This window comes from Serratia inhibens (genome assembly GCF_003591175.1).
Taxonomy (GTDB): Bacteria; Pseudomonadota; Gammaproteobacteria; order Enterobacterales; family Enterobacteriaceae; genus Serratia; species Serratia inhibens.
Genome location: NZ_QYYG01000002.1, coordinates 401730 through 458609, shown reverse-complemented (window position 1 = coordinate 458609; position 56880 = coordinate 401730). Strand labels below are relative to the sequence as shown.

The following is a 56880-nucleotide window of genomic DNA, read 5'->3' as shown; positions in this document are numbered from 1 at the left end:
GCGCAATAGTCATTTCCGGTTCGGCGCGGGCGTTTGCCGCCGGTGCTGACACCGGCACGCTGGCAACCGCCTCCGCGATAGCCCTTTACACCAGCGGTTTCAGTGAGAAATGGGATCAGATTTCCGCCATCGAAAAGCCGGTGATCGCGGCCTTATCCGGTTATGCGCTGGGTGGCGGGCTGGAACTGGCGTTGTTGTGTGACATCGTGATTGCCGATGAAACGGCCATTCTCGGACTGCCGGAAACGCACATCGGAATTATCCCCGGCGCGGGGGGGACACAACGGCTGGTCAAATCGGTAGGGAAATCACTGGCGATGGAGATGATCCTCGCCGGGCGAAAAATCACCGCCGCAGAAGCGCTGGCCGCCGGGCTGATCAGCCGGATCACCTCGCCGGAAACGTTAATGGAACAGGCGTTAAAGATTGCACAGAATATTTCCCGTGCCGCACCGCTCGCCGTTAAGATGGCCAAAAAAGCCGTGCTGGCGAGTTTCGATATGGGCTTAACGGCGGGCGTGAGTTATGAACGTTCGCTTTCGGCCCTGATTGCGGCCAGCGAAGACCGCAACGAAGGCATGCGGGCGCTGGCGGCGAAAGAGCCGGCAACGTTTACCGGCGAGTAAACACCGGCACTGCGCGGCATGTAAAGTACAAGGCATAGGGGCAGCCTTCGTGATGAATGTCTGAATGTGCACTGGTTCCTGTCACTGGAAGATGCTCAGGAGAAGATCGAGGGATGGCGGCACCGCGCCTGGCGCACCGCTATGGCCCGCAAATCATTACCTCGGGAGGCATTCTCACCGCGTTATTGGGTGGGAGCCTGCTGCTGATTGGGCCGGAAGCGCCAGGTCTGGGTTGGTATAGCCTGTCCATGATTATGTTCCTCTGGGGCATGGGGCTGGCCAATCCATTGGGAACGGCAATCACAATGGGTCCCTTCGGGAAACTTGTACACGCAGGTTGGTACAAATGAGGTCTGCGAATAGACGAAAGGCAAACGACGGTTAACAAGGGACCGTAATGGGGCAGGAAACGTAATAGGCGGCTTCCTGCATGTGCAGTCATGCGTCATCCCAGGGGGCCAGCCGCCACCGTTCAAGCAAGAAATCACTGAAGGCGGTGAGTCTGTGCGGTACAGGCTCTCTTCGCGCCCGGACGAGACTTATTTTCGATGCTACGCCTTCCCAGTCGGTCAGCACGCGTATCAGATGACCGCTGCGTAATTCTTCGTGAACGTCCCAGGTTTCACGCAGGGAAATGCCCAACCCGGCAAGGCACCATTCATGTAACACATCGCCATTGTCGCTGTTTAGCGTGCCGTCAATAACGATCGCCTCTTCAAGGCCATTTTTTTGTATCCGCCAGGTGTTTTGCAATAACCCTGGGTAGGCAAACACCAGGCAATTATGGTTTTTCAGCGCTTCGGGGCTTTGAGGGCTGCCATGCGCTTTGATATAGGCGGGGGACGCGACCAGGATACGGCGGTTATCGGCCACCCGGCGAGCAAGCAGCCGCGAGTCGGCCAATTCCCCCATGCGTATCGCCAGATCCAAATCACCGCTATACAGATCCTGAATTTGATCAGACAAGCGTAAATCAAACCCCACTCTGGGATGCAACCGGCTGAAATCCGTGATCGCCGCCGCGACAAATTTCCGCCCGAAAGGCGCTGGGGCGGTCAGACGTATATTACCGGTCAGTTCCCGGCTGCCGCCCCGAGCCAATTCTTTAACTTCATCAAGCACGGATAAGGCTACACGGGCCCTTTCTGCAATGGCGCGCCCCTCGTCCGTAATACGTAAATTACGCGTATTCCTTTCAAACAGGGTGGTTCCAAGCGCGCCTTCCAGCCTCGCAATCTGTTTGCTGACAGCCTTCGGGGAAATTTGCAGGTCCCGTGCCGCAGCCGAAAAGCTATGGCGGTCGACCACATGCAAAAAGACGGCGAGATCGTCATTGCGCAATGGATTTGGCCTTTTTTGGGGAAAGTGTTTGTCAATTTTAGACACTTTGCAGTGCAAATCAAATCATCCAGGATGGCATTTGATGAGGTTCGCCCGGTCTGTGTTGCTCAAGGCGATAGCCGGGGCCACGCGCATTTATTTCAAAGGAATCAAGAAATGACAAAACGCATCTTGTTCGTATTGACCCCTCATGACAGAAAAGGGCCGGCAGAAGCCGCCGATGCCGATGGGGGAAATAAAGCATGAGTGAACGAACGCCTTTCGTTATATACGTATTTGCGCTTTGTGCCTTCGCTTTGGGGTTCACCGAGTTCGTCACCATAGGTCTGGTGTCCAATATTTCTGAAGATCTTCATACCAGCGTCAGCCAGGTAGGGACAGCGGTGACGGCCTATGCTTTGGGGGCGGTGATTGGCGCGCCGGGTTTGACTGCACTTGCCACGCGTTGGCCAAGAAAGCGATTGTTACTGGTAGCGATGGCATTGTTTACCCTGGGCAATGCCATCGTGAGCCTGTCGGATTCGCTGACGCCGATGCTGGTAGCTCGCTTCGCTTCAGGGTTGGGCCACGGCGTATTTCTTGCCGTCGCCTCCAGCGTAGCGACGCAGTTGGTCGGGCGTGACCGTGCTGGTGCCGCTGTTGCTGTCGTTTTTGGCGGCCTGACGCTGGCTTTGGCCCTTGGGGTGCCTTTGGGGACTTATCTTGGCAGTCTTTTCAATTGGCCGGTGATTTTCATGGCTGTTGCCGTCAGCGGTGCGATTGGTTTTCTGGGCCTGCTGGTACTCATGCCGACTGACCACCATGATGCTTCGAACCAGGCCAACGCTCTGGACGGCCTTAAGGCGATGTTCAACCCGCGTCTCCTGGCCGGCGCCGGGATTACCGTATTGGCCTATGCCGGTTCGTTCGCGCTTTATACCTATATCTCGCCCATCTTGTTGCACGTCACTCAGGTCCATGAAAGCACCGGCAGTTTATTGATGCTCGGATACGGCGTGATGGCGGCAATCGGGAACGTTTGGGGCGGGCGGCTGACCGATCGTAAAGGTGCGGATTATGCGGTGATGATCATATTGGTTGGGCTGGCCGTGGTATTGCTTGCCATAGGGGCGTCAGCCGTATCGGTGGTGCTCATGGCGATACTTATCGGCTTGCTTGGCGCTTTGACCTACGCAGCGGTGCCTGCGCTCCAGGCTCGGGTGATAGGCTTGTCCCATGAACATGCGCCACAGGCGCCCGCAGTGGCGTCGGGCCTGAATATCGCCGGGTTTAACGGCGGCATTGCCTTAGGTTCTATTCTGGGAGGGATTGCTTTGGAAATCACGGGCTTGGTGAGCACTGCATGGGTAGGGGCGTGCGTGGTAGTGCTGGGAATAGTTTGGATGTTGTTCCAAACGGTAAGCGCAAAAAGCAAAAGAGCCGTGGTGCGGTGACGTCGTCAGCAAAGGGAACGGCTTTTCTTGATACCTAAAAAGGGCGCCTTGCCGGCGCCGATGGGGAAAGACTGAGGAGCTCCACATGCATACATTCTTCAGGCCGGCGTTTATTTGCCGCCATGCGGTGGGGCATTCAGAATATCGCGCACATTAACCAACGCATTACGTACCGCCGCTCCCCCGGCATAAAACAACAATTGCAGGATGGCCTCAATAATTTGTTCACGGCTGGCCCCTGCATTCAGCGCCGCCTGAGTATGTGCGCGCAGCTGCGGAACGGTATGGCCCAGGGTGACGCAGGAAGCGACCACGACCAGTTCCCGGATCATGGCGTCCAGGCCGGGTCGCGAAAGGATACCGCCCATCGCCCATTCTATTGAAATATCAGTAAAGTCGGGGCACAGGTCGGCCATATCCTGGCGTAATGCTTCCCCGGCACCATTGCCATACAACTCGGTAAACAACGCTAAACCCCGTTCGCGCAGCTCTGGATTCGTCACCATTTTCATTCTCCTGTCTGAGTGAGGTTTTATTAAAACTCGCTAACCGGAGTTGATAAACAGCGTTATAATTTAATCTTTAACAAGAAAAACTTGGTAATTGTGAACAAACTGGAAAGCATGTCGGTGTTTGTGCGCGTGGTGGAACGCGGCAGTTTTAGTGCAGTTGCCGATGAAATGCGGCTGAGCGGCACTATGGTCGGGCTGCATATTAAAGCGCTGGAAAAACATCTCGGCGTTCGCCTGCTGAACCGAACGACGCGCAGGCAGAGCCTTACTGACTTCGGAAGTGCTTATTATCAGAGTTGTCGGCGCATTTTAGCCGATATTGAGGATACCGAGTCGGTCGCGTTGGCATTGCACCAGAATCCACGAGGAAGATTGAAGGTGGCTTGCCCCGTTTCATTTGGGGTACATGCACTGTCCCCGGTCACCGCACGGTTTCTCACCGCCTGGCCTGAGATGACGTTGGATCTGGTGCTGAGTGACAAGACGATGGACATGGCGGAGGAGGGGATCGACGTCATGATTAAAGTGGGTGAACTGGAGCATGTGAATTCGTTGGTCGCCCGCCGGCTGGCTGCGTATCGTTCGGTCATCTGCGCCTCTCCCGCCTATCTGGAACGCGCCGGTACGCCTGTTCACCCGGAAGAGTTGACCGATCACCGTTGCCTGGGGTTTGCCCACCCACTGGCGGGCAGTGAATGGTCACTGCAGCAAGGCGGTAAACTGATCAAAGTGCCGGTAAATATCGTTATGGCGGTCAATAATGGCGAGGCCCTGCGCAGCGCCGCGTTAAACGGGCTGGGAATTTTAATGCAGCCGGAGGTACTGCTGGCCGAGGATTTGCGCCAGGGCAGGCTGATACCTCTGCTGCCGGAGTATCAACCCTTGGCGAAACCGGTGCATATTCTTACGTTTGCGGACCGCCAGCAGTTGCCGAAAATCCGTCTGTACGTCGATTTTCTGCTGCAGCATTTTAAGGAGACCCTCGTTCTTCACAAGGGGTAGCGCTTATCGCTGAAGAGTAATGTCCAATAATACTGAGCATGATTTTAATTATCAAATAAACCAAGGTTTTTAAATTAGAATGAATATGTAATATAATTACTTATGATTTCAAATTGAAAATAATTTGTATTGAAATGGCTGTTTGTATACTGCGTTTCCATTTTATAGTGAAAATGAGGAGTGATTTTAAATTTAATTATCAGATGCTGAGTGAGTTCTTGTGGTTACGGTAGGGATAGTTGATGTCGTTAAACGACAGGAGGTGTTTTTTAATTCTAACATTACAAATAAATAGGGTGCTCTTAATATCTCTCGGTGGCTAAATTGGCGTAACTCGCATATCCCTCAGCTATGGCGGCATAAAAACCACTACCCCACACTTTATTAGTGCCTCCTTTATTCGACTGTTTTACCAGAGGTTATGTAATTAATGGGTGTGGCCTAATTTTAGACTATTATTATTTTGCATTCTTTAATTAGCTTAGTAATTGATAATTTAAGTGTGGATGTGTTGCTAAATAAAATAACTCTGATACGCTTCAGTGAAGCACGAGCTATAAACTCATGCTACTGCATAAATAAATGTACTTTTATTGTAAAATTAAAAATATAGGTGAATATTATGAGGCAAGTACAGAAAATTACAGTAAATAATAAAGGTGGGTATGTATTTAATTTCTCAGTTCAATGGCTGGGAAGTGACGGGAAATGGCATACAACTGGTTGGAACAGCGGCGATTATCCTGTGGCGCAGTCCAGAACGACTCCGCCGCTTAATGAAATTGGTGTCCCAAGTGATGCATTGGCTGTAACGCCACATGGGCATGCGGTGCTCGGTAGCTCCGGTCAGGGAAATCCGTTTGTTTCCTTCGCGCCAAACGGCCAGATTGCGACGTATGATGCCGTTGGTACCACTATAATTGGGTTTGCTATTGTGTTGATTGAGTAATTTGGATAAAAACCTATATTAAAGGGAATTATCAGATTCGAAATGCCGATGAGTCCCTGGATATAGAATCGATTCTGTTGTCGCTATGTTTTACAGATCACTTATACCTATGAAGCCCTTTAGCATCGGACTCTATTCCGCTGCTGAGTAGTCCCGGTAAAGGAAACGGTATTAAACAGGAGATGAAAGGGCTTGAATTTCATACACAGACTTAAAAACGACTACAGTTCCTGCGCGGGAATATGAAGACAGATACAACCTTTATCTTTGATAGCTATGGCAAGGGATGGGGCACTAAAAAAAGGCTCTTTCGCATTAAGCGGCCAATGAGGGTACAAGCTCGTCGAACACTTCCAGCTTTGCAAGGTTATTCAGTCAACATCCCTGCGACTTACAATCACATAATATTTTATTGAATTTTATTATGAAGTTATGTGGCGAGCATTGTGTTAAATCAGGCCTGAGATCAGATTGTCGGCTAATAATCAGTAGGTCGGAAGATTGCTAAAAGTGAATGGTGCGGTTAAACGGGATACTTACACGTGGGTACAAACCGATTTAACCGTGAAATTACAGGCAAGTTTGGCAGTGAAGGGTATGCGTTTGAAGTGTTCATTGCCGAGTTGGGAAGCGCGTTCCCTATGGCGTATTTGGGCATTGTTGGAGAGGGACAGCATGAAAATTATGTTGCTTCCTGGCTGAAAGCATTTGAAGAACGACAAAGGCTATATTTTCAACGTCGCCAGCGCGGCGTCAAAAAGCAAAAAGCCCGCTTAAGTTTCCTTAAGCGGGCTTCTCTAATATGGCTCCTCTGACTGGACTCGAACCAGTGACATACGGATTAACAGTCCGCCGTTCTACCGACTGAACTACAGAGGAATCGTGTGAACGGGGCGAATAATAGCGGGGTGTTGTGGGTTTGTCAAAGCACTAAAGTGATGAAAAAGCGCGTTTGCTGTCAGAATGAGCATGTTGCGTCGTTTTTCAGCACTAATCCTGTTCATTTGCGGGGTTTATCATCAGAAAATTCCTGCCATTGTCCTTGCACCGGCCATTGCACGCTTATGGTGCGAGTGTCTGAAAGGGCATTCCCGACGAGCCTGAATGGCAAAAAAATTCCTCTGCCGCGGTAGCGCGCTCGTCCCCGCTCAGCCCCCTGATGCCGGAGAACGCCCCCATTTTCCCACTGATATGTAGGATGAATAATCGGAAAATATGTATTGGCCGTCACAATGGCTGGATTTTTGCTTACCTAAATGCGGGTAATGCGACTGCGCTCTCGCGCAAATTATTTTCCCCGTCTACACATAAAGTGATTGCTCCGCGCCTCTGGGCGTTCTGCTAAAACAGTGCTGAGGAAAACAACAATGTCATCGAAATTCATTAAAAGTCCGCTCGCTGCTCTGCTTATCGGTTGTTTAGGTTCTGCTTTTTATGCTCAGGCCGATATCGTTATCGGCGTCGCCGGGCCGTTCTCCGGGCCGAATGCGACCTATGGCGATCAGTACTGGCGTGGGGCCTCGCAGGCGGCGGCGGATATCAACGCCGCCGGCGGGATCAAAGGGGAAAAAATCAAACTGGTGCAAGGGGATGACGCCTGCGAGCCCAAACAGGCGGTTTCTGTCGCCAACCGGCTGGTCGATCAGGACAAGGTTTCGGCAGTGGTCGGCCACTTCTGCTCATCCTCCACCATGCCTGCCTCGGAGGTGTATGACGAGGCCGGCATCATCGCCATCACCCCCGGCTCCACCAACCCGCAAATTACCGAGCGCGGCATGACCAACATGTTCCGCATGTGCGGCCGTGACGATCAGCAGGGGGTGATCGCCACCGACTACATGCTGAACACCCTGAAGGCCAAACGCATTGCGGTGATCCACGATAAAGACACCTACGGCCAGGGGCTGGCGGACGCCGCCAGGGCGGAGATGAACAAGCGCGGCGTGAAAGAAGTGCTGTATGAAGGGCTGTCGCGCGGCGAAAAAGACTTTAACGCGCTGGTGACCAAAATCGCTTCGGTCAAACCGGACGTGGTCTATTTCGGCGGCTGCCATCCGGAAGCCGGGCCGTTGGTGCGCCAGATGCGCGAGCAGGGCGTGACCGCGAAGTTCTTCTCCGGTGACTGCGTGGTGACCGAAGAGCTGGTGACCGCTGCCGGCGGGCCGCAGTACACCAACGGCGTGCTGATGACCTTCGGCAACGATCCGCGCCAAATCCCGGAAGGCAAGGCGGTCATCGCCAAGTTCCGCGCCAGCGGTTTTGAGCCGGAAGGTTACACCCTCTACTCCTACGCTTCCATCCAGGCGATTGCCGCCGCCTTCAGCGCGACCGGTGGCAAAGACAGCGCCAAGGCCAGCGAATGGCTGAAATCGCACGACGTGGATACCGTGATGGGCAAAAAGGCCTGGGATAAGAAAGGCGACCTGAAAGTATCGGATTACGTGGTCTATCAGTGGGACGACAAAGGGAAATATCACCAACTCTAATTTTCTCCTGCGTCTTTCAAGCGGCAGCGTTGTTGGCTGCCACTTGAAATCCATTGGAGAAATACTGGTTACGGATCCGCACATTGGGCGGATCCGTTCCGATACACTCTTTGGGCCGCGTCGGACTTCGTTTGCGGCCCCTCCAGGCGAGACTGCAAATTATGGATGTTTTCTTCCTGCAACAGCTGATTAACGGCCTGACGCTCGGTGCGGTTTATGGCCTGATCGCCATCGGCTACACCATGGTTTACGGCATTATCGGCATGATCAACTTCGCCCACGGCGAGGTGTATATGATCTCCGCCTATCTGTGCGCCATCGGGCTGGCGCTGCTGTCCTTCTTCGGTTTGCACTCGTTCCCGCTGCTGATCCTCGGCACGCTGGTGTTTACTATCGTGATCACCGGCGTGTACGGCTGGGTGATCGAGCGCATCGCCTACAAACCGCTGCGCAATTCCACCCGCCTGGCGCCATTGATCTCCGCCATCGGCATGTCACTGATCCTGCAAAACTACGCGCAAATCAGCCAGGGGCCACGTCAGCAGGGGATCCCGACGCTGCTGGATGGCGTGTTCCGCATCGATTTCGACGGTGGGGCTCTCCAGATTACCTACACCAAGGTATTTATTCTGGTCGCGTCCCTGCTGGGTATGGCCATTCTTACCTACGTGATCCAGCACACCCGGCTGGGGCGCATCTGCCGCGCCACTCAGCAAGACCGCAAGATGGCGTCTATTCTCGGCATCAACACCGACCGGGTGATTTCCCTGGTGTTCGTGATTGGTGCCGCGATGGCCGGGCTGGCGGGGGTGTTGATCACCATGAACTACGGCACCTTCGATTTCTACGTCGGCTTTATCATCGGCATCAAAGCCTTTACCGCTGCGGTGCTGGGCGGCATCGGTTCGTTGCCCGGCGCAATGCTGGGCGGCCTGCTGCTGGGTGTGGCGGAGGCGCAGTTCGCCGGCATGGTGAACTCGGATTACAAAGACGTTTTCTCCTTCGGATTGCTGGTGGTGATCCTGATTTTCCGCCCTCAGGGCCTGCTTGGACGGCCAATGGTCGCTAAGGTTTGAGGGGGAAACTATGTCGCAAACAGTGGTTCACCAAGGGCTGAACGTGAAACGCAGCCTGCTGGACGCCGTGCTGGCGGGGCTGATCGCCCTGATCGTGTTCGGGCCGATCGTTGGCATCGTGCTGAACGGCTACAGTTTTAACTTTGAGCCGCGCCGGCTGGTGTGGATTATTGCCGCGGTGATGACCGGGCGGCTGCTACTGAGCCTGTTCCTGCAAACTGCGCCGGGGCGCAAACTGTTGGCGCGCTTTGACGGCGGCAATGACGGGGTGTATGTCCGGCCGATAGGGGCCAAGACCAGCCTGCGCTGGATAATCCCGCTGATGGCGGTGATTGCGTTGTTGTTCCCGTTCGTCGCCACCAAATATCTGTTGACGGTGGCGATACTGGGGCTGATTTACGTGTTGCTTGGGCTGGGGCTGAACATCGTGGTTGGGCTGGCCGGGCTGCTGGATCTGGGCTATGTGGCGTTTTACGCCATCGGTGCCTACGGGCTGGCGCTGGGCTACCAGTATCTCGGGCTGGGGTTCTGGGCGATGCTGCCGCTGGGGGCGCTGATGGCTGCGCTGGCAGGGGCGTTGCTGGGGTTCCCGGTGTTGCGCATGCACGGCGACTATCTGGCGATCGTCACGCTGGGGTTCGGTGAAATCATCCGGCTGGTGCTGAATAACTGGATGTCGCTGACCGGCGGGCCGAACGGCGTTTCGGTGCCGGCACCGACCCTTTTCGGCCTGGAGTTTGGCCGGCGGGCGAAGGACGGCGGCGTGCCGATCCACGAATTTCTCGGTATTGCCTACAACCCCAACCTGAAGTTTATTTTTATCTATGCGGTGCTGTTCCTGGTGGTGTTGCTGGTGTTGTACATCAAACACCGGTTGACGCGTATGCCGATTGGCCGCGCCTGGGAGGCGTTGCGCGAGGATGAAATCGCCTGCCGTTCGCTGGGCCTGAACCACGTGCTGGTGAAGCTGTCGGCCTTTATGATGGGCGCTTCCACTGCCGGTCTGGCCGGGGTGTTTTTCGCCACCTATCAGGGGTTCGTCAATCCCACGTCGTTCACCTTCTTTGAGTCGGCGTTGATCCTGGCGATCGTGGTGCTGGGCGGCATGGGGTCGACCATCGGCGTGGTGCTGGCGGCGTTTGTGCTCACGGTGGCGCCGGAACTGCTGCGCAGCTTTGCCGAATACCGGGTGCTGCTGTTCGGCGTGCTGATGGTGGCGATGATGATCTGGCGGCCGCGCGGGCTGGTCCGTATCAGCCGCACCAGCTTTGCGCCGCGCAAGGGGGTGGTGCCATGAGCGACGCTATCCTGCGGGTTGAGCATCTGATGATGCATTTTGGCGGCATCAAGGCGCTGAACGACGTGAATCTGTCGGTTGAACGCGGTTCCATCACCGCATTGATTGGCCCTAACGGTGCCGGAAAAACCACGGTGTTCAACTGCCTGACCGGTTTCTACCGCGCTACCGGCGGCGCGATCCTGCTCAATACCCATAAGCGACCGACCGACGTTATCCAGGTGTTGGGGCAGAAATTCCGCGCCGGCGACTGGGTTAACCCAAAGCGGCTCGGTTCGCGCGTCTACTATAAAATGTTCGGCGGCACCCATCTGGTCAATCGCGCCGGGCTGGCGCGCACCTTCCAGAATATCCGGCTGTTCCGCGAGATGTCGGTGGTGGAGAATCTGCTGGTGGCCCAGCACATGCTGAGCAACCGCAATTTGATCGCCGGCGTGCTCAATACGCCCGGTTATCGCCGGGCGGAAAACGACGCGCTGAACCGCGCCTTCTACTGGCTGGAGGTGGTGGAGCTGACGGACTGCGCCAACCGGCTGGCGGGGGAAATGTCCTACGGCCAGCAGCGGCGGCTGGAAATCGCCCGCGCCATGTGCACCACGCCGGAGATGATTTGTCTCGACGAACCGGCCGCCGGGCTGAACCCGGTAGAGACGGCGACGCTGAGCCGTATTATCCGTTTTCTGCGCCAGCATCACGGCATTACGGTGCTGTTGATCGAACACGACATGGGCATGGTGATGGAGATCTCCGATCGGGTGATCGTGCTCGATCACGGCGACGTGATCGCCGAAGGCACGCCGAAAGAAATTCAGCATAACGATACGGTGATCGCCGCTTACCTTGGCGCGGATGAAGAGGAGCTGGCGGGATGAGCAATGCGATGTTGGAGTTTCGCGACGTAGACGTGTTTTATGGCCCGATCCAGGCGTTGCAACAGGTGTCGTTGCAGGTGAACGAAGGGGAAACGGTCGCGCTGATCGGTGCCAACGGCGCGGGGAAATCCACGCTGCTGATGTCGATTTTCGGCCAGCCGCGCATCAGCGGCGGGCAGATCCTGTTTCGCGGCGAGGATATCAGCCGGCGTTCCACCCATTACGTGGCCAGTAGCGGCATCGCCCAGGCCCCCGAGGGGCGGCGTATTTTCCCGGATATGAGCGTGGAGGAAAACCTGCTGATGGGCACCATTACCCTCGGCAACCGCTATGTGGATGAAGATTTGCAGCGCATGTTCGATCTGTTCCCGCGCCTGAAGGAGCGGCGCAACCAGCGTGCGATGACCATGTCCGGTGGCGAGCAGCAAATGTTGGCCATCGCCCGTGCTCTGATGAGCCGGCCGAAGTTGCTGCTGCTGGACGAACCGAGCCTGGGCCTGGCGCCGATTATCGTCAAACAGATCTTCAGTATTCTGCGCGAGCTGACCCGTGGCGGCATGACGCTGTTTCTGGTGGAACAAAATGCCAACCATGCGCTGAAACTGTCCGATCGCGGCTATGTGATGGTCAACGGCCAAATACGCCTGACCGGCAGCGGTGCGGAGTTGTTAAGCAATCAGGAGGTGAGGAAAGCCTATCTGGGCGGGGTTTGAACCGCCGAGCCGGGGCAAGGAGGCTCCCGGCCATCGATTCAAAACTGGCGCTGGATCCAGCGCACGTTCAGCCGCACCAGCGCGATGATGCCGCTGGACAACATGCGCAGGCCGGCGGACAAATCACGGCGGCGAATATCCAGCAGCAGCACGGTGCGCACTTCCTCGCTGTCATTCCACACTTCGTGTTCGAAGGTGTCATCCCACAGCATAAATTCGCCTTCGTTCAGCCGGTATTCGCGGCCATCGACTTTCAGCACCGCAGCGGGAACGCCGTCGGCGCGTTTGGGCATCGACAGCACCAGGTAACCGCGCAGAATGCCGCGAAACGGGCCACGGTGCGCCGGTACCTGTTTGCCGGGCGCCAGGAAGGACAGTGAGGCGGAAAGCACGTCCGGTGAGGTGGCGATCAGCCCGGCCAGCGTCGGGCAGCGTACAAGATTGCGGGTTATCGGCTGGCCATAGGCCTGCATGATAAACATCCGCCAGTCACGCGCATCGTTGGCGGAGATCGACGCCTGTTCGCTCATGATCTCGTGAAAACGCGGGATATTGCGCAGATCCTGGGCAATGCTCAGCGCCTCATCACGTATCTGCGGCCAGGCTGCGGTAAAACGTTGTGCATCGGGAAACAGGCGATCGCTGTCGAGCATCGGCGCGCCGGTGATGCGGCGATCGTAAATATCGCGTAACCGCAGCACTGCCCAATCATAGATAAATGACATGGTGTCCTCGTTAAATAAGGTGCGACTGACGGGCGATCAAATACTGTGAGAAAAAAAGGTATGAGTTCAACAGATTAGCACAGCATTTCGCCATGCGGGAGTGGTAACGGCCTGTACTGAGACAGGCAGGGTGAAGCGGGGATCGACCCGGCAGATTTACCGGCAACGGGTGTTCCTGTTCAGCAACAAGCCAGGTGCCGGCCTGAGCATGTTGTCGAAAAATACAGCACAATAAAAATGTGACGCATGTCGCATTTTAAACTGCAGTTGGTTAAAATATCGCTACTGCTCGCATCTGTCCGGACCCCGTTAAATATGGAACAAACCCACGTCTCACGCTCGACCGCCTGGTTGCGCGTGGTTGTCCTCGCCATCTCGGCCTTTATCTTCAATACCACCGAGTTTATTCCGGTCGGGCTATTGAGCGATATCGCCCAAAGTTTCTCGATGCAAACCGAGCAGGTCGGGCTGATCATCACGATTTACGCCTGGATCGTCGCCGCTGCCTCACTGGTGTGCATGCTGCTGACCAGCAAGATTGAGCGCCGCAAACTGCTGATCGGGGTGTTTGTTCTGTTTATCGCCAGCCATGTGTTGACCGCCGTGGCGTGGAACTTCACCACGCTGGTGATTTCCCGCGCCGGGGTCGCGTTGGCCCACTCGGTATTCTGGTCGATCACCGCCTCGCTGGCGATTCGTGTTGCTCCGGCAGGCAAGAAAGCGCACGCGTTGAGCATGCTGGCGGGCGGCACCGCGCTGGCGATGGTACTTGGCCTGCCGTTGGGGCGCATCGTCGGCCAGTTGCTGGGTTGGCGCATGACCTTTATCGGCATTGCGGTCTGCGCTACTTTCGCGTTGGTGCTGCTGTGGCGTCTGCTGCCGGTACTGAAAAGCGAGCATTCCGGTTCACTGGCCAGCGTGCCGGTGCTGTTTAAGCGCCCCGCGCTGGTTCGCCTGTACATGCTGACCATTATCGTGGTGACGGCGCATTTTACTGCCTACAGCTATATCGAACCCTTTATCCAGACCGTGGCCGGGCTGTCGGAAAACTTCACCACCCTGATGCTGTTGCTGTTCGGCGCCGCGGGCATTTTCGGCAGCCTGTTGTTCAGCCGTTTCAGCGAGCGTTTCCCGTCGGGCTTTTTCATCGGCGCCATCGCACTGTTGATGTTAAGCCTGCTGCTGCTGCTGCCGGCCTCCGGTGATGAAACCCACCTGACGCTGCTGTTTGCGGTATGGGGCGTGGCGATCATGGCGATTGGCCTGTCGATGCAGGCCAAGGTGTTGAACTTGGCGCCGGATGCCACCGACGTCGCGATGTCTATCTACTCCGGGTTGTACAATTTCGGTATCGGCGCCGGTGCGCTGTTGGGCAATCAGGTCAGCCTGCACCTGGGCATGGGCAACATCGGCTTTGTCGGCGCGCCGCTGGCGCTGATTGCTCTGGGCTGGTGCCTGGTTAGCTTCTATCGCAGCGAGCGTTTATTGCAGCACCGGGCCTGACGGCTGGCGTTTACTTTTCTTGTGCCGCGCCGTCATGCGCATGCAAACGGCCCAATAACATAAACACCAGCAATGCGGTGCCGGCTGCGCCAACGGCCAGCAGATAAAGCAGGGTGCGGAATGCCTGATCATAGATCTGCAGCGTCAGCCGGCGTTGGCCGGGCAGCAATGCGGCGGCATGGTCGAGATCGCCCAGCGCCGCACGGTTGGCCGCTTCGGTGATGGAGTGCGTATCGGCAGCGCCGGACAGTACGTCAAGCAGGCCACCCTGAATCAGCAAGGCGAGCACCGCGCCGGCAATCGCGATGGCGATGCCATCGGCTGAGACACGTACCGCGTTGAAAATGCCGGTCGCCATACCCGCCCGCTCTTTTTCCACCACGCTGACCGCCATCGCATCCATCAATCCCCAGGGCAGGCCGATACCGGTGCCGATCAACAGCATCGGTACTATCAGGCCGTTAGCGCTATTTCCCGTTAACCCATGAGCGAGCCAGGCCAATCCTGCGGCGGTCAACAGCAACCCGACGCCGGAGAGCAGGCCAGAGGTAAAGCGCCGCGCCAACAGTGCCGCGATAAAGGGCACTATCAGCAAGGGCGCCGCCAGGGCAATCATGGTTTTGCCGGCCTCGAATGCGCTCTGCCCGTTAATGCCGATAAAGCGGCCCGGCAGCATGACGATCAGCACCACAAAGAAGAATGCCGGCGAGGCGGCCAGTACCTGAACCCCAATAAAGCGGGGGCTACGGAACAAGGTCAAATCGAGCATTGGCCGCGCCACCCGCCGTTCAATCAGCACGAAGCCAATAAACACCCCCAGGGATAACAACAATGAACCGGCTACCGACAGGCTGCGCCAGCCGTTTTCCGGCGCGAGCAGGATCGCGTAGGTGAATAACGTCAGCGCAGCGGTGAAACTGATCGCGCCGGGCCAGTCCAGCCCCGCCGCATGGGGGTTGCGCGACTCGATGGCCGCGAACAGCACCAGCGCAAACCCCACAACGGCAATCAATGCGGTGGCGATAAACACCCATTGCCAGCCTGCCGTAACCACCAGCCAGCCGGATGCCAGCGGCCCGAAAGCCAGGCCAATGCCGAACGTGGTGCCCAGCAGGCTGAATACCCGGGTGCGCACCGGCCCGTGGAAGGTCTGCGCCAGCGATGACATGGCACCGGCGAACGCGGCCGCGCCGGCCAGACCTTGCGCCAGCCGCAGGATATCTATCCCCACAACCGAGGGGGAGTAAGGGATCATTAGAGTCAGGAGGGTGAACGCGCCCAGCCCGAGCAGCCAGATGCGCTTGCGTCCATAAATGTCGGTCAGGCTGCCGGCGGCCATCATTGCGCTGCCATAGGTGAGGATATAACCGTTAACCACCCAGCTCAGCTGTACGGCGGTGCCGCCCAGCGAGTGGCTGATGGAAGGCAGCACCACCGCCGGGCCGGTGAAGCTCAAAGGAATAAGAATACCGGTCAGGCAGGCGGCCAGCAATTGCAGCCATACCCGAATCTCAATGCGGTCTGCGGTGGAAGTTATCTGCGTCATGTTTTCATCTTGCACATAATGGAAAGGCCCATAAACGGGGCTGCGCAGCGTTATCACTGCATAGCCATCAACATAATCCCTCCCGCACTGAAGAAAAATAGGCTAAATTTCCATAGATATCGGACAAAAACGTCCAAAATAACAGAGGACATCATGGACAGTCTCAGCGGTATTCTGGCGTTTGTTCAGGTCGCGGAAACGCGCAGTTTCTCTGATGCCGGTCGGCAATTGGGCGTATCGTCCTCCGCCGTGGGTAAAAGCGTGGCACGCATGGAGGAACGGTTGGAAGTGCGCTTGTTTCACCGCAGCACCCGCAGCGTGACGTTGACAGCCGAAGGCGCATTGTTTCTTGAACGCTGCCGCCGCATTTTGGCGGAGATAGCCGCCGCCGAGCTTGAACTGGCGGACACTCGGGCCGCGCCGCGTGGCAAGCTGCGTATCAGCCTGCCGCTGGTCAGCGGGCTGATGATGCCGGTGCTGACGGCTTTTATGCATCGGTATCCGGATATCGAGCTGGACGTGGATTTTTCCGACCGTCTGGTCGACATCGTTGAAGAGGGGTTTGACGCGGTGGTGCGCACCGGCGAACCGGTCGATTCACGGCTGGTATCCCGCCGGTTGGGCGTTTTCGAACTGGTGTTGGTGGCGTCGCCGGACTATTTAAAACGGCGCGGCGTGCCGGAGAAACCCGCAGATTTGCTCGGCCACGCCTGCCTGCAGCATAAATTCCCCACCACAGGGCGGTTTGAGCCCTGGCCGCTGCGGCTATTGCCGGGCGAAGTCCTGACGGAGTTGCCGGCCACAATGATTTGCAATACCACCGAGGCGCTGGTGCAGGTAGCCCAGGCCGGGCTGGGTATCGCTTGCCTGCCGGATTTTATGGTGCAAGAGGCGTTGCGGCGCGGCGAGCTGTGCAGGGTACTGGAGAGTTGCACCGAGCACCAGGGGACGTTCCGGGTCATCTGGCCGTCCAGTAAATATCTGGCGCCTAAGCTGCGAGTTTTTATCGATTTTCTTGGCGAAAGGCTGCTCTCTTCTGGTGAGGCTGAAAGGGGGAAGGGGCCTGAAAACAAAAAGCCCGCTTAAGTTGCCTTAAGCGGGGATTGCGGCAGAGATCGCCAGCGGTCGAAAATGATGAAGCGGGAAATGCGGCGTTGCTTAGCCGAATACGTTCGTCAGGTGCTGTTTCAGCCGTTCTATGTCATTGCTGATGTCCGGTGATTTAATCACGTCGAAACACGAGAAGGCGGGAACGATATCGACGCCGCAGAATTTATAATTGGCGGTATTGCTGACGAAGATGTCATCGACGGACTTGCCGGCGAAGAGCTGCTGATTATTATCGTCAAATGCCTGCTGCGGGGCGTTCCAGGTTAACGACAGCATGTATTTTTTGCCCTGCATTTTTCCGCCGCTGCCGTATTGCCGGTCCGGGTCCTGGCGGGTTCTGCCGTCATCAACCAGCATGCTTTGTTGCATCAACCCGGCGGTAAAGACTTCGTCGGCATACTTTTTGTAGATCCAGGGGGTGCCGAACCAGTAAACCGGCGATTGCAGAATGATGATGTCGGCCCAGAGGTGCTTTCTCACCTCTTCGGCAATATCGTAACCTTGCTCGATGGCGGTCTGCTGCACTTTATGGCCGCGCGTTTCCATCTCGTCGCGGATCACGCCGAGCAGGGTCGCATTCAAGCCGCCTGAAGACATGCCTTCGTATAGCTGGTGCGTGTTGATTATCAGAACGTTTTTCATAATTGAACCTGTGTAATGGATAAGGGCCAAGACGATGTCTCGATGGCGAACAGTATCGCCGGAACAAGGTGCGGAGCGCTTGCCGGATTTGATTCAATTCTTGCCTGATTCAACGGATTGGCATTGATATCTGCAATAAGAGGGCGGCGAGATGATAGACTTTTTGCTGACCCTGCTTATTACGAGAACGAACCCAATGCTGACCCACACCAGAGCGAACAACGCGGCGCTGGCCAGTCTGGTGGCAGATATTGCCGCTGCCGATGGCGATTACCCTACCGCCATACCTGCACTGATGATTTACCGCAGAAATGCCGTCACGGCGCCGATGCCCTGTATCTACGGACTGGGGGTGGGGCTAACCGTCCAGGGCGGAAAGCGGGTCACGCTTGGCAATGAGATCTTCGACTACGGGCCTGGACAGTCGCTGATTACCTCGGTTGATCTGCCGGTGGTGTCTTATGTCACCCAGGCCAGCGTCGCCGAGCCCTACCTGGGGGTGCGCCTGGAACTGGATGCCCGGCTTATCTCACAGCTGGCGACGGACCCGGATTTCGTTGCCGGAGCGAAAGCGTCCGGCGGCAGGGCCGTTTCGGTGGTTGAACTGGACGATGGTTTACTTGAGGCGGTGAGCCGGCTGGTTGCGTTGTTGGGTGAGCCGACGTTGATGCCATCGATTTATCCGCTGATCTTGCAGGAAATCACGATCCGGTTACTGAACGGGCAGCATGGGCCGACATTACGGAATTTGGTCGCGCAGGGATCGCCAAGCCAGCAAATCGCCCGGGTGTTGTCGTGGCTCAAAGTCAATTTTGCGCAGGACTTGTCGATGGAAGCCTTGGCCGCCAAAGCCTGCATGAGTCCATCGACATTCAGGCAGCACTTCCGCGCTCTGACCGGCATGAGCCCCCTGCAATATTTGAAGAGCCTGCGTTTGCAGGAGGCTCGGCAGGTGATGATGAATGAAGGGCTGGATGCCGGCAGCGCGGCGGTGCGGGTCGGGTATGAGAGCGCCTCGCAGTTCAGCCGTGAATATACCCGCCTGTTTGGTGCGCCTCCTTTACGCGATATCAAGCGGATACGCGAGGCTGGCTGAGATCCGCATTTGTACTGATTTCATCCGGCCACGATAAACCCGCCGGAGTATGCCGAACGTTGCCTGGCCGGGACTGACAAGTGCGGGAGATAGATACAAAAAACCCGCCTGAGTGGCCTCAAGCGGGCTGTTTTAACGATCTTTAAACGATGCTTAAGCGATATCGAAGCGATCGAGGTTCATGACCTTGTTCCAGGCGGCGACAAAGTCCCGAACAAAACTCTCCTGGGCATCCGCACTGCCATAAACTTCCGCCAGCGCGCGCAGTTGCGCGTGCGAGCCGAAGATCAGATCGGCGCGGGTTGCCGTCCATTTCAGCGCACCGGTCTGGCGATCCTGGCCTTCAAACACGCCGTCCTCATCCGCCTTTTTCCAGGTTGTGCCCATATCCAGCAGGTTAACGAAGAAGTCGTTGGTGAGCGTTTCTGGCCGCTGGGTCAATACCCCGTGCCGGCTTTGGCCGACGTTGGCGTTCAACACCCGCAACCCGCCCAGCAGCACCGACATTTCCGGCGCGCTCAGGGTGAGCAACTGCGCCTTGTCCACCAATAATGCCTCGGGGGAAATGCGGTAGCGGGTATCAAGGTAGTTGCGGAAACCGTCGCCCACCGGCTCCATGGCCGCGAAAGACTCGATATCGGTTTGCTCTTGCGAAGCATCCATTCGCCCCGGCGTGAAAGGAACGGTAACCGGGTGGCCGGCATTGCTCGCCGCCTGCTCAACGCCCGCACAGCCTGCCAACACGATCAAATCTGCCAGCGAGACCTGTTTGCCGTCGCTCTGCGCATCGTTGAAGGCCTGCTGAATACCTTCCAGCGTGGCCAGCGTTTGCGCCAGTTGAGCGGGCTGATTCACCGCCCAGTCTTTCTGCGGTGCCAGACGGATGCGGGCACCGTTGGCGCCGCCGCGTTTGTCGGAACCGCGGAAGGTGGAGGCCGATGCCCAGGCGGTGGAAACCAGCTGTGAAATCGGCAGGCCGGCGGCCAGGATTTTGCCTTTGAGATCGTCAATATCCTGCTGATTAATCAGCTTATGATTAATCGCCGGAACCGGATCCTGCCAAATCAGCTCCTCCGCCGGGACTTCCGGGCCGAGATAGCGTGCGCGTGGGCCCATATCGCGGTGGGTCAGTTTGAACCAGGCGCGGGCGAAGGCGTCGGCGAACTCATCCGGGTTCTGGAAGAAGCGGCGCGAAATTTGTTCGTACGCCGGATCGAAGCGCAGCGACAGGTCGGTGGTCAGCATGGTCGGGCGATGTTTCTTCGCCGGATCGAAGGCGTCGGGAATGGTCTCGCCGACGTCCTTGGCCACCCACTGGTGCGCACCGGCCGGGCTTTGCGACAGCTCCCATTCGTATTCGAACAGGTGCCGGAAGAAGTCGTGGTTCCACCGGGTCGGGGTGGTGGTCCAGGTGACCTCAAGGCCACTGGTGATTGCGTCTTTCCCTTTGCCGGTGCCGAAGGTACTTTGCCAACCGAGGCCCTGCTGCTCCAAACCTGCGCTTTCCGGATCGGGACCGATGTGCGAAGCGGGGCCTGCACCGTGGGTTTTGCCGAAGGTATGGCCGCCGGCGATCAGCGCGACGGTTTCTTCGTCATTCATCGCCATTCTGGCGAAGGTCTCGCGGATGTCGCGTGCTGCGGCGATCGGGTCGGGATTACCGTCCGGGCCTTCCGGGTTCACGTAGATCAGGCCCATTTGCACTGCCGCCAAAGGGTTCTCGAGATCACGGTCACCTGAATAACGGCTGTTCTCGCCGCCACTCGTTTCCAGCCAGATCTTTTCCGCCCCCCAGTAAACGTCGTCCGGCTCCCAAACGTCGGCGCGGCCGCCCGCATAACCAAAGGTTTTGAAGCCCATCGATTCCAGCGCCACATTGCCGGTCAGGATCAACAGGTCGGCCCAGGAAATCTTGCGGCCGTACTTCTGCTTGATAGGCCACAGCAGACGACGGGCCTTGTCGAGGCTCACGTTGTCTGGCCAGCTGTTGAGCGGGGCAAAACGCTGCTGGCCGGAGCCCGCGCCGCCGCGGCCGTCGCCGATGCGGTAGGTGCCGGCGCTGTGCCAGGCCATGCGAATGAACAGGCCGCCGTAGTGACCGAAGTCCGCCGGCCACCATTCCTGCGAGTCGGTCATCAGGGCATGCAAATCTTGTTTGACCGCCGCCAGATCCAGGCTGTTGAAGGCGTCGGCGTAGTTGAAATCTTTGTCCATCGGGTCGGACAGGGAGGAGTGTTGGTGCAGGTGCTCCAGACTAAGTTGGTTTGGCCACCAGTCCTGGTTCGAATTGCCACGCTGGGGAAGGGTCTTGTTACTGCCACCCGAAAATGGGCATTTGCTTTCAGTTGTCATGATGCGCTCTCTGCTTGTGTCGGATGTTGCGCTAATGGGGGGAACCCCTGAGTCAATCTGATCGTTATTGGGTTTCGTCACCTGAGCCAACGGCGGGTAGAAGGAAACTCAGTAGTAAGCTTAGACAGTGGTTGGCAAGAGATAAAATAGGAATGGTTGAATTCTGCGATAGTTACGGACGATTGAGTTTATCTGCATTGATAGGCATTGCCAGAAAGGCGTATGGCGGCCAAAAAGCGTAAAAACGCTCAGGTCCCCGGTACCGATTTTTCTAAACCCGTTTCCTTTCTGCTGAAAATATACGACCAAAGGTAACAAAAAGTGATCGTGATCAATATCACACTTTGATGAGGATATAACCTGATTGCTGAACGATAAACACTAATGATTTTTAGGGGATAGATATGAAAATTAGGGATTTTTTGGTGCAAACTCCGCGGGAAAGACGCCGTTATGGCGTCGCGCTTTTTGTCGGCGTTATCGCCGGGCTGTTGTCTGCCTTCGTTAAGTGGGGCGCAGAAGTTCCGCTTCCGCCAAGGACCATTCTGGATGGACGCGCGGAATTTAATCCACCGTATCTTTTCCTGAGAGATTATTTGGGCATAGATCCCACGGCAACGGTTTACACCTTTTCGGAGCATGTGATCAATCCGGTTATGGTGACGCACATTATTTTCTCGTTGGTGTTTGCCATCGGTTACTGCGTGGTTGCCGAAGTCTTCCCGAAAGTAAAACTCTGGCAGGGCGTGCTCGCCGGCTTAATTGCCACGGTGTTCGTTCACGGCATCAGTTTCCCATTGCTGGGTCTGACGCCGCCTTTATCCATGCTGCCTGCCGAGGAGTATGTTTCAGAAATAGTGGGGCATGCATTCTGGTTCTGGGCGATCGAACTTGTTCGGCGTGACCTGCGCAACAGAATAACGCATCAGCCGGATGCGGAAGTTCCTCTCGGCTCACCGTTCCGTTAAGCCCATGCGGTAGGCATAAAAGCCCTGAATGCAGGGCTTTTCCTTCTCGTTGATTATCGTCGTCATGAAGGAGTCTGGCTCAGGGGAGTTCTTTAACGCCCGGTTAATCCAGCAACTTCATTTCCAGTGCACGGTTCATGGCTTGGGTACGGCTGTTGACGCTGAGCTTGGCATAAGCGTTCTTGAGGTGCCATTTCACGGTCTGTGCAGAAATAACCAGGGAACGAGCGATTTCTTTGTTCGTCTGGCCTTCGGCTATCAGGCGTAATACCTGAAGTTCGCGCTCACTGAGACCCCAATAAACGTCATTGTTGCTCTGACGCGGCTGTTCACCGGTCTGCACGGCCTTATCTACCAGGCGAAGCTGCGCACCTTGCTCGTTGCAGGCGGCAAGGTCTTCCCGCATATGGATAAGCAAAGGCTGCAAGCTGTCGCCGGCATCAAGAAAGCTTCGCATGAGGTGCGGGTGTTCAGCCAGTTGCAGAACCGGTTGCAGCGTAGTGCAGGCAGCCGCGTTTTTACCGGCCTTCCACAAGGCTAATGACCAGAGCGCACGCAGGCGCGCGGCGGTGAGCCAGTCGCGTCGGTTTTCCTGTGCGGTAACCAGTTCGGCCAGCAGTTTGCAGGCTTGCGGCGCCTGGCCGGAGGCCAGCAGCAGGCGACTGCGGCTGAGTGCCGCATGCTGAGCGATCGCACGTTGGCAAGGGTGTTCGGCATCAATCCCGGCATGGCGCGCCAGCTGTTCCAGTTGCCGCTGCAGTTGCTCGGCACCGGGGCGATCCGCTCGTTGCAGACGCACTCTCACTTGCTCGGCCAACAACAGAGCCTGCAACCGTCGCCACCCGCGAGACACCGCCAGTTGCTGTGCATGTTCCAGCAGCCGTTCCGCCTCATGCGGCATGCCGTCATGCAAGGCCTGACGCGCAAGGCAGGTATAGCAACGGCTCAACGCGTCGGGCGGGCTGAAACGGTCGATGAGCTCGAGCCTGTCCGCCAGCAGATGATCGAGCGAGTCAAGGCTCCTGCGCTCGTAAGCGATTTCCGCCAGTAGCGGCGCGAGCGTCGCTCCGCTGGTCGACTGGGGGCCGGTATAACGCTCGGCCTGGCGCAACGCATTGCCGGCATACAGCCCAGCGTTCTCCAAATCGCCCTGGCAAAGATGGCACTGGGCGATGATAAAAGCGCGGTACACCGAGACGAACAGATTGTCCAACGGGCTGTCCGGGCTGGGCATATGGCGTTGGACCGCCAGGGCCTCGCTATAGCGCTGGTTAACCACGTGGCAGTAGCTGAGAATATTGCATATCAGGCCATCGACCCAGGTATCGCCGCACGGTACTTCGGCCAGCAGAGGCTCGACAATCGCCAGGCTCTCGGGGATGTTTTCGGCAAAGGCTTCGCAGATGGCGCGCACCACCCGCAGCTTGATCCAGGCGCTGCGGGCCATGCCGTCACGGTGGTCCGCCACCATTTGGTCGAGGTTGTCGAGCAATTGTCGCGACTCATCGAAGCGGAAATAGTGCGCCAGCGCCCAGGCCAGATTGATTTGAAGGTCAATGCGTGACGGATCGACGCTCGCCGGCAAGTGACGCATCCAGGAGACCAGAGTATCTATATCGCCCTCTTCAGCCAGAGATTGCGCGCTCGCGCCATCCTGGCCGGGGCTATGAACCGGCTTGCCGGCGGCCAGCGCATGGCGTACCGCCTCAGCCCACAACAGCTGTTCGACGAACCAATGACTGGCGCGCTCGTGCAACTGTTTAAGGTTGATATCGGCGCGATGGCGCAATGTCACGCCCAAGGTTTCCTGCAAGAGGGGATGATAGCGGAACCAATAGCCTTGCTCGTCAAGGGCCGACAGGAACAGGTTGTGCCGCTCAATCCATTCCAGCATCGCTTCGCTGTCGTCACGCCCGGTGACGGCGTTGCACAGTCCTGCATTCAAACGATTGAGGAACGCCGTTTGCATCAGGAAGTCGAGCACTTCCGCCGGCAGCGGATCAAGCACCACTTCTTTCAGGTAACGGGCGATGGATCGCGTCCCCCCGCGCAGATTGTGGATCAGGTGCCCAGGGTCTTCACGCAATTCGGGGGACAATGAGGCGATCTTCATGCCCGCGATCCAGCCCTCCGTCGCGGACAGCAGCCGAAGGGCATCCTGATTGCTGAGCGGCACGGCGACCGTTTGGCTGAAATAGTTCCGGGTTTCTTCCAGCGTGAATTGCAGATCCTGATCATAGATTTCCACCAACTGATCCTGGGCCTGCAGCCGGCACAGCGACAGACTCGGATGGAACCGGCTGCCGACGATCAGATGCAGTGCCGCAGGCGCATGCCTGAGCAGATAGCTCAGGGCTTCATGTACGCCGGCGTCATTGATCATGTGCAAGTCGTCGAGGATCAGATACAGGTCGTGCGGGCAATGGTGCAATTGGTTAATCAGCCCAGCCAGCAACTGCTGGGAACTCGATGGCGCTTGCTCTTCCATGTTTTGCCAAAAATCGGCGTCCCAGTCGGCATAGAGCGGCCGCAAAGCATGCAGCAGATAAGGGATGAACTGCCAGACGTCATCGTCATCTTCATCGAGGCTGAGCCAGGCAACGCGTTCACCCTGGTCGACCAACTGCCGGTGCCATTGCGCCAGCAGCGTGGTTTTGCCGAATCCCGCGCCCGCACAGACGACGGCCAGACGCCGCAGACGCACTTGATCAAGGCGCTTGAGCAGGCGCGGGCGTTGCAGCAACAGGATAGAGGATCGCGGCGGGACGAATTTGGTCAGGATAAGCGGCAAGCCTCTCGTCAGCCGCAAAGGCCCCGAGATCAACGAGGTAGATTGGGAACCTGCAAAATCCGATTGCTTCATCCGTGGTTGCCTGCCCGTATTTTGTTTTTTCAATTGTACGTCAGAGCCCGGGATGAAACGGAGCCGTCGTTCTGGATAGATAAACAAAATTCAGAAACTTTGACCTTGAGCATGAAAACCCCCACTTACCCCCCCATTAGGGTGGCTTCGCAGCTTCCCGAAACACCCGTACATTTTTTGTATCGGTGTGGTTAGGGTGTGTTCACCCTGTCAAATAGCCCCGCCTGTCCGACCCTTATTGAGGAGAATCAGATGACGCTGAGCAAACAGGCTTTGCTGCAGGCTTACCGCAAAATGCGCGAGATCAGGACCTTCGAGGAGCGCCTGCATCAGGAAAACACCAGCGGTGACATTCCGGGCTTCATTCACCTTTATACCGGTGAGGAGGCCATTGCGGTGGGGGTCTGCGAAAATTTGACCGACGCCGATTTCATTGGCTCTACGCACCGTGGGCATGGCCACTGCATTGCCAAAGGCTGTGATATTCACGGCATGATGGCCGAGATTTTCGGTAAGGACAGCGGTTTGTGCCGCGGCAAGGGCGGCTCTATGCATATTGCCGATCTGTCGAAAGGCATGCTGGGTGCGAACGCCATCGTTGGCGGAGCCCCGCCGTTGGCCATTGGCGCTGCGCTGACGGCCAAGACCCTGAAAACCGGCAAGGTCGGCGTGTCTTTCACCGGCGATGGCGGGTCCAACCAGGGCCTGGTATTTGAAGCCATGAACATGGCCGTGGTGCTGCAATTGCCGGCCGTCTTCATTTTCGAGAACAACGGCTATGGCGAAGGAACCGGTCATGACTACGCCGTCGGCGGCCGCGATATCGCCAGGCGCGCGGCCGGTTTCGGCCTCCCGGCGGTGACGGTCGACGGCACCGATTTCTTTGCCGTCTACGAAGCCACCGCAGAGGCGGTCAGGCGCGCTCGCGAGGGGGGCGGCCCCAGCGTGATTGAGGCCAAGGCCTTCCGCTGGCACGGCCACTTCGAGGGCGATCCGGCGTTGTACCGCGCTGAGGGTGAGGTCCAACGCCTGCGTGAACAGCACGATCCGCTGAAGATCTTTACCGACAAGGTCAAAAAACAGATCACCCAAGAGGAGCTGGCGGCGATCGACGCGGAAGTTGAAGCGCTGGTCGAGGATGCCGTAACCAAAGCCCGCGCGGCCGCCTATCCGGCCCCGGAAGATCTGCTGACCGACGTCTACGTTTCCTATTGAGGGTGATGACAATGGCTATAAAAACCTATCGTGAAGCGGTCAAGGAAGCGCTGGCCCAGGAAATGGAGCGTGACGAGCGCGTGGTGCTGATCGGCGAAGACTTGCGCGGCGGCCATGGCGGCAATGCGCCGGAGGAGGCGAGGATAGAGGCCTTTGGCGGCGTGCTAGGTGTGACCAAAGGGTTGTGGACGCAGTTCGGCTCCGACCGCGTGATCGACACGCCAATTACCGAGTCGGCGATCATCGGTATGGCTGCCGGCGCTGCGGCGACCGGTCTGCGGCCGGTGGCCGAGCTGATGTTCATGGACTTTTTCGGCGTCTGCCACGATTCGCTGTATAACCAGGCCGCCAAGTTCCGCTACATGTTCGGCGGCAAGGCCAAGGCGCCGTTGGTGATGCGTGGCATGATCGGCGCCGGCTTCTCTGCGGCGGCCCAGCATTCGCAGTCGCCTTATAATATCTTCGCCACCACGCCGGGCCTCAAGGTGGTGGTGCCGTCTACCCCTTATGACGTCAAGGGCCTGCTGATCCAGTCGATCCGCGACGACGATCCGGTGGTGTTTTGCGAACATAAAATGCTTTACGACCTCAAGGGCGAGGTGCCGGAAGGCATTTATACCATTCCGCTGGGCGTGGCCAACTACACCCGCGAAGGGGAGGACGTCACCATCATCGCGCTGTCGGCGATGGTGCATAAAGCCAACCAGGTGGCCGACAAACTGGCCAAAGAGGGCATCTCGGTGGAGGTGGTCGATCCGCGGACGATTTCACCGCTGGACGAGGAAGGCATTCTGGAGTCGGTGGCGTCCACTGGCCGCGTGGTGATCGTCGACGAGTCGGCGGCGCGTTTCGGTTTTGCCCATGATGTCGCGGCATTGATCGCTTCCCAGGCATTCCGTTTCCTCAAAGCGCCGATTGCGCTGGTGACACCGCCACACACCCCGGTGCCGTTCTCTCCCGCCCTCGAAAAGCTCTGGATCCCCAGCGTCGAGCGGATCGAGGCCGCCGTCCGCCAAGTGCTGGAGGATTGAGCCATGAGTGATATCAAGACGCTTGAAATGCCCAAGTGGGGCCTTTCGATGGAAGAAGGCCAGCTTGCGCAGTGGTCTATCCGGGAGGGCGACAGCTTTACCAAAGGGCAGGAAATCTGCGAGATCGAGACCAGCAAAATCATCAACGTGCTTGAGGCGCCCTTCGCCGGAACCCTGCGGCGGGTGTTGGCCCGGCAGGGCGATACCCTAAAGGTGGGGGCGGCGCTGGCGCTGGTGGCTGAGGCGTCGATCAGCGATGCCGAACTGGACGCCTTCACGGCCAGCCTGGCTACGGCGGAACCGGCCGCGCCTGTTGCGCCGTCCTCCGCGCCCGCTGTGGCGGCCCCGACGGTCGGCAAGGCACTTTCCACTGCACCGGCCCCATCCACCAAACCGGTGGCCGCCAGTGGGCAGACCGAGGTGCCGATCGGCCTGCAGGGAAGCACCGATGCGGCACAGGTCAATGCCACGCCCCACGCGCTGCGCCTGGCTGCCAGGCTGGGTGTCGACTTGAACAAGGTGCGCGGTAGCGGACGTGGAGCACGTATCTCCGTGGCCGATCTCGAGAGCGCTATCCTTGCCGCAGGGGGCCGCATCGCATCGCCGACTCTGCCATCGCGTTCAGGCAAGGCGCCACGCTCGCACGCCGAAGACAGTCAGGTATCGGCAACTCCACTGGCGCGCCGTCTGGCCGGCAAACTGGGGATCAACCTGCACGACTGTCGCAGCAGCGGTTCACGCGGGCGGGTCAGCCGCGAGGATGTGCAGGCGGCGGCTCTGTTGCTCGACGGGGTGCCGCAGGCCGGTATTGCGCAGGAGGCGGCATCGGCAACCTTTGAGAACTTGCCCATGTCGGGCATGCGCAGGGCGATCGCCACCCGTTTGCAGGCTTCCAAGCAACATTCACCGCACTTCCGCCTGGTCGGCGATCTTGACCTGGAGCGCCTGTTGGCGTTGCGCAAGGAAATCAATCTCGGTGCGCCCGGCGTCAAGATTTCGGTTAACGACCTGCTGGTTAAGGCCTGCGCCCAGGCGCTGGTGGCGGTGCCGGATGTCAACGTACAGTTCGACGAGGCCAGCCAGAGCATCCGCCGCTTTGCCGATGCCGACATCTCGGTGGCCGTTGCGCTGCCCGCCGGGCTGATTACCCCCATAGTGCGCGCCGCCAACCGTAAATCGGTCAGCGAGATCTCGCACGAAATTCATTCTCTGGTAACCCGGGCAAAGGCCGGCACGCTCAGGCCCGAAGAGTTCCAGGGCGGCACTTTTAGCCTGTCAAACCTGGGCATGCTCGGTGTCCGCCAGTTCGACGCCATCATTAACCCGCCCCAGGGCGCGATCCTCGCGATCGGCGCCGGCGAGCTGCGGGCGGTGGCCCGCGACGGGCAGATCGTAGCGCGTCATCAACTGACGGTGTCGCTGTCTTGCGACCACCGGGTCATCGATGGAGCGCTGGGCGCGGCTTTTCTCCAGGAACTCAAGCGACTGGTTGAAACACCGACCCTGATGTTTGTCTAGGAGGCGAGCTATGCACGACAAATACGATGTACTGGTGATCGGCGGCGGGCCGGGAGGCTATGTGGCCGCCATCCGCGCCGGCCAGCTCGGGCTGCGTACCGCACTGGTGGAAAAACAGCATCTGGGGGGCATCTGTCTGAACTGGGGGTGCATCCCAACCAAGGCGCTGCTGCACGGCGCTGAGGTGGCGCACAGTATCGCTCATGCCGACCAACTGGGTTTCAGTGTCGGCGAGGTGAGTTTCGATCTGCAGAAACTGGTGCAGTTTAGCCGCTCGGTGTCGCAACAGTTGACCGGCGGGGTCGAGTACCTGTTGAAGAAGCATGGCGTAACGGTGTTCGACGGCACCGCCCGCCTGTGCGGCAAGGGGCAGGTGACGGTGATCGATGCCAAGGGGGACGAGCGCGACTACCGGGCCGACCATGTGATCCTGGCTACCGGTGCGCGCCCGCGTGCGTTGCCGGGGATCGCGCCGGATGGCGAGCGGATCTGGACCTACTTCGAGGCGCTGCAACCCAAAAAATTGCCGAAATCCTTGTTGATCATCGGCTCCGGCGCCATCGGCGTCGAGTTCGCCAGCCTCTACAACGATCTCGGCAGCGAAGTGACGCTGGTGGAACTGGCCGCACAGATACTGCCGATAGAGGACGCCGAGGTGTCGGCGACGGTACGCAAATCGTTCGAGCGGCGCGGTATTCGCGTGCATACCCAGACGCAGGTAACGCAGGTGCAGCTCACGGATGCGGGAGGGCGTTACACGTTGAAAAACGCCAGTGCCGAACTGGTGCTGGAGGTCGAACATGTGCTGTTGGCGGCCGGCGTCCAGCCCAATGTCGAAGGCCTCGGGTTGGAGGTGCTGGGCGTCGAGCTGGAACGCGGTTTTATCAAAACGGATGACGCTTGCCGCACCAACGTCTTCGGCCTTTACGCTATCGGCGACGTGGCCGGCCCGCCGTGCCTGGCGCACAAGGCCAGCCACGAAGGGACGATCTGCGTCGAAACGCTGGCCGGTGTCGAAGGCGTGCACAAGCTTGACCGTAGCTATGTGCCCGGCTGCACCTATGCCCGGCCGCAGGTTGCCAGCCTGGGCCTGACCGAGGCGGCGGCGCGTGCTGGTGGGCGGCCGATCAAGATCGGCAAGTTCGCCTATCAGGGCAATGGCAAGGCGCTGGCCGGCGGCGAGGCGGAGGGCTTCGTCAAGACGATTTTCGATGCCGAAACCGGCGAGCTGTTGGGGGCGCACATGGTTGGTCCGCAGGTGACCGAACAGATCCAGGGCTTCGGTATCGCCCGTCATCTGGAGGCCACGGACGAGAGCCTGCTGTCGGTCATCTTTGCGCATCCGACGCTTTCTGAAGCCATGCATGAATCGATCCTCGCGGCCGCGGGCCGACCGCTGCATCAATAGGACAATGCGGGACGCGATAGCAGCCTGATCCGATTGCGTTTTCGGTAGCGGAAACAAACAAAAAACTCTCCATTAGCCGTAGTACAAAACGAAACAGGAATAATCATGTCGACAGGTTTGAACGGAAAGGTAGCCATTATCACTGGCGCAGCGCGTGGCATTGGCCGGGGCATCGCACTGCGCCTGGCACAAGAGGGGGTAAACCTTGCGCTGTTGGATTTATCCGCAGATCAGCTTGGTGCAGTCAGGCAAGAGGTGGAGTCTTTCGGGGTAAAAGCGACAACCTACGTTGCCGATATCAGCAAGCGCGAGGAGGTGTATGCGGCCATCGAGCACGTTGTGAGTACGCTGGGCACCTTGGATGTGATGATTAATAACGCCGGTATTTCGCAGGTAAAACCCATCGCAGACGTCGTGCCGGAAGATCTTGAGAAGATCCTGAACATCAATATCGGGGGGGTGACCTGGGGGATCCAGGCTGCCGCGGCGAAATTTAAACAACTCAACAAAAATGGCAAGATCATCAATGCTTGTTCCATCGCCGGCCATGAGGGCTTTGCACTGTTGGGCGTGTACTCCGCCACCAAATTCGCCGTACGCGCATTGACCCAGGTTGCGGCAAAGGAATACGCCAGCGACAACATTACCGTCAACGCCTATTGCCCTGGGGTGGTCGGCACCGATATGTGGGTGGAAATAGACCAGCGTTTCTCGGAGATTACCGGTGCCCCGAAAGGCGAAACCTATAAGAAATACGTCGATGGCATTGCCTTGGGGCGCGCACAGACTCCGGCCGACGTCGCGGCACTTGTCGCTTTTCTTTCCAGCGACGATGCCGCCTATATCACCGGTCAGTCGATTTTGACCGACGGGGGGCTGGTTTATCGCTAACCGGTGCCGCTCTTTTAAGCCTTCCTAAGGAGCTTCGAGGTGTTTGCCTCATCCGTGGCGATTCGCTTCGGGCCGTTTTTTGGCGGAGGAGGGTAGGCGATTCAATGACGCCAAAGCAAAAATCCCGCTCGGTGATCCCTGAGCGGGATTTTTTAATTTGGTCCCTGATAGGGGCATCTTTGCCAGTAACTGACAGATAGTTAAGCCAGGTTAGAAAAACCTGCCGTCAAAACCGCCGGAATGACCACCCAATCAAACCATGGCGATGCGGTAGTCAGGGGCCGGCAAAAGTGTAGCGATATTAGGAATAGCTATTTAGCAGCTAAAGTCGTTAAATAGTTGTGAGCTCATCTATTAAGGATCTACCCCGCATCAATAAATTCGATAGCCATATCGAAATTATTCGCTAGAGAGATGTTTGGAATTGTTCTAATAATAGTAACGCCGGCAAGAATGAATATCAAAAGTAAGAATGCTTCTCTCCATGAAACTGAATAAGATAATTTCAGATGTTTCAGATATAGACACTTTATGTCAATGGTTTGGCGGAATTTATCGGTTTCATATGCAACCAGGGTTGTCGGTTCATAGAGTACGAAATATGAAGTCGACGAGATAGAGGCAAAAATAAGAATATGGAGTGTTAAATGTTTATTCGGCCACTTAAATTAACTCAGCACGTCGATGTGCAGGGGCCAGAAAATGCGACTACTCTGGTTCTTCTCCATTCTCTGGGGACGGATTTGCACCTTTGGGATTTACAAATGCCGCGTTTGACTGAACGTTATCGCGTTGTTCGTCTGGACATCCGCGGCCATGGATTAAGCGCAGTCGACGCTCTGCCATTTTCAATGTCAGATTTAGCCGATGATGTCGTGGCAGCGCTGGATCATCTTCAAATCAACGAGTTTTACGTCGCCGGGGTTTCAATCGGCGGAACAATAGCGCAATGGATTGGCTTCAAGATCCCCAAACGAGTGCAGGGAATGATTATTATTGATACTGCACTGGTGAATGCCGCTCCGCCGTCGCTCTGGCGCGCCCGGGCTGAAGATGTATTCCACCACGGTATTGAACATCTCGAGATGGGGATTTTGAGCAAATGGGTGACACCGAAATTTATCGACTCACCCTACGCAGACGGCATGAAGCAAATGCTGCGCCGGACAACGGTTGAAGCCTTCGCGGGTTGCTCTTATGCCATCGCCGATACCGATCTGACCGATATGAATATTCCGGGGGTAAGGGCTGTGGTCGTGAGGGGGAGTGAGGATCAACTTACGCCCCCGGACTACGCGCAACGTCTGGCAACAAAGCGAAATGCAGAATTGCATACCCTACCCGGCGCTGCCCATTTACCGAATTTTGAGCAACCCGCGGCGCTCACTGATGAAATCATCTCGTTCATTGAGAAAAAGAATACACATTAAAAATCCGCAGCAGAAAGCCGCCGATAAAAGGGGTGCATGCGCGCTGTTAATGGGCAAATCTGGCATGGCAGACGATAAAAAGTCTGATGCGCGATCGGAGTAAATCATATGAATCGTCGGTTGTTTATTGGCGGAAGCCTGGGCCTGTGCGCAGGGGCGGCAATGCTTCCTGCCGTATTTAAAGGATTAATGAGTCAGGGTGATCTCCTCGAGATGGAACTGGCGAGTGGAACAGTGACAATCAGTTTATTTCCCGATTTGGCACCAGGACATGTTGAACGCATAAAATCGCTGGTGCAGGTCAAATTTTACGATGGCATGCCGTTTAGCCGGGTCATAGAAGGTTTTATGGCACAAACGGGTGATCCGATAAAAGAGACTCGTCTGGATTACAGGCGATTACCGGCGCTGGCCGCAGAATTTAATAGCCTGCCTTTCGAGCGCGGTACCCTCGGCATGGCCCGATCACGACATCCACACAGTGCCAGCCATCAGTTTTTCATCACCTCCGCCAGAGCAGGCTATTTAGACCAAAATTATACGGCTTTTGGGAAAGTAACGCGTGGCATCGAGTTGATTGACCAACTCCGCCAGGGGGCACCTGATACGGGCTCGGTGGTTAATCCGGATGTCATTAAAAGCATAAGATTAGCCACTGTCAGAGCAGCATAAAATAACCCAACGTCTTAAATATCAATCTGAGGGAGTAGATATAAGATGCCCAGCATTACGCTCTATACGTCTGCAAGCCATCGGCTGGATGCAGATTCTTTTGCAGAGTTTTCAATTACTTTAGCCCATCTCGCCAAAGAGATACTGAAAGCGGGAGAAAATAATATTCACATCAGCTACCTCACCGCAGAGATAGGTTTTGGCACGCCGGTCTACTTCGAAGCCAAGCTCAGGCAGGAAGTTTTCCGCACGGCGTCCGTGTTGAATGAATTTATGCATCAGGTTGATTTGTTAATTAAGGAGAAAACAGGAGTCACAGCGCGAATTCGCTGTTTCTCTTTTGAAGCGAGTCATATTTATGCAAAGAACTAAGGAACAGATTATGAATGCCAATTTTCCAACAAGAGATCTCGGCGATATCGAGGTCACGGCGGTTAGCGATGGATATTTGCAAGTTGACTTCGGAATGCTTTCAAATGTTGATGAGGAAGAATGCGAGGAAATTCAACGCGGTGCGCAGGTTAATGAGCTCAATGCGGTTCATATTAATACCTTCCTGGTTCGCCGGAAGGGGAAAAATATTCTTATTGATAGCGGGGCCGGAGGCGTTAAGGGCTGGGGTGGCAGGCTGATCTCCAATCTCGCCAGGCTGGATATACAACCTGAGGATATTGACGCCGTTCTTCTGACACACGCCCATCCGGACCATATCGGTGGATTATTAAGCGCAGAGGGTGAGGCCGTATTTGCCAATGCCGAATTGATCATAAATAGCGAAGAATTTAATTATCTGGAAGACGATGAAAACTTCGCCGCAGTGAGTGATCGGGTAAAGGGTAATTTCCTGTTAGCGCGGAGTATATTTAAAAAGTATCAGAAAAGTCTTCGTCTGATCGACAAAGGCGAGGTATTTCCTGGTATTTTTGCCATCCCGCTGAAGGGCCACACGCCGGGTCATACGGGTTACCGGATTGAGGGAAGCAGAGATAGTCTGTTGATTTGGGGAGATATTGTTCATTTCCCGCATATTCAATTGCTAAAACCGGAGGTTGCCATCGCCTTTGACTATGATCCTCAAATGGCGGCAGAGACACGTTCCCGTGTACTTGATATGGTTAGTTCGGACAGGATCCTTGTCGGCGGTATGCATTTTGGTGAACAAGGATTTGGTTATATTGAAAAGCTTCAATCTGGATATGGGATCGTCAAGATCTAAGAGTGAAAAGTATAGATAGAACGTTCTGATCTAAAAATAATGTATTTACTTAACGGCATCGCAATGGTGAATTACTGGCAACCTGTCAGGCCCTGCTACATTGCTTTGCCGTTATTAATTTTTCCTGTGCAACATGGTCGCTATGCTACCGAATAAAATTTTCAATATAAAATACTATCCTCAGGGGAAACACCATGAATACTGCAATAAACAGAGAAATAAGTATTGATGCTATTCACGTTGACGTAAATGAATCAGAGGGGAGTCAGTCAGTGACGACGGGGAAATTACCCTCGCCACCCAAGCTTCCATCACTTACCGGAAGCAGATTCTGGGCCGCATTATTGGTGTTTTTATTCCATTCATCGCTTCCCAGCGATCTGGCACCATTTTCAGATCCGACTATTCAACATATTTTCACTGTTATCGTGGGTAAAGCGGGATGGCTCGGCGTTTCCTATTTCTTTATACTCAGTGGATTCATTATGGTATGGTCCGCGAGAGATAACGACACCGTGGGTGATTTTTATCTGCGACGTTTTGCAAAGATTTATCCCATGCATTGTCTGACCTGGGCTATAGCCTTTGTTATTGGTGCCATGAGTATATATCAGTATAAACTATGGGCATCGAATCTGTTTTTATTGAATACCTGGGTTGATGATGTTCGTTATTTTTTTGTGGGTAACAGACCCAGCTGGTCACTTTGCATAGAAGCCATGTTTTATCTCTCATTCCCGTTTCTTTTCAGAATCATGAAGGCAATACCTGAAAAATTCGATTTACTCGGATTAACCGTCGTCACCGCGGCGTCCTTGCTGGTTCAAACCTACATTTACCTTTGGGTTGAGCCGAATCAGATGATGAAGGCGTTTCCGATTTCACAGCAACACTTTTGGGTTTCATATATTTTTCCGCCATCACGCATATTTGAGTTTCTTGCCGGTATGTTTGCAGCCCGGTTGCTGATGAATGGGCGGGCACTTGTGCTCACGAAAACAGCTTCATTTGCCTTGCTTGCAGTCGCGTACATCGGTGCCATGTATCTCCCATACCAGTTCAGCATGAGTGTGGTTTTCATCATTCCCGTTTGTTTATTAATCATCTCGATGGCGGGTGATGATTTAAAAAATCGAAATACACTGTTAAACACTAAAACGTCCGTGTGGTTAGGAGAGATATCCTATTCCTTCTATATGGTTCATTTCTTGGTACTCTTCTACTTTTTGAACCTCACGGCGGGAAGAAAATTTAACTTGCCAGAGGGGATTGCGCTTATCGCCGTTGCGTTAGTCCTGTCCGTTTCATGCGCGTCTTTTTTATATAGTTACTTTGAAGTACCCATGATGAAATTAATTTTAGAGAAGTGCAGAACGAAAGGATTAGTCATTCTGCGTAAATCTGCATGATATACAGCGGAGCATTCAGCATCTTGTCGTGAAAATACGGTGATCTGTTGAAGTTTGGCTTGTTCAGAGGGGAGGGCATACGTCAGATGTATGCCCTCCCGTTTTCTGTCTGATGGGCGGCTGTCAGTAAAGAGGGGAAATGTACGGGCGTTTGCTACAAGTATCTAATAACCGATATTGTGCAGTCGGGGATCCTGAAAAACTGAAGTCATTACCCCTCTGAATTTAGTGCTATCCAGATAAGGTGAATCGGCACGGTAAACAAGTTCTATCTTGAAGTCATTAAACTGGCCACAGAGCTCATGAATTTTTATCTTATTTTGCACTTCGCTACTGATCGAACAACGTAATACTAACGACACGCCTTTACCGGCAGCAATGCTGGAGAACAGCACGGGATAGGATCCACATTCGACAAGTCGTTTGGGTGTGATATGACCTTCATCAAAGAGAACATTATAGTTGCGGGTCGTGGTAGCACATTTTTTGCTGCTGAGTAAAAAAACTTCGCCATCCAGACTGGAGATATCTTTTATTGTCGGGTAGTTTTTCTCGGTAATAATAACCAGTTCGCTGGAGAGCAGTATGGAACGTGTATGTTGCGTGTTTGAAAACCCCGCCCCGATGATTACCGCATCAAACTCGTTTTGGTCAAAGGCATTGAGCAAACTCATTGTATTTCCAATCGAAATATCTATGTTCCACCCCAAATCATGACCCAGGTCGATCAGTGAGTTAACAATATAGGGGGGTAAACATTCGATTATGCCAATTCGTATATTGATTTGGCTATTTTTTGAATGGGAAATGTTGTTTTTACAATCATCCGCAAGGTTTAATATCTTCAGCGCGTAGTCATACAGTATCTGCCCTTGCGCAGTCAGTGAGCACCCGTCAGTTTTTCGATCTAACAGGGTGACATCCAGGTTATCCTCCAGGCTCCTGATTCGGTGGGAAATACTCGATTGCACTCGATTAAGACGTTCGGCTGCTTGGGTTATGTTCCCCGTCTCCACGACTGTCACGAACGCAAGAAGTTCACTTAGCTTCATTTGAGACCTCATGCTTAAAATTAGTTCACCGTCACAACAATTATTTATATTCTGTATTATTAAATTTGTCACTATGTTTAACCCCTCTCTCTGAGAGGCAGATGCGAGCAATCTGTGACCATCTCAGGGGGGTGTCAGTATTATTACCATCTCAGTAGATGTTAATTCTGAATTGTCAATTATAACAACAGATTCTGCTTGTTTTCCGTCTCTGCAACTCATGCGTTTTTCTCCGTTCTACCAATCACTTTCAATAGGAATATTGTCAGGGCATCAATATTTTCGATGAGTGCCTCGATTTTATTCACTGGTCTTTTATTGCCATGACAATTACGATTTTATGAGCAGGAAGAGGTAATTGCATATAAATCAATTAATTGGCTATTTATATTTTCTTTCTGCATATAACTATCACTGTTTCCATTAATTGTAATTTGAATAATTCATTTTCGTTTATGGGGTTAAATATGGCGCACGTAGAGTTCGATAAGGTAATGGTTGAACTGGTTGACTATGCCTATGAGCAGGCAACCTTTGATGATGAGACTTTACGGCTGGCGCGTTATTGCCTGCTGGATTCGATAGGTTGCGCGATTGCCGCATCCACCGACCATGACTGTATGCGGCTGATGGCCGGCGCTCAGTTCAGCAAGAGCCGCGAAGGTGTGCCTGTTGCCGGTACCGGGCTAAGACTGGGACCTGTCGAGGCGGCCTTTCATATCGGTTCGATGATCCGCTGGCTGGAGTTCAATGACACCTGGCTTGCGCAAGAGTGGGGGCATCCGTCTGATAATCTGGGGGCAATCCTGGCTGCAGCGGTATGGCAGGGTCAGGCTGACGGTAATCAGCCGCCAATTGATATGACAGCCGTCCTGAATACGATGATTCGTGCCTACGAGATCCACGGCGTGTTGTGTCTGTCGAACTGCTTCAATGCGCTGGGTATTGACCACGTGGTGCTGGTTAAAGTGGCTTCTGCGATCGCCTCAGCTCAGCTCCTCGGCTTGTCAAAAGAGCAGGCATTGAGTGCGCTGTCCAACGCTATTATCGACGGCCATTCTCTCAGAACCTACCGCCATGCGCCCAATGCGGGAACGCGCAAGTCATGGGCTGCGGGTGACGCGACGGCGCGTGGCCTGCAACTGGCGCTATTCGCGCAAACCGGCGAAATGGGTTATCCCACTGCGCTGACGGTCAGCCGGTGGGGATTCGATGATGCCGTTTTGCAAGGCAAGCCATTCAATTTGTCGCGCAACCTGTCGGATTTTGTCATTAAGAATATCTTGTTCAAAGTCCCCAATCCTGCTGAGTACCATGCCCAGACGGCGGTAGAAGCGGCCATCAATCTGCGGGAACGGATACTTGCAGCCGGTTTCTCTCCTGAGAGCATTGAGTATGTGCGGGTAGAAACGACGCGCCCGGCGATTCAGATTATCGATAAATCAGGGCCACTGAGAAACTCCGCAGACCGCGATCACTGTCTCCAGTACATGGTTGCCGTGGGGCTTCAAACCGGCAACCTGACGATTAAGGATTTCCACGAACCGCTCGCCTCGGATCCTCAGTTGGATGCACTGCGGTTGAAAATTACCTGTACTGAACGCCCTTCCTTTACCGAGAGCTATTACGACCCTGAGAAGCGCGCCATTCCCAATACGCTCCATCTGAAATGTCATGGCATGGCCGAAGAGATCTCGGAAACCATTGAATACCCGCTCGGTCATGTTCGCCGTCGTGAAGAGTGTTTTGACGCGCTGCTGACGAAATTCCATCTGAATCTTTCGGACAGCCCGCTGCGTGACCGATCCCATATTCTGGCCGAAACCCTGATTTCTGAATCGAAGCTGGATGCCATGTCCGTCACCGACCTCCTGAAAATGTTCTCCTGGGACTAGGCCTTATCTTAAACACTTACAGTTATTTATTTAGCGCGAGGGAATGAAATGAAAAAAGCAATACTGGTGGGTTGTGGAGCGGAGATCGGCGCGAACCTGCTGATTCAGAATGATCCGGCGAAGGATGGTTTTGCCATCCACACCGTCGTCACGAATCCGCCTTCTTTAGATAAACATTACCCTGAACTGCGTCCGATCGATGGCATCGTGGCTCGTCTGGCGATGGCGCATCCCGGCATACAGTCCCACATCGACATTATCAATGGCGAGACCCTCAGGATCGACGGCCGCGAGGTTCACTTTTTCTTTGGTGATCTTGCCAAAGAGCTTCCCCCGCAGACCGGCCGCTTTGACATTGGCTTTATCGCGACCAGCAAGCTGGATATGGACAAGAACAGCCCTGTCGCCCGCAACATGCAAGAACTCGCGGACGTGGTGCTGGGCGTTGCGGAGGCAAATGAGCTGCCGAGTATTTATGGCTGCCTGGAAGATCTGACCCGTGATGATATTGGCACGATACAACGTCAGGTAGTCGATTCTGGTATGTATTGCCTCGGCTCCTGTCAGACGAATGGGATGCATGCCTCACTGCGCGTTCTCACCGATGCGCTCAGAGCTATCCAATGCAACGCCTCGCATATTGTGTCGGTCGAAACCGATATTGTGCATCCGGACACGCCTAACGGCGTACTCGGCACCCGATCGTTCGAGGGACGCCTGCAGGATGCGCGCGACAATCTCCGCCCGAGCTTCTCGCAAATCGCCATGAGTCAGGACAAGGTGATGCCCTGGGCACCGTTAGTGAATACCGTTTCATTACGTGCGCCTGTGCATGCACCCGGATATCAGATCAACCGTTTTATCGTAAAGGATGGTGGGGCGCTAAATACCGGTCTCATCGAGGCGGCGATTGAGCGGGTGAGCGAGACACATCCTCATGTTGTTAAAGCATCCCGGACGCCTTTGGGAAGCCGTGCATATGCTTTCGAGCGCCGGTGCTCAACGATTCTTTCTGACCAGAACCATTTGCTCATTCTCCGGCCTGCCTATCTGGCAAGCCAGAATTTGAGTGAAATCATCATCCAGTCGTTTGTTAACAACACCGTCGGCTATAGCGCTGTTGTCCGTGCCGTAGCGCGCAGCATCGCATTTGGCCTGCCCGTTGCCACTTTCCAGGGGATTGAAAAATGACAAGCTCGCATACCGTAGATTTTTTGAGTTCAGGTTTCGTTGTGAAAACGGCCATGTCCGAAATGTTCAACGGCAAACTGAAAGCCGAAGTTGATCAGATCCGTGCATTGCACGATATCTACCCGGAACTGATGGTGCCGGTCCTGCACGACGGGCTGGCTGCCGGGCGACAATTCTATATTCTCGAGAAGATGGATTCCCTGCCGCTGTCCAGAATCGTATTTGACGACCAACGATCGCTGGCCGAACGCAGGAATATCGTCAGAAACACCCTGGAAAATGTACAAAAAGCTATCGGCCTGGAATCAGAAACCTCGTCGGCGATGACCCACGATATGCCGGCCAGATTACGGGAAGAGTGGGAAGGCACGAGCTTCGCACATGAGCTGTTTGATAAACCTATTTTGCTTAACGGCGCGCGATTCAGTACCACCGCCCGGGAAGTTTATGAAAGAGCAGCAGAACTGGCCCGGACTGAAGAGTTCAGATCGGTGGAAAAAGCCCATTTCAATTTTCACTTCGGCAATGTGCTCTATAACGAGGAGCATGCTCAGACACGTTTCATCGACCCTGATTTTTCGGTGCGCGGGCTGGATCCACTTTTCGGCTTCTCCCGGTTTGCCTTCTCGTTTTGGCATGAGCTTGCGGCAGAGGTGAAGGATGCGGTCAAAATAGTCCCCATGGCCGGTGCATTGATGTTCGTGCTGGCGAAGCCGGATTATGGCAACATTCTCAGCGAGATCCCGGAGTTAGGCGGCATTTCAGGTCTGCTGCCGCTGATGGGGGAAAGTATGCGGAACCGGTTCTACGTGCTCACCACCTACTGTTTCCTGAGGAGTATCCGTATCAACGGCAGTAAACAGCTCTGGAAAGCACCGCGTTCTCCCGTTGTTGCCAGCCCCGAAGAAGTGCTGATGCTTGGCCTGCTGGCATACCTCGAAGGGCCGAGTGCCGAGACTGAAAGCCTCTGTGCGTAACACCAATTCACTATAGGATGTCCGGGATATGTCGTTGGTAAGCAGTAATACCTTAGAACAAGGATTTGAGGCGCCAAGGCGCTATCTGGCGGCTGCCGCCATCTTGATTGGCGTTGTTATGGCGGCGCTGGACAGTTCCATCGTCAATATTTCCTTGCCCTCTATTGCCGAGGCTTTACGGGTAGATTCAGCCTCTGTCATCTGGGTGACCAACGGCTATCAGGTTGCCAGTGCCGCAACGATGCTGATCTGCGCATCACTGGGTTCGAGGATAGGGGAGCGGCGCTTCTACACGGCGGGCATGGTGCTGTTTACGCTGGCATCGCTGGGTTGCAGCCTCTCCTCAACCTTCGGCATGCTGGTTGCCATGCGGGTACTTCAGGGGGTGAGTTATGCGGTCATGATCAGTGTCGGACTGGGTCTCTACCGGGTTATCTTTCCGCCGAATGCGCTGGGAACAATTTTAGGGATAAATGCGCTGGCCTTTGCGGTGGGGACGGCCATCGGGCCTGCGTTAGGCGGCCTGATCATCTCCTATCTCGACTGGCCCTGGTTGTTCTATATCAATATCCCGCTGGGTGCGCTTGCCATTGTATTCTCGCTTATCTCGTTGGGCGTCGATACTGATGAGAGGGAAAAAGGCTTCGATTGGGGTGGGGCGGTCACCTCAGCGGCGGCCTTGGGTCTGATGGTCATTGCTGTCGACCAAATCGGGCGCTGGGACAGCCGCATACTCATACTTTGCGGCGTCGCTTCAGTGGTGCTGGTCGCCATCTTCCTCAACGCGCAGAGGCGTTCAAAGAACCCGTTGCTGCCTCTGGATATATTTCATTCCCGGCGATATTCCTTCGCGGTGATATCTTCCGTCTCAATGTTTGTGGCTCAGGGGATGGCGCTGGTCGGGTTGCCCTTTGTACTACAGCACGCCTATCACTATTCTGTCCTGGAAGCGGCGTTCATCTTTACACCCTGGCCGATTGCCGTGGCAATCTGTGCCCCGATCGCCGGCAGGCTGTCGAATCGTTTAAATCCTACCCAGATATCGACGGTCGGCGTAATGATTTTTTGCCTGGGGTTGGGATCGCTGGCGCTGCTGCCGGAAGCGGCAACGATGAATGATTTTCTATGGCGTGTAGCAGTTTGCGGGATTGGTTACGGGCTCTTCCTGCCACCGAACAATAAAGAGATGTTTTCGAATGTCGCAGCGAACCGAACGGTAACCGCCTCGGGTGTATTGTCGACCGCCAGGACCGCAGGGCAATCCATTGGCGCGGCGCTGGTTGCGATGGTTATTGCGCTGTTGAACGGATTGACGGACGACGCAGGCGCACAGTTCGCCGTCTACGTCTTTGGGCTTGCCTGCCTTATATCCGCGCTATCGTCTCTCTCAAGTATGCTGCGCCTGCATCGATGAGATTATAATGATTAATGCTGGCAGCTTGTTAATACCTTCTTGCTGCCGGCATGTATCGATCCTCATTATTCCCGTTCATAGCCGACCTGACGGCCTTTCAGTCTGGCCGCTTAGTGCCAAAAGCTGAAGTTGCTAGATTTGTTTATTTCATCAATATGTAACGTCATAACCATCCGACGCTCTTTCGCCACTTATGATTAGTAATTTTATCATTTTCGATTATTTTTTTAGAAATAGAACGAGGATCCCTTCCAAGGTAATCAGATATTTCTGTTGGTGACAACTCAAAATCTACTAGCATGACTCTTAGTTTTTCCATTTCCTTCAAAGTCCAAGGTTTTCCATAATTTTCATAAAGAGAAACCATATGGTTCCTAGTTGCTCGCTTTCTCAGAGTTTCTTTTTCCCTCTGAAAAATTTCACTTTCAAATTGTGAATGGAATTCTTTGCCAAAGTTTTCGTCGATTCTTTTTAAAAATAAATTGTCAAAAATAAGTTTGGATGCCGCGTCTACATCAGGAGAATCAATAATAAGATATTTAATATTTTCTAAATAAGGCTTCTCAATTTTACCCAAAATGCTTAAGTCTTTAGCATTAAAAAAACCTCTTAAATCAAAAGATTTAATGAGCTTTGATTGGATTACACTTTCAATTTTAGTTGCATTTGAATAACAGTAATTGGCCATTGGCAGAGCCCACACTACCAGTTGAGGCATATACTTTTCAAATGCAATGTTCTCCCATTTGGCATCAAAAGTCTGTTTTTTTGCTAATATGTTCATGGGTGAATCAAAATGCAGTGTAGTTGAACCCCATATTTCATAATTCTTTGCCAAGGACTGATAGTGTTTTATATGATTTCGAATTTTGTAAGTTGACATAAGACGATATACGTCATCATTGTGACCTGCATTGTAAATTGTTCGATTTCCTCTCAGGTAACCTTCATAATGTTCATTTATCCTTCTCCCTACATTACAACTCACTCCAACATAAACAACACGATTAAAAATCCCTTGATGAACGATAAGATAAACCCCACTACAGCCGGACTTTCTGGCATCTGATATAGAACCTAAAAATCTCCATTCCATTTTTAAAATTCCATCTTCGCGTTAAAGGTATTCATTTATCATTATTTAATAAAAATATCAATTGGTTAAATTAAAGTATGGTGAATTTTTTAGTCACATACAATTTTATTCACTATTGTCAATGATTATACATTGTAGTGATATGCGAATTTTTTACATCTAACTAGAGGCGATCAACTCTCCGTTGATTAATACAAAACAATGTTATTAATGTCTGTTAGACAGTAAAAAGTTATGAACTTCCGCTTTTCGCTCATAGCGGACTTTCGAATCGATAAGAATGTCCGCTTAGTGCCATGAGTGGACGCTGAACCCGTGAAGATTATCCGTCGCTATGGCCTTATAAACTTATCTTCCGTTGTAGCCCGACGGGGAAAGACCAGCCCAGTTTTACACCAAGTGTGCATAGTGCGATCAGTATCATTCCTGTCATCTGAATGATCCCAGGTTGATGGCCATAAAACACCCAGTCAACAATGATAGCAACCAGTGGGTAGATAAAAGTCAGCACGCCAATTACCGGGGTGGTTAACTTTGGATAAGCCGAATACATCAGGACGTAGGCGACACCGGTGTGCAGTATACCTATGCCAATTAACCACCCCCACGACTCGGGAGGAACTGAACGAAACGAATCGGTAAAGGGGGCCAGCAGAATAATTCCAACTATCGTTTGGCATAATGTGGTAATTTCGGGTCGTTGCTGCCCCAGTCCTTTCCCCACTACTGTTGATATCGCGTACAGCAAGGCGGCAACCAGAGTAAGCGCGACTCCCAGAATCCAGTGAATACTAATGACACTGAAGGGAGCGATAAGCCCACTGGCCAGAATGACACCTGTAAATGCTCCTGCCATCCATAGGACCTGGTTAAGTGAGATCTGCTCCCTAAGAAACACCGCGCTAATCAGTACAACAAAGAAAGGTTGTATGTGGTAGACAATAGTTGTTGTGGCTATTGAGGTAAGTGTGAATCCGGCAAAAAAAGCTATCCAGCTAAGCACCATACAGACCCCTGCGAGGGAGGCATAAGTAAGACGTTTAAGGGAAAGGGACCTGTCCGGCAGGTAACCCCGGATGATGCACCATAAGCCAAGAAAGAGAGTGCCAAAAACGCAGCGCCAGAACACTACCGAAACTGGCGAAAGTCCGGACTCCACGGCAAAAGCACCAACCGTTCCTATCATCGCCATTCCGACAGCAAGTTTAACCGCAGGTAGCTGTTTGTCAGACATTTTTCTATCCTTTCCCAGACTCTAAAATGAACAATGAAGCAACTATATTTTTCGTGGTTAAATTAAGCCAGTGAATAGATTTGATAGATTCTATTCGTTATATTAATAGAACTATGGCTAACCTTTTAGATATTGATCTGCTGCGTGCCTTTGTTGCTGTTGTCGAAACGGGCAGTTTTTCCCGTGCGGGCGAACGTATCGGGAGAAGCCAGTCTGCTGTGAGTATGCAGATCAAGCGTCTTGAACAGTCCATCGGTAAACGCCTTTTACATCGAGGGACAAAGACTGTTGCCCTCAACTCCGTTGGTGCTGATTTCCTGGTTCATGCCAGGCAAATTTTAAAACTGTCAGATGAGGCCTGGACAAGTGTGACACGCCCGGAAGAAACTGGCTGTGTTCGCCTGGGGGTACCTGATGACTATGCCGCTTTTTTATTACCCCCGGTGCTTGAACAATTCTCGGCGGAACATCCCCTGGTGACAGTAGAACTGATATGTGAGCCCTCTCTTTCCCTCACAAAAGCTATTGCGGATGGAAAAATTGACCTGGCCATTGTTACCCGGGTGGAGGAACAACCGGTTGAAGTGATACGAAAAGAGCCTTTTGTCTGGGTTGCATCACCAACACATGTCGCCTGGAAAAGTGATCCTGTCCCGGTAGCACTATTTGCTCCCGGGAGTGCTGCACGTACCAATGTCATTCGTGCTCTATCTGAAAACGGCTATACCTACCGGAATGCTTATTCGAGTGCCAGCTTGCTTGGTCTTGTAGCTGTTGTTCAGGCGGGGCTTGCAGTGGCCGGTCTGGCCAAGTGCAGCGTACCGCCATCCCTGCGCATTATTGGCGTCAATGAAGGTCTGCCTCCACTGAACGATCTGGAAGTGAGTATCTTACGGAAGTCAGGAGAAAGTGGGCCTGCAACAGATTGCCTGTACAACTTTCTCTATCGTTCCTTAACGGACTACCGTTGATACAAGCCTACCGTGTTAAGTTCCCTGGTTTCGCTGAAATAACTGAAGAATATCCCCCTAAGCGTCAGCAGCAAGATAAGGCCCCGTAAATCCCCCCTTTACGTCGCAAACGCCGTAAAGCCCTCTCTCCGGGGTTAAAAGAGATTACCTGCTGACAGCGGCATTCAGTAGGGCGAGCTGCACTCTGCTCGCCTGTCTTGTTAGCTTCAGGGAAATAATCCCCTGTCGTCAGGAGGCCCGGTTTGTGCCGGAAGCGGACACGCTCTTATGGCGTCAGCAATCTTGAAACAGAACTACAGGAGATATCAATTATTCGCGGGGAAGGGTGAATATTTGCTCCTCAAGACGTTTTGCACTATCAAAATCATGGGCGAACTGGGTGATGGTTGGTTTTCGTTTACATAGCTCGCGCATTCTGCGAGTTGAGTCATGATGTAACCTGGAATCAACTGCGACACCATCAATGCGGCCCTCCAGCATATAGCTTTCCTGGTACGAAGCATCGCCAGCGATCAATACATAGTGAGTGCCTGCATCTACCACTACAGACTGGTGGCCAAGAGTGTGTCCCGGTGTTGGAACTATTCTTACAGCGCCGTCTTTCGTTACCGCCATACTTCTGTCAAAACTCTCAAACGGACCGTCATCATGTGTGGTGGTGGTTGGTTTAAGCCATTTTGGATAATGCATGTTAAGGAAACCTTGTGCTGGCCCACTCCATGCGAGAGCGTCATGCGCTTCTTTTTGGCTCAGGATTATCTCACTGTCAGGAAAGTGACCGATTCCTCCTGCATGATCGCCATGCATGTGGGTCATTATTACCCATCTGACATCCCGGGGATTGAATCCAACCGCCTGAATTCTAGAATTAACTTCTTCTTCAGGTTTAACCCATCTTCTCTCGCACTTCTGCATAAATGGGTGCCACCAGGGTTGATACCCGGGATCATTCGCGTGTGAGCTTTCGCCAGTATCCACTAAGATAAGCCCTTCCGGATGTTCAATAAGCCAGCATCCAATCGGGAGACGAGGACTCCAGTCTTTGTCTCTCAAGACATCAACTACCCGGGCTGGACGAGTCTCGTAGCGGGCCAGTTGATGTCGGCTTTTAATCTGGACATCTCCGGTTTGCAGGCAATGTATTTTCATGTCACTCTCTTAAAGCAACAAGTGTTGCATTAAATCTTAGGCTTTGATCATGATGAGAGCAACACCTGAAGAAAAAGAATCACTCGACGCAGTAAAAGAGAGAACGGGTGGACGCAGTGCGAAAGTCAGGGAGGCTGTGTTGCAGGCTGCCCGGCAAATACTCATGGAACAAGGGGCGAATGCATTAACGCACCGCAACGTAGCGCAACTTGCCGGTGTAAATGCTTCGACGGTCTATCGCCGGTGGCCTGACAGAGCAAGGCTGATTGCCGATGTTTTCAAAAACACAGCTGAAAGCATGGTCAGAATTCCAGACAGTGGCAGTCTATCCCTTGATTTGTTGCAATTTTTGCAGATGATAACCGCCATGCTTTATTCAGCAGAAGGCAGAAAATTAGTACAAGGCGCTATCAGCGCCACTTCGTCAGGTGACGATATGGTTGAATCCGCTATTCGGGATGTCTGGGAGCAAAGATTTCAGCAGGCAGAAATGATTTTCGAACAGGCAGTACTGCGCGGTGAAGAAGGCTATAAGGGGCAGCGCAAAGGCATACTTGAAACGCTTATTGCTCCTGTCTGGTTCAGAGTTCTGATTACTCAAGAGCCTGTAGATGAGGAATATCTGGTGGCAAATATCAGCCGGATTTTAAAGCAGATGCCTTGATAGTGATTTTTTAGTAAGGCTTATGCCCGAGGTAATATAGGTCGCCTTTTCTCAAAAATAAATTAAAGACACTTTCAGGAAGCGGCGGTATGTCCGCTCCTCACTCATAACCGCCGGTCAACAACGCCAAGAAGCAAAAAGCCCGCTCAGGTTTCCCTGAGCGGGCTTCTCTAATTTGGCTCCTCTGACTGGACTCGAACCAGTGACATACGGATTAACAGTCCGCCGTTCTACCGACTGAACTACAGAGGAATTGTGTGAACGGCCGCAATCTTAACGGGGTGTCGGCGGCATGTCAAAGGCGGATTACACATTCTGTGACTGTTTGCTTACAGAATGCGCAACCCGTTGAGCTTTTGGCAGATTTTCGCCGTCATACTTCAAGCTGTCTCTGCGTTGGCTGCGTGATGCGACCCATCTATGGCCTCACCCCTTATCCTCGGTAAATCCGCCGCGGGCGGCCAGCCTTGCCGTAAATGATCTCGGCGTGGCGTAGATCGCCGTGCGGTTGTTGATCGGATGACCGCCGGTCGGATCCTCTCCCCGTGATACCCATCACACACTTCACCGGATAACCCCTCCATCATAGCGATGCGAAAGCTAACATATTCAAAATAATCACTTTCCGGGAGCCTCTGCGGATGAGAAGAAAAACGTTATTGCTGTGTTTGCCCTTATTATTGACCGGGAATGCCCTGGCGGAAACCAACGACTATCAGCTGGAACAGGTGCTGATGATGAGCCGCCACAACCTGCGTGCGCCGCTGGCCAATAACGGCAGCGTGCTGGCGCAATCCACCCCCAAAGCCTGGCCGGCCTGGGACACGCCGGGTGGCCTGTTGACCACCAAGGGCGGGGTGCTGGAAGTGTACATGGGCCACTATTTCAATGAGTGGCTGAAGCAGACCGGCGTATTGCCGCAGGAAGGCTGCCCGACCGCCGGCAGCGTTTACGTTTACGCCAACAGCCTGCAACGCACGGTCGCGACCGCGCAGTTCTTTACCAACGGCGCGTTCCCCGGCTGCGACATCAGCGTGCATCACCAGGACAAAATGGGGGAGATGGATCCTACCTTCAACCCGATCATCACCGACAACAGCGAAGCCTTCAATCAACAGGCGCTGGGGGCGATGAACACCGAGCTGGCTTCGCTGAAGCTGGATGCGGCCTACAAGCAACTGGCGAAAATCATCGATTACAAAGATTCCAGCGCCTGTAAAACCGACAAGCACTGCGATCTGACCAAAGAAGCCAGCAAGATGAGCGCGGTGCCGGGCAAAGAGCCGGGCGTCGCCGGCCCGCTGCGGGTGGGCAACTCGCTGGTGGACGCCTTTATGCTGCAATATTACGAAGGCTTCCCGATGAAGGACGTGGCCTGGGGCAAAATCACCACGCCGCAACAGTGGAAACAGCTGGCGCAACTGAAAGACGGTTACCAGGACTCGCTGTTCACCTCGCCGGTGGTGGCGCAGAACGTCGCCAAACCGCTGTTGACCTACATCAACGGCGCCTTGATTGGCGAACGCAAACCGGATGCGCCGAAGCTGACGGTGCTGGTGGGCCATGACTCCAACATCGCTTCGCTGCTGTCGGCGATGCGCTTCAAACCTTATCAGCTGCCGCACCAGTATGAGAAAACGCCGATTGGCGGCAAACTGGTGTTCCAGCGCTGGCACGATAAGAAAAACGATCGCGATCTGCTGAAGATTGAGTACGTTTACCAGTCCGCGGACCAACTGCGCAATGCCGATAAGCCTACGCTGAAAACCCCGCCGCAGCGCGTGACGCTGGCGCTGGAAGGCTGCCCGGTGGATAAACAGGGCTTCTGCGCCTGGAGCGATTTCGAAAAAACCATGAAAGAGATTCTGTAATCTCACCGAACCTCTCCCTCCGGTTGGGGGAGAGGAATAATCGTTGTCGCCGGTCCATCCGGCGTCTAAAATTAGCGGCCTGCACACCCACCCTGGACGACAAGTGCTATCTTCTTTTATCCCCACCATCGAATGGCTGAACCTGGACGGTTATCCGGGGCAGATCGCCCGTTGCCGTTTTTCCCTGGCGGATTATCAGGACCGCTGCTTCGGCGATGCCGGCATGAATCTTCCCGATCATCTGGCGCGTGCGGTGCCAAAGCGGCGGGCGGAGTATCTGGCCGGGCGCTATCTGGCGCGGGCATTGCTGGCGCCGTTGGGGTTCGCCGATTTTACCCTGCAGCGGGGCGAAGACCGCGCTCCGCAGTGGCCGCAGGGCATTGCCGGCGCGCTCAGCCATAATGCGGATACCGCGATGTGCGCGGTGCATCGGGAAAGCGGGCTGGGTGGCGTGGGGCTGGACGTTGAAACGCTGATCCCGGCCGAACGGGCCGAAGAACTGTGGGCCGCCATCGTCGGCGAGGAAGAGTGCGCAACGCTGCGCCAGCGGCCGCAGGCGTTCAACCAATTGCTGACGCTGGCGTTCTCCGCCAAGGAGAGCCTGTTCAAAACCCTTTATCCGCAGGTGCGCTGCTACTTTGATTTTCTCGATGCGCGCATGGTGGCGATAGATACGCAACAACAGACCTTTGAACTGCAACTGCTTAAAACACTCACGGCGCATTGCCACGCCGGCCGCCGTTTTAGCGGGCGTTACTGGCATGAAAGTGACGCCGTCACTACGTTTATCTATTTATAAATCAAATAAATAAGTGGCGTTACGCCGTCACTATGGTCTGCGGCGACGCAACAGATGACGAACACCTTCGGATACCAACAACAGCACTGCCAGCCAGATCGGAACATAGGTCAGCCATTCGTCGCGGCCGATACTCTCGCCCAGCAACAGCGCCACCACCACCAACAGCACCGGCTCCACGTAGCTCAGCAGGCCAAACAGGCTGAACGGCAGCAGGCGGCTGGCCAGGATATAACACACCAACGCCGAGGCACTGAGAATACCCAACAGCGGGATCTGCACATACAGCAGCGGATGGGTGGCCAATGCGGCCTGCGGCCCGTTTCCGCCAAAGGCGAACCAGCCTGCGACCGGCAGCATCAGCGCCAGTTCGCACCACAGCCCGCCAAGGTTATCGGTGCCGAAATGCCGACGAAGAATAAAGTAAACCGGATAACCCAGCGCCACCACCAGCGTCGCCCAGGAGACGCCGCCGACCTGATACAGCTCATTGCCGACGCCGATAATGGCGCAACCCACCGCCAGCTTTTGCAGCAGTGAAAGACGATCGCGGAAAATCACTCGCCCCGCCAGCACCATGGTCAGCGGCAGCAGGAAATAACCGAGTGACACCTCCAGCGCCTTGCCGTGCAGCGGCGCCCACAGGAACAGCCACAGCTGAACCCCCAGCAGCGCGGAACTCAGCGGCAGAAACAGCAGGCGGCGCGGCCGCTGTTTAACCCAGCGCAGCGTCTCGCTCACCCGGCGCCAGTCGGCGGAAAAAATCATAAACAGCGTCAGGAAAGGGACCGTCAGCAGGGTACGCCAGCCGAAGACCTGCTCGCCGTCGAGCGGGGCCAGCGTGGAGGTGTAGTAATACATCACGGCGAACAATACCGAGGCGACAACCGAAAGAACGATCCCTTTAATCACGTGCGATCCTGAAAGGTTATTGATTTTATTGCAGGTACTCTAGAGAAGTTTGGCATCGACAACAATGGTGCGCATCACACTGGACAATCGTCGGCGGCGAGTTAAAATAAATACTGTGTATTCATACAGGCTTTAATCCATGACTCTCGATCTTTTCGAAGACGCCGTGCCACTGCCGTGGCGCGAGCAGATCGCTCCGGGCGCGGTGGTGATGCACGGTTTTGTGCGCGACCACGGGCCGGAGCTGTTGGCGGCGGTGAAGGGGGTGATCGCGCAGGTACCCTGGCGGCACATGACCACGCCGGGCGGCCATGTGATGTCGGTGGCGATGAGCTGGTGCGGCAACGGCTGGAGCAGCGACAGCCGCGGCTATCGTTATTCCGAGCGCGATTCGCGCAGCGGCAAACGTTGGCCGCCCATCCCGGCTATTTTTATGGCGCTGGCGGACGAAGCGGCGCAGCAGGCGGGTTTTGCGCCGTTCGTGCCGGATTCGTGTCTGATGAACCGCTACGATCCCGGCAGCAAACTGTCGCTGCATCAGGATAAAGACGAGCACGATTTCGGCTCACCGATTGTGTCGGTCTCGCTGGGATTACCGGCGGTGTTTCAGTTCGGCGGCATGCAGCGCAGTGACCGGGCCCAGCGCATTCCACTCGCGCACGGCGACGTAGTGGTGTGGGGCGGCCCGTCGCGGCTGTGCTTTCACGGCATTATGCCGATCAAAGAGGGTTACCATTCGCTGGTGGGGCCGCACAGGATCAACATCACCTTACGCAAGGCGCTTTAGCTGCGGTTCTTTGGCCAGGCAGGCGACCAGATAATCGATAAACACCCGCAACTTGGGCGGCAGATGCTGGTTGGGTGCATACAGCAGCCACAGGCCGCCGTGGTAGCTGCTGAGGAAATCCCATTCCGGCAGCACCTGCACCACTTCTCCGCTGTCCAGCGCCTGCCGGGCGGTAAAATAGGGCAGGCTGCCAATGCCGAGGTGCTGTTTCACCGCATCCAGCCGCACGCCGGTATGGTTGGCGGCATAGCGACCGCGCACGTTCACCGTGATCGTTTTGCCGGTGCGGCGGAATTTCCAGCGGGCGTCATTGGGCGTTTCCCCCAGATAAATGCAACTGTGCTGTGCCAAATCCTGCGGCTGCTGCGGCGTGCCGTGCTGCGCCAGATACTCCGGCGTGGCGCACAACAGGTGTTCTATCGTCATCAGCTGGCGGCCGATCAGCCCGGGCGACGGGCGATCGGTAATGCGTAGCGCCAGATCGACCCGATCGTCAATCAGGTCCATATAGCGGTCTTCCAGCCGCAGATGCACGTCCACTTTGGGGTAGCGGCGCAAAAATGCCGGTATATGCGGGTGCAGCACGAAGCGGCCCACCGCTTTGGGGACGCTGACGCTGATCAAGCCTTCCGGTTCTGCGGCGCCCTGGCCGCTGATTTCCATCACCGAATGCGCGGCGTCCAGCATGCTGCGGCAGCGCAGGAAGGCTTCTTCTCCCTGTTCGCTCAGGCGCAGCTTGCGGGTAGTGCGGTGCAGCAGTTGCAGCGCCAGCGCTTGTTCGAGTTTCGCCACGCTGCGGCTGGTGGCAGAGGGCGAGGTGCCCAGCAGGCGGGCGGCGGCGGAGAAACTGCCGCTTTCCACCACCTGAACGAAAACGGCCATTTCGGCCAGCAGAGAATGGGATAGATTTGTGCTCACAGCGCAAAGGTCCATTGTAAAGAAGATGGATTATCCTTTGATTATGGCATGAATATACTAGGCAGAGTTCTGCAATCAGGAGAAAGCCATGACCGAACGACTTTATTATTACAGCGACGATCTACAGGGCGAAGCGCAGGTGCTGGCCTGCACCCCGGTCGAAGACGGCGGCTATGCCGTGGAGCTGAGTGCGACGCTGTTCCACCCGCAGGGCGGCGGGCAACAGGCCGATACCGGCGCTCTTGGTGCCATTCCGGTACTGCGCGTGGCGCAGCAGGGCGATAAGGTGCTGCATTTCACCGCCGAACCCGTGAGCGCTGGGCCGGTGAGCCAGCAGGTGGATGGCGAGCGGCGCCGGTTGCACGCCCGCTGGCATTCCGCCGGCCACCTGATTGGCTGGGTAGGGGAAAACCACGGCTGGCAACCGGTGAAGGCGCACCATTGGCCGGGCGAAGGGCGCATCACCTTTGCGCCGGGCGCAGCCCCCCAAACGCTGGAGCAAGGTGCCCTGCAATCGGAGCTGCAACGGCTGATCGCGGCCAATTTGCCGCGCAGGCAACTGGACGTTGATGGCGTGCGTCAGGTGGGCTTCGGCGATCTGCCCGTTTACGGCTGCGGCGGTACCCACGTGGCCGCGTTGAGCGAGCTGGGCGCGGTGACCATCACGGCGGTGAAGATGAAAAAAGGGCAGTTGATTGTGCAGTATGAAATGGGCTGAGCATTGATCCGGGCCGGTCATTTCCCCGTCCCGGCCTGTCGCAGCTGGGTGCAGAAAGCGCACTGGCATCCGGCCTGCGGCAATGCTGCACAGGTGCCGATATTGACTGCCTGCGCATCCATCGCGTGAAAACCATAGAACATATTCTCGAGGTTACTTTCCGCCGCTCCTGCCTGTTCTGGCTGCGGTTCCGGCACCTTCGACTGAAACGCGGCAGCCCGCCCGGCCAACAGGCCAAGGAACAGCAGCGAGAGTTGAATTTTCATCCTGGCTCTCCTGATTTTGGTTTTTGATACACTATAACATTACTTCAGTTCTGCCAAGCCAGAGCCCTTGTGCATTTTCCACCCTTGGTTAGCGAAATTAGTTCGTTCAACTCCCCGCCGATTTGGTTTGTTATCTATACCCGTCGCCTTTCAAGCCGCAGCGTTGTTGGCTGCACCCGCGCACCCCAGTGACTTACCTGAGTAAGCGCCTGATGTGAGCGAGCTGGCCGCCTGGCTGCGGCTTGAAATTCATAGGGTAAAACCCATAACGTTCCGAAATAAAGAAGGCGTGGCAAATCTATGTTCAATTTCTCTTTCAACACATTAACCAGCGGGATAGCAGTGGCATTGGGGCTGGCGGCGAGCGTTCATCCGGCGCTGGCGGCGGTGCAGGGCGGCACGCTGGTCTACCTGGAGCAGCAGGCGCACACCAACCTTTATCCGCCCTCCGGCGGTTTCTACCCTAACGGCGGCATCCTCAACCAGATCACCGACAAACTGACCTATCAGAACCCGAAAACGCTGGAGATTGAGCCGTGGATCGCCGAATCCTGGAGCAGCAACGCCGACAAAACCGAATACACCTTCAAGCTGCGTCCGGGCGTGACCTTCTCCGATGGCACGCCGTTGGACGCCAACGCGGTGGCGAAGAATTTTGATACCTACGGCCTGGGCAATAAAGAGAAACGCCTGCCGGTGTCGGAGGTGATCAACAATTACGACCGCAGCGAAGTGATAGACCCGCTGACCGTCAAATTTTACTTCAAACATTCATCGCCGGGCTTCCTGCAGGGCACCGCCACCATCGGCTCGGGGCTGGTGTCCCTCAGCACGCTGAACCGCAGTTACGACGAACTCGGCGACGCGCGCCATATCATCGGCTCCGGCCCGTTCGTGGTCAGCGGCGAAACACTGGGGCGCGAAGTGGACCTCAGCGTACGCAGGGACTACCACTGGGGCCCGGCCAAACTGGCGCAACAGGGGCGCGCCAATCTGGACGGCATCAAGGTGATCGTCACCGGCGAAGACAGCGTGCGCATTGGCGCGTTGCAGGCCGGCCAGGCAGACTTTATTCGCCAAATTCAGGCTTATGACGAGAAGCAGACGCAGGATCAGGGATTCACTATTTACGCCGCCCCGACGCGTGGCGTTAACGACAGCGTTGCCTTCCGGCCGGACAACCCGCTGGTGAGCGACCTGCGGGTGCGCCAAGCGCTGCTGCATGCCACCGACAGCAAGCAAATCGTCGATACGCTGTTCTCGGCCAATTACCCGCAGGCCAGATCGGTCATCGCCTCGTCCGCCGCCGGTTTTGTCGATCTGTCCGACAAGTTGAAGTTCGATCCGCAGTTAGCCAACCGCCTGCTGGATGAAGCCGGCTGGAAAAAGGGCAGCGACGGCCTGCGCGAGAAAGAGGGTAAAAAACTGCTGCTGAACCTGTATGAATCCCTGCCGCAGCCCCAGAACAAGGCGGTGCTGCAGCTGGTTTCGCAGCAGTGGGGCAAGGTGGGTGCGCGGCTGAACATCCTGGCCGGCGACGCCGGCAGCCGGGTGGCGGATAACCTCGATCCGCAGAAAACCCCGGCGACGGTGGTGGAAGTGGGGCGCGCCGATCCCGACGTGATTAAAAGCCAGTTCTACCCGACCAACCGCGATGCGCTGCTGCAAAAGGGCGGCAGCGGCAAGAACAGCCAATTCAGCGATGACAAGCTGAACGCGCTGCTGCTGGGTATCGCCTCCGAGGTCGATGCGCAAAAACGCCTGCAGATCGCCGGCGAGGCGCAAAACTACCTGCTCGATCAGGCCTATGTGATCCCGTTCTTTGAGGAGCCGCAGGTGTTTGCCGGCGCGCCTTATCTGAAGGGCGTCAGTTTTGAAGCGGTCGGCCGCCCGAGTTTCTATGGCGCCTGGTTAGAGAAACATTAAGGGGGCAACGATGACCCGATATTTGGCGAAGCGCATTGGGCAGGCGGTGCTGGTGCTGTGGGCGACCTTTACCCTGTCGTTTATCCTGCTGCAGGTGCTGCCCGGCGATGCGATTCTGATTAAGTTTCAGAACCCGGACATGGGGCTAAGCCCGGCGCAAATCGCCGACATGCGCGCCGCTTATGGGGCCAACGTGTCGCTGTGGCAGCAGTATTTGCACGCGCTGGGTAACGTGCTGCGCGGCGATCTGGGCTACTCGATTCAGGCCGGCGTGCCGGTCACCCGCCTGCTGGCCACCAACCTGCCCGCCACGCTGCAACTGGCGGTGCTGGGCTTCTCGCTGGCGTTGATCCTGGCGCTGGCGATTGCCTTTCTCTCCAATTTGAGCGGTTTCGGCGGGCTGAGATCGGCGTTGCAATCGCTGCCCTCGCTGTTTGTTTCTGTGCCTACCTTCTGGCTGGGCATCGTGTTGATCCAGGTCTTTTCATTCCAGCTCAAGTTGATCCCGGTGATCAATCCGGGCGAGTGGGAAGGGTTGATTTTGCCGATCGTGACGCTGGCGGTCCCCATCTCCGCCCCGCTGGCGCAGATCCTGATCCGCAGCATCGATCAGGTCCAGACCCAGCCGTTTGTCGCGGTGGCGCGCGCCAAAGGCGCCAGCCGCAGTGGGGTGTTGTGGCGGCACGTGGCGCGCAACGCCATGCTGCCTGCGCTGACCATCGCCGGCATTTTGTTCGGTGAACTGATCGCCGGGGCGCTTATCACCGAAACCGTATTTGGCCGCAGCGGGCTGGGGCAACTGACCCTGCAGGCGGTGCTTAATCAAGACGTGGCGGTGTTGCAGGCGATTGTGGTGATTTCCGCCGCCGCCTTCGTCACCATCAACCTGCTGGTGGATCTGCTGTTCCCGCTGCTGGATCCCCGCTTGAAAACGCAGACAGGAGCCGCCGTATGAGCAGTATCTCCTTTGAAAAATCGACCGTGCCGGAACGCGATCTGGCCGGGCTGGAAAGCGAAGGCACCTTGCCGGCCAGCCGCCCGCGCCGCCGCAGGCGTGTGCCGGTGACGCTGCTGCTGGCCTGGGCGGTGATCGCCATCGCGGTACTGTGGGCATTGGCGCCGCAGCTGTTTACCGCCT

The 56880-nt window shown here is 55.3% G+C and carries 51 protein-coding genes, 2 tRNA genes and 3 pseudogenes (2 of these 56 running past the window's edge); 40 read left to right on the top strand and 16 right to left on the bottom strand.

Translation table 11 applies throughout. The annotated features are described in order from the left end of the window. The 3 genes and pseudogenes from D4100_RS11235 to D4100_RS11225 form a co-directional block, all read left to right on the top strand. Positions 1-626: the 3' portion of an enoyl-CoA hydratase-related protein gene (locus tag D4100_RS11235; protein ID WP_119804380.1), read on the top strand. The gene continues 175 nt to the left of window position 1, outside the view; only the last 626 of its 801 coding nucleotides appear in the window; the start codon falls outside the window, past its left edge; its stop codon occupies positions 624-626. Positions 627-665: 39 nt separating this feature from the next. Beyond that, positions 666-746, top strand: a pseudogene (locus D4100_RS26110) (integrase core domain-containing protein); the annotation flags it as partial. Beyond that, positions 737-949, top strand: a pseudogene (locus D4100_RS11225) (Bcr/CflA family drug resistance efflux transporter); the annotation flags it as partial. The pseudogenes D4100_RS26110 and D4100_RS11225, both read left to right, overlap by 10 nt. A 115-nt stretch (positions 950-1064) precedes the next feature. Here the strand turns inward: D4100_RS11225 and D4100_RS11220 are convergent. Next, positions 1065-1967: a LysR family transcriptional regulator gene (locus D4100_RS11220; protein WP_119804379.1), complete on the bottom strand. Its 903-nt coding sequence runs from the start codon at positions 1965-1967 to the stop codon at positions 1065-1067. Between D4100_RS11220 and D4100_RS25795 the strand changes: the two genes are divergently transcribed. Together D4100_RS25795 and D4100_RS11210 are read left to right on the top strand one after the other, a co-directional pair. Then, positions 1935-2213, top strand: coding sequence for a hypothetical protein (locus D4100_RS25795; RefSeq protein ID WP_199685686.1), 279 nt, complete (start codon positions 1935-1937; stop codon positions 2211-2213). The genes D4100_RS11220 and D4100_RS25795 overlap by 33 nt on opposite strands. Beyond that, the gene (locus tag D4100_RS11210; protein ID WP_119804378.1) at positions 2210-3400 is read left to right on the top strand and encodes an MFS transporter; all 1191 of its coding nucleotides are present in this window, start codon (positions 2210-2212) and stop codon (positions 3398-3400) included. Before D4100_RS25795 ends, D4100_RS11210 begins: the two co-directional genes overlap by 4 nt. Before the next feature lie 110 nt (positions 3401-3510). On the opposite strand, the gene D4100_RS11205 is transcribed toward D4100_RS11210, so the two are convergent. Beyond that, on the bottom strand, positions 3511-3906 hold the full coding sequence (locus D4100_RS11205; RefSeq protein ID WP_119804377.1) for a carboxymuconolactone decarboxylase family protein: 396 nt from the start codon (positions 3904-3906) through the stop codon (positions 3511-3513). Between the two features lie 99 nt (positions 3907-4005). Here D4100_RS11205 and D4100_RS11200 point away from each other — a divergent pair, with 99 nt between their 5' ends. The 3 genes and pseudogenes from D4100_RS11200 to D4100_RS11185 form a co-directional block, all read left to right on the top strand. Continuing rightward, on the top strand, positions 4006-4914 hold the full coding sequence (locus D4100_RS11200) for a LysR family transcriptional regulator (protein WP_119804505.1): 909 nt from the start codon (positions 4006-4008) through the stop codon (positions 4912-4914). Between the two features lie 622 nt (positions 4915-5536). Next, complete coding sequence (locus D4100_RS11195; protein ID WP_006319841.1) at positions 5537-5863, top strand: hypothetical protein; 327 nt, start codon at positions 5537-5539, stop codon at positions 5861-5863. Positions 5864-6414: 551 nt separating this feature from the next. Next, positions 6415-6640: pseudogene (locus D4100_RS11185) on the top strand (zincin-like metallopeptidase domain-containing protein); the annotation flags it as partial. A gap of 26 nt (positions 6641-6666) precedes the next feature. On the opposite strand, the gene D4100_RS11180 reads toward D4100_RS11185, so the two are convergent. Further along, positions 6667-6742, bottom strand: a tRNA-Asn gene (locus D4100_RS11180). Between the two features lie 488 nt (positions 6743-7230). Here D4100_RS11180 and D4100_RS11175 point away from each other — a divergent pair. The 5 genes from D4100_RS11175 (at position 7231) to D4100_RS11155 (ending at position 12307) form a co-directional block, all read left to right on the top strand. After that, positions 7231-8349 (top strand): branched-chain amino acid ABC transporter substrate-binding protein, encoded by a 1119-nt coding sequence (locus tag D4100_RS11175; RefSeq protein ID WP_006319839.1) that lies wholly within the window; start codon positions 7231-7233, stop codon positions 8347-8349. Between the two features lie 161 nt (positions 8350-8510). Next, on the top strand, positions 8511-9425 hold the full coding sequence (locus tag D4100_RS11170; RefSeq protein ID WP_006319838.1) for an ABC transporter permease subunit: 915 nt from the start codon (positions 8511-8513) through the stop codon (positions 9423-9425). Between the two features lie 10 nt (positions 9426-9435). After that, the gene (livM, locus tag D4100_RS11165) at positions 9436-10722 is read left to right on the top strand and encodes a high-affinity branched-chain amino acid ABC transporter permease LivM (RefSeq protein WP_006319837.1); all 1287 of its coding nucleotides are present in this window, start codon (positions 9436-9438) and stop codon (positions 10720-10722) included. Further along, positions 10719-11594 (top strand): ABC transporter ATP-binding protein, encoded by an 876-nt coding sequence (locus D4100_RS11160; RefSeq protein ID WP_006319836.1) that lies wholly within the window; start codon positions 10719-10721, stop codon positions 11592-11594. The genes livM and D4100_RS11160 overlap by 4 nt, the downstream gene beginning before the upstream one ends. Next, the gene (locus tag D4100_RS11155; RefSeq protein ID WP_006319835.1) at positions 11591-12307 is read left to right on the top strand and encodes an ABC transporter ATP-binding protein; all 717 of its coding nucleotides are present in this window, start codon (positions 11591-11593) and stop codon (positions 12305-12307) included. Before D4100_RS11160 ends, D4100_RS11155 begins: the two co-directional genes overlap by 4 nt. A gap of 38 nt (positions 12308-12345) precedes the next feature. Here D4100_RS11155 and D4100_RS11150 read toward each other — a convergent pair whose 3' ends face one another. Beyond that, the gene (locus tag D4100_RS11150) at positions 12346-13032 is read right to left on the bottom strand and encodes an aspartyl/asparaginyl beta-hydroxylase domain-containing protein (RefSeq protein WP_119804376.1); all 687 of its coding nucleotides are present in this window, start codon (positions 13030-13032) and stop codon (positions 12346-12348) included. 315 nt (positions 13033-13347) lie between these two features. Here D4100_RS11150 and D4100_RS11145 point away from each other — a divergent pair, with 315 nt between their 5' ends. Next, positions 13348-14535, top strand: coding sequence for a sugar transporter (locus D4100_RS11145; RefSeq protein WP_119804375.1), 1188 nt, complete (start codon positions 13348-13350; stop codon positions 14533-14535). A 10-nt stretch (positions 14536-14545) separates the two neighbouring features. On the opposite strand, the gene D4100_RS11140 is transcribed toward D4100_RS11145, so the two are convergent. Further along, on the bottom strand, positions 14546-16081 hold the full coding sequence (locus D4100_RS11140) for an MFS transporter (RefSeq protein ID WP_119804504.1): 1536 nt from the start codon (positions 16079-16081) through the stop codon (positions 14546-14548). Positions 16082-16234: 153 nt separating this feature from the next. Here D4100_RS11140 and D4100_RS11135 point away from each other — a divergent pair, with 153 nt between their 5' ends. Next, positions 16235-17167: a LysR family transcriptional regulator gene (locus tag D4100_RS11135; protein ID WP_119804374.1), complete on the top strand. Its 933-nt coding sequence runs from the start codon at positions 16235-16237 to the stop codon at positions 17165-17167. 72 nt (positions 17168-17239) lie between these two features. Here D4100_RS11135 and D4100_RS11130 read toward each other — a convergent pair whose 3' ends face one another. Next, positions 17240-17833 (bottom strand): NAD(P)H-dependent oxidoreductase, encoded by a 594-nt coding sequence (locus D4100_RS11130; RefSeq protein ID WP_119804373.1) that lies wholly within the window; start codon positions 17831-17833, stop codon positions 17240-17242. A gap of 196 nt (positions 17834-18029) precedes the next feature. Between D4100_RS11130 and D4100_RS11125 the strand changes: the two genes are divergently transcribed. Further along, a complete protein-coding gene (locus D4100_RS11125; protein WP_119804372.1) occupies positions 18030-18929 on the top strand; it encodes an AraC family transcriptional regulator in 900 nt (299 codons plus the stop codon). A 153-nt stretch (positions 18930-19082) separates the two neighbouring features. Here D4100_RS11125 and katG read toward each other — a convergent pair whose 3' ends face one another. Further along, positions 19083-21281, bottom strand: a complete 2199-nt coding sequence (gene katG / locus D4100_RS11120) for a catalase/peroxidase HPI (RefSeq protein ID WP_119804371.1) — start codon at positions 21279-21281, stop codon at positions 19083-19085. 404 nt (positions 21282-21685) lie between these two features. Between katG and D4100_RS11115 the strand changes: the two genes are divergently transcribed. Beyond that, on the top strand, positions 21686-22249 hold the full coding sequence (locus D4100_RS11115) for a YagU family protein (protein WP_006319827.1): 564 nt from the start codon (positions 21686-21688) through the stop codon (positions 22247-22249). 103 nt (positions 22250-22352) lie between these two features. On the opposite strand, the gene D4100_RS11110 is transcribed toward D4100_RS11115, so the two are convergent. Further along, positions 22353-25112 carry a winged helix-turn-helix domain-containing protein gene (locus tag D4100_RS11110; RefSeq protein ID WP_119804370.1) on the bottom strand — a complete coding sequence of 920 codons (2760 nt, stop codon included), beginning with the start codon at positions 25110-25112 and terminating at the stop codon, positions 22353-22355. Positions 25113-25364: 252 nt separating this feature from the next. Here D4100_RS11110 and D4100_RS11105 point away from each other — a divergent pair, with 252 nt between their 5' ends. From D4100_RS11105 to D4100_RS11060, 10 genes are all read left to right on the top strand, one after another. Then, on the top strand, positions 25365-26327 hold the full coding sequence (locus D4100_RS11105) for a thiamine pyrophosphate-dependent dehydrogenase E1 component subunit alpha (protein WP_006319825.1): 963 nt from the start codon (positions 25365-25367) through the stop codon (positions 26325-26327). A gap of 11 nt (positions 26328-26338) precedes the next feature. Beyond that, positions 26339-27358, top strand: coding sequence for an alpha-ketoacid dehydrogenase subunit beta (locus D4100_RS11100; RefSeq protein ID WP_119804369.1), 1020 nt, complete (start codon positions 26339-26341; stop codon positions 27356-27358). 3 nt (positions 27359-27361) lie between these two features. After that, a complete protein-coding gene (locus tag D4100_RS11095; RefSeq protein ID WP_119804368.1) occupies positions 27362-28876 on the top strand; it encodes a 2-oxo acid dehydrogenase subunit E2 in 1515 nt (504 codons plus the stop codon). 10 nt (positions 28877-28886) lie between these two features. Next, a complete protein-coding gene (gene lpdA / locus D4100_RS11090; protein WP_119804367.1) occupies positions 28887-30284 on the top strand; it encodes a dihydrolipoyl dehydrogenase in 1398 nt (465 codons plus the stop codon). Positions 30285-30389: 105 nt separating this feature from the next. Beyond that, complete coding sequence (locus D4100_RS11085) at positions 30390-31175, top strand: acetoin reductase (protein ID WP_006319821.1); 786 nt, start codon at positions 30390-30392, stop codon at positions 31173-31175. Between the two features lie 647 nt (positions 31176-31822). Continuing rightward, positions 31823-32605, top strand: a complete 783-nt coding sequence (locus D4100_RS11080; RefSeq protein ID WP_006319820.1) for an alpha/beta fold hydrolase — start codon at positions 31823-31825, stop codon at positions 32603-32605. A gap of 108 nt (positions 32606-32713) precedes the next feature. After that, positions 32714-33277 (top strand): peptidylprolyl isomerase, encoded by a 564-nt coding sequence (locus D4100_RS11075; RefSeq protein ID WP_119804366.1) that lies wholly within the window; start codon positions 32714-32716, stop codon positions 33275-33277. Between the two features lie 45 nt (positions 33278-33322). Then, a complete protein-coding gene (locus D4100_RS11070; RefSeq protein ID WP_006319818.1) occupies positions 33323-33649 on the top strand; it encodes a hypothetical protein in 327 nt (108 codons plus the stop codon). A 10-nt stretch (positions 33650-33659) separates the two neighbouring features. Next, complete coding sequence (locus D4100_RS11065) at positions 33660-34493, top strand: MBL fold metallo-hydrolase (RefSeq protein ID WP_119804365.1); 834 nt, start codon at positions 33660-33662, stop codon at positions 34491-34493. Between the two features lie 194 nt (positions 34494-34687). Continuing rightward, positions 34688-35902 (top strand): acyltransferase family protein, encoded by a 1215-nt coding sequence (locus D4100_RS11060; RefSeq protein ID WP_119804364.1) that lies wholly within the window; start codon positions 34688-34690, stop codon positions 35900-35902. 164 nt (positions 35903-36066) lie between these two features. Here the strand turns inward: D4100_RS11060 and D4100_RS11055 are convergent, their stop codons facing one another. Further along, complete coding sequence (locus D4100_RS11055) at positions 36067-36954, bottom strand: LysR family transcriptional regulator (RefSeq protein ID WP_006319815.1); 888 nt, start codon at positions 36952-36954, stop codon at positions 36067-36069. 467 nt (positions 36955-37421) lie between these two features. Between D4100_RS11055 and D4100_RS11050 the strand changes: the two genes are divergently transcribed. From D4100_RS11050 to D4100_RS11035, 4 genes are read left to right on the top strand one after another with little or no spacing between them, the layout of a single operon-like run. Then, the gene (locus tag D4100_RS11050) at positions 37422-38849 is read left to right on the top strand and encodes a bifunctional 2-methylcitrate dehydratase/aconitate hydratase (protein WP_006319814.1); all 1428 of its coding nucleotides are present in this window, start codon (positions 37422-37424) and stop codon (positions 38847-38849) included. Positions 38850-38897: 48 nt separating this feature from the next. Continuing rightward, entirely contained in the window at positions 38898-40040 is a 1143-nt protein-coding gene (locus D4100_RS11045) for a hypothetical protein (RefSeq protein ID WP_006319813.1), read from the top strand. Then, the gene (locus D4100_RS11040) at positions 40037-41017 is read left to right on the top strand and encodes an aminoglycoside phosphotransferase family protein (protein ID WP_119804363.1); all 981 of its coding nucleotides are present in this window, start codon (positions 40037-40039) and stop codon (positions 41015-41017) included. Before D4100_RS11045 ends, D4100_RS11040 begins: the two co-directional genes overlap by 4 nt. A gap of 28 nt (positions 41018-41045) precedes the next feature. Further along, complete coding sequence (locus D4100_RS11035; protein WP_119804362.1) at positions 41046-42431, top strand: DHA2 family efflux MFS transporter permease subunit; 1386 nt, start codon at positions 41046-41048, stop codon at positions 42429-42431. 163 nt (positions 42432-42594) lie between these two features. Here the strand turns inward: D4100_RS11035 and D4100_RS11030 are convergent, their stop codons facing one another. Together D4100_RS11030 and D4100_RS11025 are read right to left on the bottom strand one after the other, a co-directional pair. Further along, on the bottom strand, positions 42595-43527 hold the full coding sequence (locus D4100_RS11030) for a GIY-YIG nuclease family protein (RefSeq protein ID WP_119804361.1): 933 nt from the start codon (positions 43525-43527) through the stop codon (positions 42595-42597). A 340-nt stretch (positions 43528-43867) separates the two neighbouring features. Then, positions 43868-44761: a DMT family transporter gene (locus tag D4100_RS11025; RefSeq protein ID WP_119804360.1), complete on the bottom strand. Its 894-nt coding sequence runs from the start codon at positions 44759-44761 to the stop codon at positions 43868-43870. A 113-nt stretch (positions 44762-44874) separates the two neighbouring features. Here D4100_RS11025 and D4100_RS11020 point away from each other — a divergent pair, with 113 nt between their 5' ends. Further along, positions 44875-45732: a LysR substrate-binding domain-containing protein gene (locus D4100_RS11020; RefSeq protein ID WP_119804359.1), complete on the top strand. Its 858-nt coding sequence runs from the start codon at positions 44875-44877 to the stop codon at positions 45730-45732. A gap of 309 nt (positions 45733-46041) precedes the next feature. Here D4100_RS11020 and D4100_RS11015 read toward each other — a convergent pair whose 3' ends face one another. Continuing rightward, a complete protein-coding gene (locus tag D4100_RS11015; protein WP_119804358.1) occupies positions 46042-46881 on the bottom strand; it encodes an N-acyl homoserine lactonase family protein in 840 nt (279 codons plus the stop codon). 49 nt (positions 46882-46930) lie between these two features. Here D4100_RS11015 and D4100_RS11010 point away from each other — a divergent pair, with 49 nt between their 5' ends. Beyond that, entirely contained in the window at positions 46931-47545 is a 615-nt protein-coding gene (locus D4100_RS11010; protein WP_119804357.1) for a TetR/AcrR family transcriptional regulator, read from the top strand. Between the two features lie 176 nt (positions 47546-47721). Here the strand turns inward: D4100_RS11010 and D4100_RS11005 are convergent. Then, a tRNA-Asn gene (locus D4100_RS11005) sits at positions 47722-47797 on the bottom strand. A gap of 389 nt (positions 47798-48186) precedes the next feature. Here D4100_RS11005 and agp point away from each other — a divergent pair. Continuing rightward, positions 48187-49416 carry a bifunctional glucose-1-phosphatase/inositol phosphatase gene (gene agp / locus D4100_RS11000; RefSeq protein WP_119804356.1) on the top strand — a complete coding sequence of 410 codons (1230 nt, stop codon included), beginning with the start codon at positions 48187-48189 and terminating at the stop codon, positions 49414-49416. Between the two features lie 103 nt (positions 49417-49519). Next, positions 49520-50215 carry a 4'-phosphopantetheinyl transferase family protein gene (locus tag D4100_RS10995; protein WP_244941659.1) on the top strand — a complete coding sequence of 232 codons (696 nt, stop codon included), beginning with the start codon at positions 49520-49522 and terminating at the stop codon, positions 50213-50215. A 30-nt stretch (positions 50216-50245) separates the two neighbouring features. Here the strand turns inward: D4100_RS10995 and rarD are convergent, their stop codons facing one another. Next, positions 50246-51127, bottom strand: coding sequence for an EamA family transporter RarD (rarD, locus tag D4100_RS10990; protein ID WP_006319808.1), 882 nt, complete (start codon positions 51125-51127; stop codon positions 50246-50248). Between the two features lie 139 nt (positions 51128-51266). Here rarD and alkB point away from each other — a divergent pair, with 139 nt between their 5' ends. Then, positions 51267-51914, top strand: a complete 648-nt coding sequence (gene alkB / locus D4100_RS10985; RefSeq protein WP_119804354.1) for a DNA oxidative demethylase AlkB — start codon at positions 51267-51269, stop codon at positions 51912-51914. Here the strand turns inward: alkB and D4100_RS10980 are convergent. Continuing rightward, the gene (locus D4100_RS10980) at positions 51897-52832 is read right to left on the bottom strand and encodes a LysR family transcriptional regulator (RefSeq protein ID WP_199685685.1); all 936 of its coding nucleotides are present in this window, start codon (positions 52830-52832) and stop codon (positions 51897-51899) included. The two genes, alkB and D4100_RS10980, sit on opposite strands and share 18 nt — an antisense overlap. An 88-nt stretch (positions 52833-52920) precedes the next feature. On the opposite strand from D4100_RS10980, the gene D4100_RS10975 reads away from it, so the two are divergent. Further along, complete coding sequence (locus D4100_RS10975) at positions 52921-53550, top strand: alanyl-tRNA editing protein (RefSeq protein ID WP_119804352.1); 630 nt, start codon at positions 52921-52923, stop codon at positions 53548-53550. 17 nt (positions 53551-53567) lie between these two features. On the opposite strand, the gene D4100_RS10970 is transcribed toward D4100_RS10975, so the two are convergent. Continuing rightward, entirely contained in the window at positions 53568-53816 is a 249-nt protein-coding gene (locus D4100_RS10970) for a hypothetical protein (protein WP_119804351.1), read from the bottom strand. Positions 53817-54116: 300 nt separating this feature from the next. Between D4100_RS10970 and D4100_RS10965 the strand changes: the two genes are divergently transcribed. The 3 genes in view from D4100_RS10965 to D4100_RS10955 are tightly spaced (at most 10 nt apart) and all read left to right on the top strand, a layout consistent with a single transcriptional unit that may run on beyond the window. Beyond that, positions 54117-55742 carry a TIGR04028 family ABC transporter substrate-binding protein gene (locus D4100_RS10965; RefSeq protein WP_119804350.1) on the top strand — a complete coding sequence of 542 codons (1626 nt, stop codon included), beginning with the start codon at positions 54117-54119 and terminating at the stop codon, positions 55740-55742. A gap of 10 nt (positions 55743-55752) precedes the next feature. Then, on the top strand, positions 55753-56697 hold the full coding sequence (locus tag D4100_RS10960; protein WP_006319803.1) for an ABC transporter permease: 945 nt from the start codon (positions 55753-55755) through the stop codon (positions 56695-56697). Further along, positions 56694-56880 carry the start of an ABC transporter permease gene (locus D4100_RS10955; RefSeq protein ID WP_119804349.1) on the top strand. Its footprint extends 704 nt past the window's final position, so only the first 187 of its 891 coding nucleotides appear in the window; it begins with the start codon at positions 56694-56696; the stop codon falls past the right edge of the window. Before D4100_RS10960 ends, D4100_RS10955 begins: the two co-directional genes overlap by 4 nt.

What these genes read in the sequence shown, in the direction of transcription:
- D4100_RS25795 (WP_199685686.1), top strand. Translation starts at nt 1,935, where the DNA reads ATGCAAAAAGACGGCGAGATCGTCATTGCGCAATGGATTTGGCCTTTT.
- D4100_RS11210 (WP_119804378.1), top strand. Translation starts at nt 2,210, where the DNA reads ATGAGTGAACGAACGCCTTTCGTTATATACGTATTTGCGCTTTGTGCC.
- D4100_RS11205 (WP_119804377.1), bottom strand. Translation starts at nt 3,906, where the DNA reads ATGGTGACGAATCCAGAGCTGCGCGAACGGGGTTTAGCGTTGTTTACC.
- D4100_RS11195 (WP_006319841.1), top strand. Translation starts at nt 5,537, where the DNA reads ATGAGGCAAGTACAGAAAATTACAGTAAATAATAAAGGTGGGTATGTA.
- D4100_RS11175 (WP_006319839.1), top strand. Translation starts at nt 7,231, where the DNA reads ATGTCATCGAAATTCATTAAAAGTCCGCTCGCTGCTCTGCTTATCGGT.
- D4100_RS11170 (WP_006319838.1), top strand. Translation starts at nt 8,511, where the DNA reads ATGGATGTTTTCTTCCTGCAACAGCTGATTAACGGCCTGACGCTCGGT.
- livM (WP_006319837.1), top strand. Translation starts at nt 9,436, where the DNA reads ATGTCGCAAACAGTGGTTCACCAAGGGCTGAACGTGAAACGCAGCCTG.
- D4100_RS11160 (WP_006319836.1), top strand. Translation starts at nt 10,719, where the DNA reads ATGAGCGACGCTATCCTGCGGGTTGAGCATCTGATGATGCATTTTGGC.
- D4100_RS11155 (WP_006319835.1), top strand. Translation starts at nt 11,591, where the DNA reads ATGAGCAATGCGATGTTGGAGTTTCGCGACGTAGACGTGTTTTATGGC.
- D4100_RS11150 (WP_119804376.1), bottom strand. Translation starts at nt 13,032, where the DNA reads ATGTCATTTATCTATGATTGGGCAGTGCTGCGGTTACGCGATATTTAC.
- D4100_RS11145 (WP_119804375.1), top strand. Translation starts at nt 13,348, where the DNA reads ATGGAACAAACCCACGTCTCACGCTCGACCGCCTGGTTGCGCGTGGTT.
- D4100_RS11140 (WP_119804504.1), bottom strand. Translation starts at nt 16,081, where the DNA reads ATGACGCAGATAACTTCCACCGCAGACCGCATTGAGATTCGGGTATGG.
- D4100_RS11135 (WP_119804374.1), top strand. Translation starts at nt 16,235, where the DNA reads ATGGACAGTCTCAGCGGTATTCTGGCGTTTGTTCAGGTCGCGGAAACG.
- D4100_RS11130 (WP_119804373.1), bottom strand. Translation starts at nt 17,833, where the DNA reads ATGAAAAACGTTCTGATAATCAACACGCACCAGCTATACGAAGGCATG.
- D4100_RS11125 (WP_119804372.1), top strand. Translation starts at nt 18,030, where the DNA reads ATGCTGACCCACACCAGAGCGAACAACGCGGCGCTGGCCAGTCTGGTG.
- katG (WP_119804371.1), bottom strand. Translation starts at nt 21,281, where the DNA reads ATGACAACTGAAAGCAAATGCCCATTTTCGGGTGGCAGTAACAAGACC.
- D4100_RS11115 (WP_006319827.1), top strand. Translation starts at nt 21,686, where the DNA reads ATGAAAATTAGGGATTTTTTGGTGCAAACTCCGCGGGAAAGACGCCGT.
- D4100_RS11110 (WP_119804370.1), bottom strand. Translation starts at nt 25,112, where the DNA reads ATGAAGCAATCGGATTTTGCAGGTTCCCAATCTACCTCGTTGATCTCG.
- D4100_RS11105 (WP_006319825.1), top strand. Translation starts at nt 25,365, where the DNA reads ATGACGCTGAGCAAACAGGCTTTGCTGCAGGCTTACCGCAAAATGCGC.
- D4100_RS11100 (WP_119804369.1), top strand. Translation starts at nt 26,339, where the DNA reads ATGGCTATAAAAACCTATCGTGAAGCGGTCAAGGAAGCGCTGGCCCAG.
- D4100_RS11095 (WP_119804368.1), top strand. Translation starts at nt 27,362, where the DNA reads ATGAGTGATATCAAGACGCTTGAAATGCCCAAGTGGGGCCTTTCGATG.
- lpdA (WP_119804367.1), top strand. Translation starts at nt 28,887, where the DNA reads ATGCACGACAAATACGATGTACTGGTGATCGGCGGCGGGCCGGGAGGC.
- D4100_RS11085 (WP_006319821.1), top strand. Translation starts at nt 30,390, where the DNA reads ATGTCGACAGGTTTGAACGGAAAGGTAGCCATTATCACTGGCGCAGCG.
- D4100_RS11080 (WP_006319820.1), top strand. Translation starts at nt 31,823, where the DNA reads ATGTTTATTCGGCCACTTAAATTAACTCAGCACGTCGATGTGCAGGGG.
- D4100_RS11075 (WP_119804366.1), top strand. Translation starts at nt 32,714, where the DNA reads ATGAATCGTCGGTTGTTTATTGGCGGAAGCCTGGGCCTGTGCGCAGGG.
- D4100_RS11070 (WP_006319818.1), top strand. Translation starts at nt 33,323, where the DNA reads ATGCCCAGCATTACGCTCTATACGTCTGCAAGCCATCGGCTGGATGCA.
- D4100_RS11065 (WP_119804365.1), top strand. Translation starts at nt 33,660, where the DNA reads ATGAATGCCAATTTTCCAACAAGAGATCTCGGCGATATCGAGGTCACG.
- D4100_RS11060 (WP_119804364.1), top strand. Translation starts at nt 34,688, where the DNA reads ATGAATACTGCAATAAACAGAGAAATAAGTATTGATGCTATTCACGTT.
- D4100_RS11055 (WP_006319815.1), bottom strand. Translation starts at nt 36,954, where the DNA reads ATGAAGCTAAGTGAACTTCTTGCGTTCGTGACAGTCGTGGAGACGGGG.
- D4100_RS11050 (WP_006319814.1), top strand. Translation starts at nt 37,422, where the DNA reads ATGGCGCACGTAGAGTTCGATAAGGTAATGGTTGAACTGGTTGACTAT.
- D4100_RS11045 (WP_006319813.1), top strand. Translation starts at nt 38,898, where the DNA reads ATGAAAAAAGCAATACTGGTGGGTTGTGGAGCGGAGATCGGCGCGAAC.
- D4100_RS11040 (WP_119804363.1), top strand. Translation starts at nt 40,037, where the DNA reads ATGACAAGCTCGCATACCGTAGATTTTTTGAGTTCAGGTTTCGTTGTG.
- D4100_RS11035 (WP_119804362.1), top strand. Translation starts at nt 41,046, where the DNA reads ATGTCGTTGGTAAGCAGTAATACCTTAGAACAAGGATTTGAGGCGCCA.
- D4100_RS11030 (WP_119804361.1), bottom strand. Translation starts at nt 43,527, where the DNA reads ATGGAATGGAGATTTTTAGGTTCTATATCAGATGCCAGAAAGTCCGGC.
- D4100_RS11025 (WP_119804360.1), bottom strand. Translation starts at nt 44,761, where the DNA reads ATGTCTGACAAACAGCTACCTGCGGTTAAACTTGCTGTCGGAATGGCG.
- D4100_RS11020 (WP_119804359.1), top strand. Translation starts at nt 44,875, where the DNA reads ATGGCTAACCTTTTAGATATTGATCTGCTGCGTGCCTTTGTTGCTGTT.
- D4100_RS11015 (WP_119804358.1), bottom strand. Translation starts at nt 46,881, where the DNA reads ATGAAAATACATTGCCTGCAAACCGGAGATGTCCAGATTAAAAGCCGA.
- D4100_RS11010 (WP_119804357.1), top strand. Translation starts at nt 46,931, where the DNA reads ATGATGAGAGCAACACCTGAAGAAAAAGAATCACTCGACGCAGTAAAA.
- agp (WP_119804356.1), top strand. Translation starts at nt 48,187, where the DNA reads ATGAGAAGAAAAACGTTATTGCTGTGTTTGCCCTTATTATTGACCGGG.
- alkB (WP_119804354.1), top strand. Translation starts at nt 51,267, where the DNA reads ATGACTCTCGATCTTTTCGAAGACGCCGTGCCACTGCCGTGGCGCGAG.
- D4100_RS10975 (WP_119804352.1), top strand. Translation starts at nt 52,921, where the DNA reads ATGACCGAACGACTTTATTATTACAGCGACGATCTACAGGGCGAAGCG.
- D4100_RS10970 (WP_119804351.1), bottom strand. Translation starts at nt 53,816, where the DNA reads ATGAAAATTCAACTCTCGCTGCTGTTCCTTGGCCTGTTGGCCGGGCGG.
- D4100_RS10965 (WP_119804350.1), top strand. Translation starts at nt 54,117, where the DNA reads ATGTTCAATTTCTCTTTCAACACATTAACCAGCGGGATAGCAGTGGCA.
- D4100_RS10960 (WP_006319803.1), top strand. Translation starts at nt 55,753, where the DNA reads ATGACCCGATATTTGGCGAAGCGCATTGGGCAGGCGGTGCTGGTGCTG.